Origin of the sequence: Companilactobacillus suantsaicola, from assembly GCF_004745525.1 — a bacterium.
Classification (GTDB): domain Bacteria; phylum Bacillota; class Bacilli; order Lactobacillales; family Lactobacillaceae; genus Companilactobacillus; species Companilactobacillus suantsaicola.
Map to the genome: position 1 here is coordinate 1 of NZ_RKLY01000014.1, position 57,671 is coordinate 57,671.

General features: G+C 36.1%; 50 protein-coding genes (1 of these 50 running past the window's edge). 42 read left to right on the forward strand and 8 right to left on the reverse strand.

Annotated features, from left to right (window positions below; translation table 11 throughout):
* The first annotated feature begins 238 nt into the window (after nucleotides 1–238).
* Nucleotides 239–886 carry a nitroreductase family protein gene (locus tag EGT49_RS06540; RefSeq protein WP_135372688.1) on the forward strand — a complete coding sequence of 216 codons (648 nt, stop codon included), beginning with the start codon at nucleotides 239–241 and terminating at the stop codon, nucleotides 884–886.
* Nucleotides 887–1,088: 202 nt separating this feature from the next.
* Here the strand turns inward: EGT49_RS06540 and EGT49_RS06545 are convergent, their stop codons facing one another.
* Complete coding sequence (locus EGT49_RS06545) at nucleotides 1,089–2,456, reverse strand: amino acid permease (RefSeq protein ID WP_135372690.1); 1,368 nt, start codon at nucleotides 2,454–2,456, stop codon at nucleotides 1,089–1,091.
* 355 nt (nucleotides 2,457–2,811) lie between these two features.
* Here EGT49_RS06545 and EGT49_RS06550 point away from each other — a divergent pair, with 355 nt between their 5' ends.
* Nucleotides 2,812–3,696: a helix-turn-helix domain-containing protein gene (locus EGT49_RS06550; RefSeq protein ID WP_135372692.1), complete on the forward strand. Its 885-nt coding sequence runs from the start codon at nucleotides 2,812–2,814 to the stop codon at nucleotides 3,694–3,696.
* A 19-nt stretch (nucleotides 3,697–3,715) separates the two neighbouring features.
* Here EGT49_RS06550 and EGT49_RS06555 read toward each other — a convergent pair whose 3' ends face one another.
* The gene (locus EGT49_RS06555; protein WP_135372694.1) at nucleotides 3,716–6,370 is read right to left on the reverse strand and encodes a Cna B-type domain-containing protein; all 2,655 of its coding nucleotides are present in this window, start codon (nucleotides 6,368–6,370) and stop codon (nucleotides 3,716–3,718) included.
* 308 nt (nucleotides 6,371–6,678) lie between these two features.
* On the opposite strand from EGT49_RS06555, the gene ulaG reads away from it, so the two are divergent.
* The 10 genes from ulaG to EGT49_RS06605 all read left to right on the forward strand — a co-directional run bounded on the left by ulaG (nucleotide 6,679) and on the right by EGT49_RS06605 (nucleotide 16,389).
* Entirely contained in the window at nucleotides 6,679–7,752 is a 1,074-nt protein-coding gene (ulaG, locus tag EGT49_RS06560) for an L-ascorbate 6-phosphate lactonase (RefSeq protein WP_135372696.1), read from the forward strand.
* Between the two features lie 24 nt (nucleotides 7,753–7,776).
* Nucleotides 7,777–8,223: a PTS sugar transporter subunit IIA gene (locus EGT49_RS06565; RefSeq protein WP_135372698.1), complete on the forward strand. Its 447-nt coding sequence runs from the start codon at nucleotides 7,777–7,779 to the stop codon at nucleotides 8,221–8,223.
* A 44-nt stretch (nucleotides 8,224–8,267) separates the two neighbouring features.
* Entirely contained in the window at nucleotides 8,268–9,752 is a 1,485-nt protein-coding gene (locus tag EGT49_RS06570; protein ID WP_425456256.1) for a PTS ascorbate transporter subunit IIC, read from the forward strand.
* A 23-nt stretch (nucleotides 9,753–9,775) separates the two neighbouring features.
* Complete coding sequence (locus tag EGT49_RS06575; protein WP_135372702.1) at nucleotides 9,776–10,069, forward strand: PTS sugar transporter subunit IIB; 294 nt, start codon at nucleotides 9,776–9,778, stop codon at nucleotides 10,067–10,069.
* 15 nt (nucleotides 10,070–10,084) lie between these two features.
* Nucleotides 10,085–10,720, forward strand: a complete 636-nt coding sequence (locus EGT49_RS06580) for a 3-keto-L-gulonate-6-phosphate decarboxylase UlaD (RefSeq protein WP_135372704.1) — start codon at nucleotides 10,085–10,087, stop codon at nucleotides 10,718–10,720.
* 27 nt (nucleotides 10,721–10,747) lie between these two features.
* Nucleotides 10,748–11,539 carry a DeoR/GlpR family DNA-binding transcription regulator gene (locus EGT49_RS06585; RefSeq protein ID WP_135372706.1) on the forward strand — a complete coding sequence of 264 codons (792 nt, stop codon included), beginning with the start codon at nucleotides 10,748–10,750 and terminating at the stop codon, nucleotides 11,537–11,539.
* 11 nt (nucleotides 11,540–11,550) lie between these two features.
* The gene (locus EGT49_RS06590; protein ID WP_135372708.1) at nucleotides 11,551–12,417 is read left to right on the forward strand and encodes an L-ribulose-5-phosphate 3-epimerase; all 867 of its coding nucleotides are present in this window, start codon (nucleotides 11,551–11,553) and stop codon (nucleotides 12,415–12,417) included.
* Complete coding sequence (locus EGT49_RS06595; protein ID WP_135372710.1) at nucleotides 12,417–13,115, forward strand: L-ribulose-5-phosphate 4-epimerase; 699 nt, start codon at nucleotides 12,417–12,419, stop codon at nucleotides 13,113–13,115. Before EGT49_RS06590 ends, EGT49_RS06595 begins: the two co-directional genes overlap by 1 nt.
* 362 nt (nucleotides 13,116–13,477) lie before the next feature.
* Nucleotides 13,478–14,608, forward strand: coding sequence for an SLAP domain-containing protein (locus EGT49_RS06600; RefSeq protein ID WP_167849773.1), 1,131 nt, complete (start codon nucleotides 13,478–13,480; stop codon nucleotides 14,606–14,608).
* A 320-nt stretch (nucleotides 14,609–14,928) separates the two neighbouring features.
* Nucleotides 14,929–16,389, forward strand: coding sequence for an SLAP domain-containing protein (locus EGT49_RS06605; RefSeq protein ID WP_135372714.1), 1,461 nt, complete (start codon nucleotides 14,929–14,931; stop codon nucleotides 16,387–16,389).
* Between the two features lie 45 nt (nucleotides 16,390–16,434).
* Here EGT49_RS06605 and EGT49_RS06610 read toward each other — a convergent pair whose 3' ends face one another.
* From EGT49_RS06610 to trpX, 3 genes are read right to left on the reverse strand one after another with little or no spacing between them, the layout of a single operon-like run.
* A complete protein-coding gene (locus EGT49_RS06610) occupies nucleotides 16,435–17,184 on the reverse strand; it encodes an ABC transporter ATP-binding protein (RefSeq protein ID WP_135372716.1) in 750 nt (249 codons plus the stop codon).
* Entirely contained in the window at nucleotides 17,181–18,071 is an 891-nt protein-coding gene (locus EGT49_RS06615) for an ABC transporter permease (RefSeq protein WP_135372718.1), read from the reverse strand. The genes EGT49_RS06610 and EGT49_RS06615 overlap by 4 nt, the downstream gene beginning before the upstream one ends.
* A complete protein-coding gene (gene trpX, locus EGT49_RS06620; protein WP_135372720.1) occupies nucleotides 18,068–19,075 on the reverse strand; it encodes a tryptophan ABC transporter substrate-binding protein in 1,008 nt (335 codons plus the stop codon). Before trpX ends, EGT49_RS06615 begins: the two co-directional genes overlap by 4 nt.
* Nucleotides 19,076–19,450: 375 nt before the next feature.
* Here trpX and EGT49_RS06625 point away from each other — a divergent pair, with 375 nt between their 5' ends.
* The 3 genes from EGT49_RS06625 to EGT49_RS06635 all read left to right on the forward strand — a co-directional run bounded on the left by EGT49_RS06625 (nucleotide 19,451) and on the right by EGT49_RS06635 (nucleotide 23,110).
* Nucleotides 19,451–20,527 (forward strand): YibE/F family protein, encoded by a 1,077-nt coding sequence (locus EGT49_RS06625; protein ID WP_135372722.1) that lies wholly within the window; start codon nucleotides 19,451–19,453, stop codon nucleotides 20,525–20,527.
* Nucleotides 20,527–21,261: a YibE/F family protein gene (locus EGT49_RS06630; protein WP_135372724.1), complete on the forward strand. Its 735-nt coding sequence runs from the start codon at nucleotides 20,527–20,529 to the stop codon at nucleotides 21,259–21,261. Before EGT49_RS06625 ends, EGT49_RS06630 begins: the two co-directional genes overlap by 1 nt.
* 175 nt (nucleotides 21,262–21,436) lie before the next feature.
* Nucleotides 21,437–23,110 carry a glycoside hydrolase family 13 protein gene (locus EGT49_RS06635; protein ID WP_135372726.1) on the forward strand — a complete coding sequence of 558 codons (1,674 nt, stop codon included), beginning with the start codon at nucleotides 21,437–21,439 and terminating at the stop codon, nucleotides 23,108–23,110.
* Between the two features lie 242 nt (nucleotides 23,111–23,352).
* Here EGT49_RS06635 and EGT49_RS06640 read toward each other — a convergent pair whose 3' ends face one another.
* A complete protein-coding gene (locus EGT49_RS06640; RefSeq protein WP_135372728.1) occupies nucleotides 23,353–24,210 on the reverse strand; it encodes an NFACT RNA binding domain-containing protein in 858 nt (285 codons plus the stop codon).
* A 165-nt stretch (nucleotides 24,211–24,375) separates the two neighbouring features.
* Nucleotides 24,376–25,296 (reverse strand): aldo/keto reductase, encoded by a 921-nt coding sequence (locus EGT49_RS06645; protein ID WP_135372730.1) that lies wholly within the window; start codon nucleotides 25,294–25,296, stop codon nucleotides 24,376–24,378.
* A gap of 259 nt (nucleotides 25,297–25,555) precedes the next feature.
* Here EGT49_RS06645 and EGT49_RS06650 point away from each other — a divergent pair, with 259 nt between their 5' ends.
* The 25 genes from EGT49_RS06650 to EGT49_RS06770 all read left to right on the forward strand — a co-directional run bounded on the left by EGT49_RS06650 (nucleotide 25,556) and on the right by EGT49_RS06770 (nucleotide 54,980).
* Nucleotides 25,556–26,449 (forward strand): alpha/beta hydrolase, encoded by an 894-nt coding sequence (locus EGT49_RS06650; RefSeq protein ID WP_135372732.1) that lies wholly within the window; start codon nucleotides 25,556–25,558, stop codon nucleotides 26,447–26,449.
* Between the two features lie 12 nt (nucleotides 26,450–26,461).
* Complete coding sequence (locus EGT49_RS06655; protein WP_135372734.1) at nucleotides 26,462–27,889, forward strand: PTS transporter subunit EIIC; 1,428 nt, start codon at nucleotides 26,462–26,464, stop codon at nucleotides 27,887–27,889.
* A gap of 11 nt (nucleotides 27,890–27,900) precedes the next feature.
* Nucleotides 27,901–28,965 (forward strand): MupG family TIM beta-alpha barrel fold protein, encoded by a 1,065-nt coding sequence (locus EGT49_RS06660; protein WP_179949625.1) that lies wholly within the window; start codon nucleotides 27,901–27,903, stop codon nucleotides 28,963–28,965.
* Nucleotides 28,966–29,856, forward strand: a complete 891-nt coding sequence (gene murQ, locus EGT49_RS06665; RefSeq protein WP_135372738.1) for an N-acetylmuramic acid 6-phosphate etherase — start codon at nucleotides 28,966–28,968, stop codon at nucleotides 29,854–29,856. It begins immediately after the preceding gene.
* A 9-nt stretch (nucleotides 29,857–29,865) separates the two neighbouring features.
* Entirely contained in the window at nucleotides 29,866–30,726 is an 861-nt protein-coding gene (locus tag EGT49_RS06670; protein ID WP_135372740.1) for a MurR/RpiR family transcriptional regulator, read from the forward strand.
* Between the two features lie 133 nt (nucleotides 30,727–30,859).
* Complete coding sequence (locus tag EGT49_RS06675; RefSeq protein WP_135372742.1) at nucleotides 30,860–31,903, forward strand: LacI family DNA-binding transcriptional regulator; 1,044 nt, start codon at nucleotides 30,860–30,862, stop codon at nucleotides 31,901–31,903.
* A 129-nt stretch (nucleotides 31,904–32,032) separates the two neighbouring features.
* Nucleotides 32,033–33,343, forward strand: coding sequence for a PTS sugar transporter subunit IIC (locus EGT49_RS06680; protein ID WP_135372744.1), 1,311 nt, complete (start codon nucleotides 32,033–32,035; stop codon nucleotides 33,341–33,343).
* A gap of 9 nt (nucleotides 33,344–33,352) precedes the next feature.
* The gene (locus EGT49_RS06685) at nucleotides 33,353–33,796 is read left to right on the forward strand and encodes a DUF3284 domain-containing protein (protein WP_135372746.1); all 444 of its coding nucleotides are present in this window, start codon (nucleotides 33,353–33,355) and stop codon (nucleotides 33,794–33,796) included.
* Between the two features lie 33 nt (nucleotides 33,797–33,829).
* Complete coding sequence (locus EGT49_RS06690) at nucleotides 33,830–36,049, forward strand: alpha-galactosidase (RefSeq protein WP_135372792.1); 2,220 nt, start codon at nucleotides 33,830–33,832, stop codon at nucleotides 36,047–36,049.
* A 9-nt stretch (nucleotides 36,050–36,058) separates the two neighbouring features.
* A complete protein-coding gene (locus EGT49_RS06695; protein ID WP_135372748.1) occupies nucleotides 36,059–38,092 on the forward strand; it encodes a beta-galactosidase in 2,034 nt (677 codons plus the stop codon).
* Nucleotides 38,093–38,288: 196 nt separating this feature from the next.
* On the forward strand, nucleotides 38,289–38,984 hold the full coding sequence (locus EGT49_RS06700) for a GntR family transcriptional regulator (protein ID WP_135372750.1): 696 nt from the start codon (nucleotides 38,289–38,291) through the stop codon (nucleotides 38,982–38,984).
* A gap of 417 nt (nucleotides 38,985–39,401) precedes the next feature.
* Nucleotides 39,402–40,739, forward strand: coding sequence for a PTS sugar transporter subunit IIC (locus tag EGT49_RS06705; RefSeq protein WP_135372752.1), 1,338 nt, complete (start codon nucleotides 39,402–39,404; stop codon nucleotides 40,737–40,739).
* Nucleotides 40,740–40,756: 17 nt separating this feature from the next.
* Nucleotides 40,757–41,947 carry a GNAT family N-acetyltransferase gene (locus tag EGT49_RS06710; RefSeq protein WP_135372754.1) on the forward strand — a complete coding sequence of 397 codons (1,191 nt, stop codon included), beginning with the start codon at nucleotides 40,757–40,759 and terminating at the stop codon, nucleotides 41,945–41,947.
* 61 nt (nucleotides 41,948–42,008) lie between these two features.
* Complete coding sequence (locus EGT49_RS06715) at nucleotides 42,009–42,698, forward strand: GntR family transcriptional regulator (RefSeq protein ID WP_135372756.1); 690 nt, start codon at nucleotides 42,009–42,011, stop codon at nucleotides 42,696–42,698.
* A 75-nt stretch (nucleotides 42,699–42,773) separates the two neighbouring features.
* Complete coding sequence (locus tag EGT49_RS06720) at nucleotides 42,774–44,063, forward strand: PTS sugar transporter subunit IIC (protein ID WP_135372758.1); 1,290 nt, start codon at nucleotides 42,774–42,776, stop codon at nucleotides 44,061–44,063.
* 19 nt (nucleotides 44,064–44,082) lie between these two features.
* Complete coding sequence (locus tag EGT49_RS06725) at nucleotides 44,083–44,349, forward strand: hypothetical protein (protein ID WP_135372760.1); 267 nt, start codon at nucleotides 44,083–44,085, stop codon at nucleotides 44,347–44,349.
* The gene (locus EGT49_RS06730; RefSeq protein WP_135372762.1) at nucleotides 44,346–45,431 is read left to right on the forward strand and encodes a DUF871 domain-containing protein; all 1,086 of its coding nucleotides are present in this window, start codon (nucleotides 44,346–44,348) and stop codon (nucleotides 45,429–45,431) included. The genes EGT49_RS06725 and EGT49_RS06730 overlap by 4 nt, the downstream gene beginning before the upstream one ends.
* A 5-nt stretch (nucleotides 45,432–45,436) precedes the next feature.
* The gene (locus EGT49_RS06735; protein ID WP_135372764.1) at nucleotides 45,437–46,549 is read left to right on the forward strand and encodes an amidohydrolase/deacetylase family metallohydrolase; all 1,113 of its coding nucleotides are present in this window, start codon (nucleotides 45,437–45,439) and stop codon (nucleotides 46,547–46,549) included.
* Nucleotide 46,550: 1 nt separating this feature from the next.
* A complete protein-coding gene (locus tag EGT49_RS06740; RefSeq protein WP_135372766.1) occupies nucleotides 46,551–47,648 on the forward strand; it encodes a DgaE family pyridoxal phosphate-dependent ammonia lyase in 1,098 nt (365 codons plus the stop codon).
* Nucleotide 47,649: 1 nt separating this feature from the next.
* Nucleotides 47,650–48,384, forward strand: coding sequence for a 2-dehydro-3-deoxy-phosphogluconate aldolase (gene dagF, locus EGT49_RS06745; protein ID WP_135372768.1), 735 nt, complete (start codon nucleotides 47,650–47,652; stop codon nucleotides 48,382–48,384).
* Between the two features lie 10 nt (nucleotides 48,385–48,394).
* Nucleotides 48,395–49,387, forward strand: coding sequence for a sugar kinase (locus EGT49_RS06750; RefSeq protein WP_135372770.1), 993 nt, complete (start codon nucleotides 48,395–48,397; stop codon nucleotides 49,385–49,387).
* Nucleotides 49,388–49,541: 154 nt separating this feature from the next.
* Nucleotides 49,542–51,035 carry a PTS fructose transporter subunit IIC gene (locus EGT49_RS06755; RefSeq protein WP_135372772.1) on the forward strand — a complete coding sequence of 498 codons (1,494 nt, stop codon included), beginning with the start codon at nucleotides 49,542–49,544 and terminating at the stop codon, nucleotides 51,033–51,035.
* 9 nt (nucleotides 51,036–51,044) lie between these two features.
* Nucleotides 51,045–51,491: a PTS sugar transporter subunit IIA gene (locus EGT49_RS06760; RefSeq protein ID WP_135372774.1), complete on the forward strand. Its 447-nt coding sequence runs from the start codon at nucleotides 51,045–51,047 to the stop codon at nucleotides 51,489–51,491.
* A gap of 49 nt (nucleotides 51,492–51,540) precedes the next feature.
* The gene (locus EGT49_RS06765; RefSeq protein WP_135372776.1) at nucleotides 51,541–54,177 is read left to right on the forward strand and encodes a glycoside hydrolase family 38 N-terminal domain-containing protein; all 2,637 of its coding nucleotides are present in this window, start codon (nucleotides 51,541–51,543) and stop codon (nucleotides 54,175–54,177) included.
* Nucleotides 54,177–54,980 carry a MurR/RpiR family transcriptional regulator gene (locus tag EGT49_RS06770; RefSeq protein ID WP_135372778.1) on the forward strand — a complete coding sequence of 268 codons (804 nt, stop codon included), beginning with the start codon at nucleotides 54,177–54,179 and terminating at the stop codon, nucleotides 54,978–54,980. Before EGT49_RS06765 ends, EGT49_RS06770 begins: the two co-directional genes overlap by 1 nt.
* Nucleotides 54,981–55,016: 36 nt before the next feature.
* Here the strand turns inward: EGT49_RS06770 and EGT49_RS06775 are convergent, their stop codons facing one another.
* On the reverse strand, nucleotides 55,017–56,795 hold the full coding sequence (locus EGT49_RS06775; protein WP_135372780.1) for a glycerophosphoryl diester phosphodiesterase membrane domain-containing protein: 1,779 nt from the start codon (nucleotides 56,793–56,795) through the stop codon (nucleotides 55,017–55,019).
* A gap of 75 nt (nucleotides 56,796–56,870) precedes the next feature.
* On the opposite strand from EGT49_RS06775, the gene EGT49_RS06780 reads away from it, so the two are divergent.
* Both EGT49_RS06780 and EGT49_RS06785 read left to right on the forward strand, forming a co-directional pair.
* Nucleotides 56,871–57,203 (forward strand): ASCH domain-containing protein, encoded by a 333-nt coding sequence (locus EGT49_RS06780; RefSeq protein ID WP_246013807.1) that lies wholly within the window; start codon nucleotides 56,871–56,873, stop codon nucleotides 57,201–57,203.
* Nucleotides 57,204–57,335: 132 nt separating this feature from the next.
* On the forward strand, nucleotides 57,336–57,671 hold the start of the coding sequence (locus EGT49_RS06785) for an isopeptide-forming domain-containing fimbrial protein (RefSeq protein WP_135372784.1). Its footprint extends 2,085 nt past the window's final position; 336 of the gene's 2,421 nt are visible here — the first part of the coding sequence; it begins with the start codon at nucleotides 57,336–57,338; its stop codon lies off the right edge, out of view.

Here is a 57,671-nt window from a genome sequence, read left to right on the forward strand (position 1 = left end):
CCTCACCAACGAAGAATTTTGGGGTGAGGTCGCTTAAAAAGTTATATTATTTGAGCCAAGAAAATGTCAACTTGACAAGGACGAGTGCATTCCAGTCCATCACAGGTTTTGTGCGGAAGGCGGCAGCTAACCTCCACTCAACATTAAGAAGAACTTCTATTATCACTTTGTGAAACCGTTTACAAACTAACTTCAAAACGTTAAAATTTAAGTAGAGTTAGATTGGAGGAGTAATTATATGGATGTAACAAGAAACTTAGTGAATAATGATTTTAAGGATATTTTGTTGAATCGTCACTCATATAGAAAGTTTAAGAGTGATGTTAAGATCAGTCGTGAAGAAATTTCTGAGATGTTGGAAGAAGCAATCACATCACCATCAGCTTGTAACTTGCAGTCATGGCATTTCGTTGTTTGTGATGACGAAAAGGGTAAAGAAAAAGCCCGTTCAATCATGATGCCATTTAACTACCCACAAACGGACAGCTGCTCAGCTTTGATTTTTGTGTTGGGTGACACACAATCACATTTGAAGTACCGTGACGTTTGGAACAAAGCTTGTGAAGATGGCAGAATTACTGAACAAGAACGTGACAAGATTTTCAATACATTTTTGCCATTGTATGAAAAAGCTGATCGGACATTCTTGGAAAAAGATGCCACGATTGACGCCAGTATGGCCGCAATGCAATTGATGCTAGTGGCCAGAGCTCACGGTTATGAAGCTAACGCTATGTCAGGATATTACTTCGATAAAGTAGTGCCCGCATTGGGATTAGATGCAGACAGATATATTCCAATCACATCAATTGCTATTGGAAAACCAGATGGAGAATTTACAAAGTCGGTTCGTTATGACGTTGGGGATGTAAGTACATTTCTATAGAGCGTGGAATAGGCCCGCTTAGATTCCGAGCATTTGCCTAAGAACTGGAATTGCCCGCCGCACTTGCGGGTAATTTCAGTTCTGTAGCAAAGCACAGGGATCTGGCCTGTGGAACGCGTTTTGGCTATATCGCATAGAACCATGGTTATTTAAAAGCAGAAACAAAAAAGAGAAATCCCTCAAAAAAAAGGATTTCTCTTTTTTAAACTTTTCTCCGTTCTTTAAAGAAGTAGATCACCGTCATAACGACTAAGAATACAACTCCAACTAACAACGACAAAGTAGTTTCTGGATTCAAGAACATGAAAATTAAAATGACAACTAAAGCCAAAATTGCTAGGTAATTACTGATTGGGAATAGTGGCATTTTGAATGGATGATCTTTCATCTTTTCTTTATTAATTTTTCTAAATCTTAATTCACTGAACAAGATGACAAACCAAGGTACCATACCGGGTAAGACACTGGAACTATAGACGATAACGAAAATGTTACTGGAGGTATGGAAGAAAATTGGTAGAGCGTAATTCAAAATTAAACCGATCAAGATACCGATGGAAATGGCTAAAACAGGGATGTACGGAACGTTATGGCGTGACAGTTTAACGAATGATTTCGGTAAATGATTTTCTAAACCGAGGGTGTAAAGCATTCGACTGGAACTGAAAATTCCTGAGTTACAACCTGACATGGCAGCCGTTAACATTACGAAATTGATGATTTCTGCTGCGAAGGTAATTCCAACTTTGGCAAACGTTTCGACGAATGGTGAACCCATAACGCCTAACTTGTTCCAAGGGTAGATTGCAACGATGACAAAGATAGCACCGATATAAAAAATCAAGATTCGACCGACGATTGAACGAATGGCTCTGACGATATTTTCTTGAGGATTTTCCGCTTCACCGGCAGTGATTCCGATAACTTCGATTCCTTGATAGGAAGCAACGACGATCGACAAGGCGAAGATGAATCCTTTCAGACCACCTGTGAAGAAACCGCCATTAGTCCAAAGATTACTGATACCAACCGGATGACCGTGATTTCCGATGCCAAAGACGATCACGAAGAATCCTAAAATAATCATCATAATGATAGTTAAAACTTTGATCAACGCAAACCAGAATTCCAATTCACCATATGCTTTGACAGATGAGAGGTTAGCCAGGCATAATGTTATAACTACCACAACTCCGGCAATCCATTTAGGCATCGTTGGGAACCAAAACTCGAGATATGTTCCGACAGCAATGACTTCACTGATCCCTACTACTAAGTATTGGAAAACATTGCTCCAAGCAGTTAAGAAACCAACTACCGGATGTAAATATTCGGTGGCGTATTTGGCAAAAGAACCAGTTGAAGGATCAACGTATAACATTTCGCCTAGAGCTCTCATTACCATATAAAGAATTAAACCTGCTAATCCATAAGCAAGTAAAACTGATGGCCCAGTCCATTTGATTGTGGAAGCAGAACCCATGAACAGACCAACACCAATTGTTCCCCCCAGAGCAATCATTTGCATTTGTCGTGATGACAAACTGCGGCTCAAATTATCTTTAGCCATGTTAACCTCAATTCTTTTGTTCATGATTTGTGAACAACTGTTTTTGTAGCATGGGATATATCATACCGCAGTCTTGGAAAAATGTCATGGTTTTTTTCATTTTGTAATGAAAATGCTCAAATGTGGATGGAATGAATATTATACGAACAATTTGATTGAAATTTAACACATAATTTATGAAAATTTGTTTCAATATAAATATCATAATATGTATTTACAAATAATGATATAAATTAGATAATAAATAGTATCAGTAAAGGAACGTTTTGCATTCAAATAAGTGCGGAAAAGGTTCAAAAGTTACTATAAATTTCCGTACAGAATATTTCTTGGATTCAGAATATAGGAAAAAATTATGGATATTAATATTTTTATTGAACGAAGGAAATCGTTGAAAATATCCCAAGTGAAATTATGCAAGGGTATCTGCACACAATCAACGCTCAGTAAGTTTGAGAACAACGGTCGAATCCCTTCTCTTGCAATATTAAGCAAGCTATGTGAACGTTTAGGTTTGTCAGTTGATGACTTGTATCGCAATTCAATTGAATCAACGACCCATATGAAAATGGTTTTAGATAGAGTTGAAAGTGAATTGATGATGGAAAGCTATTCGCAAGTATCTCAAAGTCTGACTGAAATCAAAATCGATGAAATCAATAACGATGCCTTGAAAATGCAATATTATTATCAAAAAGGACTCTATCTTGCATTGACTAAAGGTAAGCCAGAAGATGTCTTCTTTGATTTTGCCCAAATCTTGGACGATCTAGATGAACGTCATCAAAGTATTTTTAGTTATTTGTCATATATCGGGTTGGGGAAACTGTATCAAAATTTGAAGAGAGATACTCAAGCGAAGTTCTTCTTCGGTAAAGTTGAGGATTATATCGACGTTCATAAAGATGAAACCTTCCAAAAAAGTGGCGTGAACGTTTACTTGAGAATCCTGACACTAGTTTTCTACACGGCCGAATTCTTAATTAAACAACACGAATTCAAAAAGAGTCGAGATTTGATCAAACGCGGAATCAAGTTGTGTTCTGAGCAACATATCACGTATTATTTACCACGGTTAAAATTGTTGGCAGCGGAAATCGCTATCTATGAAGAGGAGTCGTATGAAACAATCGACAATCTTTTGAGTGAAGCACTAGCTTTTGCCAAAATTAATCAGAATGAGAAAGTAGAGTTACGAGTTAACGCGTTGCGTGAAAAATACAATCGTGAAAACCAATAAAAAAAGTCTAGTCAATCGACTAGGCTTTTTTAGTAGCTCTATTTAAAATGAAGATTCCAATTAAATCTAATAAAATCAATCCTAAAATAGTGTAAAGCCAAGTTGCTGGTGAACCAGTTTGTGGCAAGGTATCGTGACTATTTTGATGAGGTACGTTGGTCTGATTAGTTGATGTGTCAGGTACTCGTGGCAAAAGTGGATTGTGATTCTCATTTGTGGACGGAGTACTTGGAATCTCTGGGTCTGGATCTGGATCAGGAAGCAAAGGATTGTCAGGTACTACTGGTGTCTCAGGCGTTACAGGAGTAGTAGGAGTTTCTGGGTTCTTTGGCTCCTCTGGAGTCGTAGGAACACTTGGTTCTGTTGGAATAGTGGGTGTTTCTGGATCTATTGGTGTTTCGGGTTCTTTTGGTTCGTTAGGATCTTTTGGCTCCCCAGGATTTGGATCAGGATCTGGTTTTGGCGCTGGTTCAGCAGGAGTTACCTTTGGTGAGTGGGTATTTACTATTTGAACATTATTATCGTCAATTAAATCGATATTGGTTAAATAATCGGGAACTTGATCTTCAGAAACTGAATATTTCTTATCAGCGGCCAAATCTTTCCAAGTATATTCCCAATTGTTTTTAGCATTTAAGACGACCTTAGCAGAAGCTTTTCCATCTACTAATAAATGAACAGTTACTTCATTAGGGCGAAGTCCATCTTTATTATCCTGGTCGTTCCAAACTTTCTTGACGGTAAATGATTTAGTTGTTGGTGGAACAACTGTTGAAGGCTTTTTGGTATTCGTAATTATCGCATGTTGATTATCCGTGACATCGACATTGGCAGTGTAACCAGAGACAGCTTGTTCAGTGACTGAGTATTTACTATCTTTACTTAAATCATTCCAAGTGTAAGTCCAGTTATTATCGGAATTTAATGTTACCGGGTCACCATAGGCCTTGCCATTAGCAGTTAGTTGAACGCTAACAGATTTAGGACGGCTAGCATTTGTATCACCGCTCCATTTCTTTGTAACGGTAAAACTAGTTTTTTTAGGAACCGGTGTAACTTTGTGAGTATTCGTTATAACGGCCGCATTGTCACTGGCTTTAATGCTTGTCGAATAGCCATCTACTTTAGTTTCAGCGACATGATAGTCAGCTTTAGTTAATTTTTTCCAAGTATAAGTCCAATTATTTTTTGTATTCAAAGTAGCCGTATCGACAACTTTGTCATTACTGTCGAGCAATTGCACATTGACTGATTCGGGACGGATCTTATCACTATTATTGTTGTCATCCCAAACTTTGGAAACTTTGTAATCGGTAGTTTCAACAGGTGGTGTCACGCTTTTATAAGTGTTGGTAATAGTGTAATTGTAGATTGGATGATCTTTTGCATTATTAGTAACTTCCCCATTACTTGTGACAGAACTATTGTAATTTTCGGGAACATTAGCTTCTTTAACTGAATAAACAACTCGCGTGCCATTAGCTGAAAATCGCTTTAGATTAGTAAAACTAAATTGCCAGTTCTTACTTTGATCAGTGGTTGTTGATTGGACTTTTTCGTCATTAGCATAAAGATCGATCTGAATACTATTAGGACGGTCTGTTTCGGTGCCACCGACCCACTTCTTAGTCCCCGTTACGCTAGCAGTATTTTCCGAAGTGTTGGCACTACCAGAAGCATTGTTATCAGGTGAAGTGATAGGAATGGTAGCTAAGGTTTGATTGTTACCATTCAAAATACCAGTGTTGGAATAATTGAATGAAACGCCGTTATCAGTTTGTTCGGTTTCATATTCAATAAAGTAAGCACTACTAATGTTACCAAAGTTAACGTTAAATCCAGAATCTGAGGTGTCCGTTATAACGCTGAAATCTAATTCAGAACCTAAATCATAGTTATAACTATTAGGACGATATTTAACGTTGTAAACATGAATTGAGTCAGGTACTAATTTCTGATTAGCTCCGACGATGTCTTTATAAACGGCATTGTTGATTGCATTTGGAGTCGAATTGCCTTCGTAATTGACTCGAACTTGCCAAAGAATTTTATTCGAACCAGTTTCTTCATAAGATCCCCATTTATAAAGTACTTCATTTTTGGCTGGACCAGTACCAGTATCGACATTGATGGTTGTTCCAGTATTAGGATCAGAAGTAGAACCATTGGACGTCCAAACAATAGGGACGTCTTTTTGAGTAGTAATGAAATTCTTATCCCAGCCAGTGGTTAATTGAAAACTACCCGAAATATTGCCAACATTGTCAGCCGCTTGCGCATCAGCGGTGAAAGTTAAACGAATCTTTTTATCGCTACGAGTTGCCGCAAGGTTAGCAATGACGGTCTCAGTTTTTGAATCCTTAATTAGAACCCCAGAAATATCGTTGTTCAAAACTAAAGCTTCAGGAATTTTGACTGTCATCGTATCGCCAGCTTTAATACCTTTACCTTGTGGAATGGCAAAGTTCCAAGTGGCTTGCAAACTATCATTGATATTACTAGAAGTGACCGGTTCTTCACCAGTAGTTAAGTTTTTCAAACTAGCACTAGTAATAAATTGATCGCCATAATCAGTGCTGTTATCAGCCGCCATGACAGTAGTAATTGAACTGTTCATGAAAACTGACAGGATTATGACTAATAAACTAAATATGTTCTTTCCCTTTTTAAACATATTATTAATCTCCCTCAATTGAACTTTATGTAGATTATAATACTACTTTCATTATTATTTTTATGACTGGGTTTGATATTTCTGTAGATAACGAACAAAAAAATGAAAGTTCATATATTAACAATGAATCATAAAGATCATTTGTATGAACTATTTACGAGCTTTATAAGTTTGTTTCTATCATAAAGTGAACATAAAAATCATAAAAAGGCATTAAATAATCATAAAGCACGATTGAAAACGGATTCATATGAATATATCATAAAAAGTGTAAAGAGATAGTTTTAAATTTATTGGAGGCAATTAAAATGGCAAAAGCTACAAATATCAATGAAGTATCAAAAGAAAGTTGGATTTTAAATACATTCCCAGAATGGGGAACATGGTTAAATGAAGAAATTGAGAACAAGAAAGTGAAACCAAATACTTTTTCAATGTGGTGGTTAGGTTGTACAGGAATTTGGCTAAAGACAGCTGAAGATACAAACATTTTAGTTGATATGTGGTGTGGAACTGGTAAACAAACACATGGTAACGGAATGATGCGTAAAGGACATCAAATGCAAAGAATGAGCGGTGTTCAAAAGATGCAACCAAATCTAAGAAACCAACCATTCGTTATCGATCCTTTTGAAGTTAAAAATGTGGATGCATTATTTGTAAGTCATATTCACTCAGATCACTTGGATATTAATACAGCTGCAGCAGTAAATAAGAACTGTCCAGATGCTAAATTCTATGGTCCTGAACAAGTTGTTAAAATTTGGCAAGGCTGGGGCGTTCCCGCTGAAAAGACAGTTGTTGTAAAACCTGGTGACGAAGTAACTATTGGAAAGACAAAGGTTAAGGTACTAGAAGGATTTGATAGAACTGCTTTGGTAACTGAAGATGATCCTGATGTAAAACTCAAGGGTAAGATGCCACAAGATATGAACAAGATTGCTGTTAACTACTTATTTGAAACAACGGGTGGAAATCTTTACCACGCAGCAGATTCACATTATTCTAATATGTTTGCAAAACATGGTAATGAAAATCATATTGATGTTGCATTGGGTGCATACGGTGAAAATCCAAGAGGTATTACCGATAAATTAACATCATCAGATATTTTAAGAATGGCTGAATCATTGAAGACAAAAGTTGTTATCCCTGTACATTATGATATTTGGACGAACTTCATGACAGATCCTAAAGAAATTGAAAATCTATGGAAATTCAGAAAAGATCGTTTGCAATACAAATTCAAACCATTCATTTGGCAAGTAGGTGGCGAGTTCACATATCCAGATGACAAAGACAGAATGGAATACAACTATGATCGTGGATTCTCAGATACATTCTCAATTGATAACGACACACCATTCCCATCATTCCTATAAAAAAAGAAACGTGGTGCATAAATAATGATGTTACAAGATATGTTGGCAAAGGATTTAGTAGAAATTACTGATCGTAAGCCAAAAGATTGGCAAGAGGCATTAAAAATAGCTGCCGAAAAATTAGTTGAACATGGATACATAAAAGAAGCTTACATAGATGAAATTATTAAAAATGTTGAAGATAATGGTCCATACATTGTAATAGTACCTGGTGTAGCAATGCCACATGCTAATGCAAAAAGTGACAATGTTGTTGGTACGGCTATTGGCTTTACAAAATTTAATGATTCTGTAGACTTCGGGCCAGATTCACATGCAAAATTATTCTTCACGTTAGCTGCTCGTGATCCGGATGAGCATTTAAAAAATATCGGTGAACTATCAGACATGTTAATGACTGATGGATTAATTGAAAAATTAATGGATGTAAAAAACATTGATGATCTGAAAGAAATAATTGGATCTGACTAAAAAAGGTAGGCGAATATAGGGTGGATAACTTTTTAGACATACTTATGAAAATTTGGGATTACTTTGCTACAAATATTTTGACCCAACCAGCTTATATGATCGGTTTTATCGTATTGTTAGGATACATTCTTGAAAAGAAGCCGATTTATGAGTCAATTGCAGGGTTTATGAAAGCCGTCATTGGTTACATGATATTGATGGTTGGTTCTAGTGGATTGGTAAATAGTTTTAGACCAATTTTAACTGGATTAAAAACTAGATTTCATTTAACCGCAACCGTTATTGATCCATACTTTGGACAAAATGCTGTTACAGACGGTGTTGTTAAAACATTTGGTAGAAGTTTCGGTGATGTAATGTTACTACTCTTATTCGCCTTTGTTTTTAACATTTTATTGGTTAGATTTCAAAAATATACTAAGTTACGTTCAGTATTTACAACTGGTAACGTTCAAGTTCAACAGGCTGCCACAGCATTCTGGATTCTGTTATTCTGTTTCCCAGAAATGGGCAGAATGCCAGTTTTACTAGTCATGGGTGTCATTTTAGGACTATATTGGGCAGTTGGTTCAAATATGACCATTAGATATACACAAGATTTAACTGATGGTGGTGGTTTTGCCATTGCTCACCAACAAATGTTTGGTATTGCTTTAGTATCATGGTTGGCTGATAAGATGAAAAAACATGATGAAAAGCATTCTAAAGAAGCTAAAAAACTTGAAGATATTGAATTACCTGGATTCTTGAAGATTTTCAATGAAAATATGGTTGCTACTGGTATCTTAATGTTATTCTTCTTCGGAATAATTATGTTGGTATTAGGTCGTCCATACTTTAATGAAGTATATGTAACAAGTAAAGGCGCTTCAGGATTAGCTCCAAATGGAAGTTTCTTCTTCTATATTTTGACTACATCTCTAGGATTTGCTGTTAACTTGGCAATCTTGCAATTAGGTGTACGTACCTTCGTTGGAGAATTAACAGAAAGCTTCAGTGGTATTTCTGATAAATTACTACCTGGTTCAGTACCTGGTATCGATGTCGCTGCTACATTCGCATTTGGTGAAGCAAATGCTGTTACAATTGGTTTCTTATTCGGTGCTTTAGGTCAATTCTTGATGATTGGTGCATTGATTTTGTTCCACTCACCAACAATTATTATCGCTGGATTTATTCCATTGTTCTTCGATAACGCTGCCTTTGGTGTATATGCCAACAAACGTGCAGGTGCTAAAGCAGCAATGATTTTGCCACTATTGAGTGGTATGATTCAAGTTCTTGGTGCCGCATTTATTGCAAGTTGGATTGGTTTAGCCAAATATGGTGGTTACCTCGGAATGTTTGACTGGGATACATTATGGCCACTATTTACAGTAATCATGAAGTATCTAGGATTTGCAGGTATCGCAGTAGTAATTATTATTTTGGTTGTTATTCCTCAACTCGAATACAGAAAAGATCCAGAAAATTACTTCTTAATGGTAAATGATTACGATAAGTATAAAGAAAACTTTAGCAAAAAATAATTAATTTATTTTGGAGGCAAATTATGAAAGTTTTAGTATCATGTGCAAATGGATCAGGAACAAGTTTAATGATGATGAGAAGTGTTAAAAAGGCATTTCAAAGATTAGATATTCCTATTACGAATATTGAACATACAAGTATCGCAGAAGGAACAAGTACAGCAAAACAATACGACGTTGTATTTACACCAATGAACTTCGTTAACATGTTCGACGATGCAAAGACTAAGGGTGTAACAGTTGTCGGAGTAAAGAATGTTTTGAGTGATAAAGAAATTGAACAACGTGTAAAAGATGAAACAGATTTCGTAAAATAAGGGAGATTTTTCACAATGAAACCAAATTTACAAGTAGCTTTAGATAATAATACTTTGGAAAGTGCTTTAGAAGATGTTAGAGAAGTTGGAAATATTGTTGATATTGTCGAAGCAGGAACAATTCTAATTCTTCAAGAAGGAACTAAGGCTGTTAAATCATTAAAAGCTTTATTCCCAGATAAGACTGTAATTGCAGATACTAAATGTGCAGATGCTGGTGGCACAGTAGCCAAGAATATGGCAGACGCTGGTGCTGATTGGATGACATGTATTTGTTCCGCAACAATTCCAACAATGGAAGCAGCAAACAAAGAGATTGATGAAATCCAAGTTGAGTTGTATGGTAATTGGACTAAGGAAGATGCCCAAAAGTGGTTAGATGCAGGTATTTCCCAAGCAATTTATCATCAAAGTAGAGATGCATTGCTATCAGGTGAAACTTGGGGCGAAAAGGACTTAAATAAAGTTAAGATGCTTGTAGATATGGGCTTTAGAGTTTCAGTTACTGGTGGATTAAACGTAGACACACTTAAATTGTTCAAAGGAGTAGACGTATATACATTTATTGCTGGTAGAGCTATTACAAAAGCTGATGATCCAGCAAAGGCAGCAACTGATCTCCAAAACGAAATCAAACGCATTTGGACATAATAAAAAAACGTTTTGAGGATGATCATTATGAAAAATTCACTTTCCAATGTACAGGAGCGAAGAAGCGAGTTATTAGAAATTGTAAATAAACATCAATCTGTATCTGTGGAAAAACTAGCAGAGATGCTAAAGGTTTCAGAGATAACTATTAGAAGAGATTTGAGAATTTTATCGGAAATGGGTGTAGTTGATTGGCGCAATGGGGTTGCTACATCAATAGATGGTAAAGCACTGTCTTCTGGATCAATTGACGTAAAAGCTGGAAGTAGAGTGGATCAAATTAAAATGAAAATAGCTGCTGCAGTACCTAGTTTTATCAAAGAGTCCAGTACAATATTTGTCAATTCAAGTACTTTGTGTTGGATGGCTATAAATCAATTGGCATCAAAGAGATTGACGATTATTACGAATAATGCACATGCTACTGAATCTGTACATCATCCTCAGACAATTATTATTTTAACTGGTGGAGAAATCAGATATCCGAAAGAATCATTAGTAGGTGGAGTCGCTATTGAATTACTGTCAAGTATGCAGTCTGATTATACGATTATTGGAATTGATGGTATTAGTGTTAATGGCGGTCTAACAACACAAAATTTATATGAATCACAAGTAAATGCAACGATGGTAAAACGAACTAAAAAGAAAGTTATTTGTTTGGCTGATTATCGAAAGATTGGAGTTACAAGTAATTATCATGTAGCGGATATTGATGATATCGATATTCTGATTACAGATAGTTTTGCTAATGAGAAGGTCATTAGATCTTTTCGCCGACGCGGTATTGAAGTGGTTCAAATACAACTAGGTCATTAGGAGATGTAAATATGAACTCACTTGGGATATACGAGAAAGCGCTACCAAAAAATCTAAATTGGCACGATAGATTAAACTTAGTTAAAGAATTAGGTTTCAATTTCTTAGAGTTTTCGGTAGATGAAAGTGATGAGAGATTGGAGAGGCTTAACTGGAGTAAAGAACAACGTGCTGAAGTTAGGAATGCAATATGGGATACAGGAGTACGCATCCATACCATAATGCTAAGTGGGCATCGAAGATTTCCATTAGGTTCATATGATAAAGAGACAAGAGAACATTCAATTGAAATGTTATACAAGGCCGTTGATTTAGCTGTTGATTTAGGTGTGAGAAATATCCAAATGGCAGGTTACGATGTCTATTATGATAAAAAGAGCATGACATCTAGGGAATACTTTATGGAAGGTTTGGCTAAGTGTGTCGCATACGCTGCTAGCCACGAGGTCATGTTAGATATAGAAACCATGGATGATCCGTTCCTCAATTCAATTGAAAAAGTGGATCATATAAAAAATGAAATTCATAGTCCTTGGCTACAAGCTTATCCAGATTTAGGGAATATAACTGCTTGGCCTGAAAATGATGTAGGTTCAGACTTGGAAGATAATATTGATTCTATAGCGGCAATCCATCTTAAAGATACTTTACCTGTAACAAAAGATTTTTCCGGAAAATTTAAGGATGTTCCATTTGGCGAGGGAACAGTGGATTTCAAGGGATGTTTATCTGAATTGAAGAGACTAAATTATGATGGAGCCTATACGATTGAAATGTGGAGTGAAAACTCTGATGATCCTATCGTACAAGTGAAAAAAGCAAAGAAATTCTTCGATGATATTTTTGCCGAAATTGGAATAGAACAGGAGGCGATTTGATGCTTGAATCTTTAAAAGAAGAAGTTTATGAAGCAAATATGAAATTACCCAAATTAAATTTAGTTACATTTACATGGGGCAATGTATCAGGTATTGATAGAGAAAAAGGATTGTTTGTCATTAAGCCATCCGGTGTAGAGTATGATAAATTGACTCCTGACGATATGGTGGTTGTAAATCTAAAAGGTGAAGTTGTTGAAGGAAAGCTAAATCCTTCAAGCGATACTCCAACGCATACGGTCTTATATAATAAGTTTCCAGATATTGGTGGAATCGTTCATACACATTCACCATGGGCAGTATCTTTTGCCGAAGCTGGTATAGATATTCCAGCTTTAGGAACAACACATGCAGACACATTTTATGGACAAGTTCCGGTTTCAGATGCTTTAACAGAAGAAGAAATTAAAGAAGCATATGAAAAAAACACTGGAGATGTTATCGTTCGAACATTTAAAGAACGTGGAATCGATCCAGAAGCCGTACCAGGAGTGTTAGTAAGACAACATGGCCCATTTACTTGGGGAGCTACGCCTGATAAAGCTGTATACAATGCAAAGGTGTTGGAAGTCGTTGCAGAAATGGCATATCATGCACTTCAATTAACTCGTGATAATATTGAAGTACCACAATATTTATTAGATAAACATTATTATAGAAAACATGGTAAGAATGCTTACTATGGACAAAAAAATTAATAAAAAAAAATCAGAGCGAAAGACTCTGATTTTTTTTATCCAGTTTGATCTTCTTAATTTTTTATGAATAACAATAATAAGAATGAAGATTATATTATAAAAGTTGGTCACGTTAAGTAATTATTTGATAAGAAGAATTTTAGCTGATTTCGTATTTCATACGTCTAGGAACTTATTTATATTCATTATTTTACTTTGAGTGACATAAAGATTGATTACTTAGGATTTCTAAATAGTATCCAAAAAAGTGTAAACGTTTTGATAAGTTTGTTGAATAAGTCTTGAAACGTATGTTTGTTTTAATTAAAATTTGAGTTGATAAGTATAATAAGAATAGTATGACAAATAATGGAGGGATTATTTTGAAAAAGAGTACATCATTATTGCTTAGTGGAATTTTAGTTTCAGGTATGGTCTTGGGCACAGTTGTCACACCAGCAACAATCGTTAACGCTGCACCAGCAACTACTCAAGCTAGTGAAGAAGTTGCCAATTCTGTAACTTATATGTTAAACGGCAGTAAATATTCAGTTCGCCAACTTAATGGTAAAGCAGGTGAGAGAATTACCTTAGCTCCTGAAGGATACGCTGTGAAAGATACTAGTTTGACAGTCTTCAGCGATGATTTACAAGGAAGTTTGGAAGTTGAAATTACTCCATTAACTACTGTTAAAGTTAATTACGTTGATCAAAATAACAAATTAGTTTCTTCAGAAAGTGTCGACGGTGGTGTTGGCAATGAAGTTGAATTAACTAATTTACCTGCCGGATGCAGTTGGAACAATGATGCCGACAAGACAATCACCATCGAACAGGGAAAAGAATATAACGTTCCCGTAACGAAGAAAGTTTCTAACACAATCATCTTCAAGACATCTGACGAAAACGAAGTTGGTAGAACACAAATCTTTGGTGATAAAGCTGGAGATTCAGTTACATTAGAAGATGACCAACTTCCAGAAGGATACACTGTAGCAGATAAAGATTTAACATTACAAAATGAAGGCAATACACAATTTGTTACCGTTAAGAAGAATTTGGATGGAATTATGCCAATCAAGGGCGTTGTCAGAGTAAACGTTGAAATGGCACACTTGTATGACAAAGACGGCAAAGTTTTGAGCCGCTCATTAGTTAACAAGTCAAGATGGCAAACAAATAACAAGATGGTCTTGAATGGCGTAACATACTATCAAGTATCAACAACCGAATGGTTGAAAGCTTCTGATATCATCGTTGAAAACGAAAAAGGTTCAGAAGATGCCAACACTGATATAGATACCAACAAGGATGCAACCAAAGCAGATCGTAGCGTCGTAGAAACAAAGAACAGCGGACTTGCACATCTATACGATGATAATGGGGAATTGATTGCCAGTCGTTCATTGTCACCAAGTACAAGATGGGCTACAGATTTGATGAAGACGACTAACGGAGTAAAAATGTATCGTGTAGCAACTCATGAATGGTTAAAGGTTTCAGAAATTAAGTAATTTATATTCAATAAAACTGTGGATCGAAAGATTCACAGTTTTTTTCTGGTCAAAATTTTATAAATTTATAATCTAATGTCCCATCACACAAATAAATATGAAATGAATAATTAGAAAATAATTATTGTCATCCGCTTACATAATAAAAAACTAATATAAATAGAAATATGTAAAAGTAAATATAATTTGTATAAATATAGTAATATTAATAAAAACAATAACGAAATAAAATTTCGACATTTTTCTATTGCTAAAATTTTACGATTTGTATACATTAGTTTTATCTTATTAATAAGAAAGAATTTCCGGAGGGAATAGGGATGAAATTAAGCAAATCTATTATTGTAACAGGATTATTATTTTCAAGTATTTTGGGTGGAGTGAATGTAAACAACGTTGTTTCATATGCTGCTGATACGAACGCAACAGAACAACAAACAACGGAAGAAAAAAAAGTAACAATTCGTTTTGTCGATAACTCGGGAAAAGACATTACAGGCGAAACAAGTTTACAAAACAAAACAGTAAATATTGATGGCAAGAAAAATTCAGTTAGTTTAACGGATTTAAAGGGAATTAATATTCCAGAAACATATAGGATAAAGAATTCAACTAGTAAGATTGTTAAGAATGATAAAGAATCATGGGAAGCAAAAGTAGTTTTGGAAAAAGGCGAAGTTTTTAGTTTGAACTATGAAGGATTTGAAAATGTTCAACCTGCTGATAAAGCTAAATTACCAAAACAACTGGTTGTTTTCAATGGAGTAATTGATGGTAACAAAATTACTAACATACCGGTTGGTTATAAAATTGATAAAATTATAAAGAATACAGATAAGACCATGACAGTAAAGATGGTCCAAGCGACTGAAGAAATAAATGTTGTATACATCTTGGATGGGCAGCCGATTTCTATCGATGGTCTAAGTAATAAAGCAAATATCAAGAAAAATAGCGAAATAGTTAATATCGACGAATTAGGTATTAATTTAGGTGGATTTAAAATCAAGAATAATCAAAAACAATTTTCTGTTGATAGATCAACTGGACATGGAATTGTAAAAATTAATTTAATTAGTGGAATTCAGAAACCTGCAAATACAAAAAATATCCTTATAATTTTTAGAACTAACAAAAAAGATACTAAAACACAAGTTTCTGCCTACTCGAAAGACGTTAATATTGATTCAAAAGCTTTATCAATAAAAGATATTAGAATTCCAGAAGGTTACATAGTAAAAGACACTTCCTTTGAAATTAACAATCAAGATGAAATTATTGTGGAAGTATCAAAGAAATCAGAATCAAATTCTAATGGTTCTGCTGTTACAAAACCAACAACAAAACCATCAACAACGACTCCTTCAAACAAACACGTTGTTAAGGTTCAAGACTTCAAAGGCACAGTAGCAACAACACTAGGTCAATACGTAACTCTATACAATGCTGAAGGTAAAGCTATCTCTGGCAGACGTCTAGCTGGTGAGTCAAACTGGGCTGCTGACAAGACTATGGTTCGTGACGGTGTTAAATACTACCGTGTTGCTACTAACGAATGGGTTAAAGCTAGTGACGTTTACGAATATACTGCAAGTAATGCTGTAGTTGAAACTGCTGCTGGTAACTACAAGAAGTTGTTTGATTCAAAGGGTAATATTGTAAGTAACCGTGGACTTGCTGCTGGTACAAAGTGGATGACTGATAAAACTGCTTTGATCCAAGGTGAAAAGATGTATCGTGTTGCTACAAATGAATGGCTAAAAGTTTCTGACGTAAAATAATTTTCCAAATAAAAAAGGCATCCTGTTGAAGGGTGTCTTTTTTGTTTAGAAGTATTGTAAGAGGTCTTTTTCTTTCAATTTATCTTTTTCAGTTTTATTTAAATCCAAAATGATTTGGCCTTTTTTCAAAACTAGTAGGCGATTGCCATATTTCATCGCATCTGATAAGTCGTGGGTGATCATCATGCAAGTTAGTTCTTTTTCTAGGATTACTTTATTAGTTAATTCCATTAAATCCTTACTTGTTTGCGGATCGAGGGCAGCAGTGTGTTCGTCTAATAGTAGTAATTCTGGTTTTTGAATGATAGCCATCAAGAAACTTAAAGTTTGGCGTTGACCACCGGACAATTTTTCAGTGAAAGTATTCAAACGATTGTCTAAAGTTGGTAAATTAGAGATTAATTCTTTAAATTCAGGCATGTTTTCTTTTAGATGACGCAAGTGTAGTCTTCTGGGAAGTCCACGACGTTTGGCTAAGAGAAGATTTTCAGCTACGGTCATTCTTGGTGCGGTGCCGGATTTGGGGTCTTGATAAACTCGACTGATGTGGCGACTTCTCTTGGCGAGATTTTCATCCGTGATATCCTTGCCATTCAATAAAATTTTTCCCGAGGTTAGCTCATTTGTTCCAGTGATGGCATCAAGTAAAGTTGATTTACCGGCGCCGTTAGTTCCCAAAACGACTACGAAATCCTTGGGTTTGATGGTCAAATTGATGTTGTTCAAAATATTAAGATTGTCGTCGTCATTGTAAATCGTCTTGACGGCGTTTTTTATTTCTAATAGTGGTGTCATTTTGTTTTAACCCCGTTTCTCATAGTTTTTAAGAACTGTTCGCGAATCGTTGGTAGTGCTAGGCAGAGAGCCAAGATGATAGCGGAAATCAGCTTTAAATCGTTAGTGTTGAAGCCTAATTGAAGGACGATCATTAGGATTAATCGGTAGACGATACTTCCGATGACGATAGTGATTAAACGCACACTCAGAGGAACATCAGGATAGATTACTTCACCAATGATGATAGCGGAAAGGCCGATAACGATGACTCCGATACCCATATTGACGTCGGCGAAGCCATTTTGTTGGGCAATCAAGCCGCCGGTTAAAGCGACGATACCGTTAGAAACCATCAAACCGATGAATTTCATGACTGTTGTGTTGATACCAAGGGATGCGGCCATTGTTTCGTTGTCACCAGTAGCGATGACGGCTTGGCCCTTTTCCGTGTTGAGAAAGATAATTAATAGGAAGATGATCACCGTTATAACGATGACGCCGAGGACGATACCGTTGAAATTAGTGGGTAACTTGTCCAAGCCAAATTGGTTGAAAATGTTGTTAGGCTTGGTTAGGGACATGTTAGCTTTGCCAAGAATGCGCAAGTTGATCGAATACATGGCAGTCATCGTTAAGATTCCGGCTAAAAGAATCGGAACGTTTAACTTAGCGTATAAAAAGGCGGTAGCGAAACCTGCCAAGCAACCGAAAACGAAAGCAATTAACAGTGAGAATAAAGTTGAGTGTCCGGCTTGAATTAGACTGACAGCCGTAACGGCACCAAGTGGGAAGCTCCCTTCAACGGTCATATCAGGAAAATCGAGGATCCGGAAAGTTATGAAAAGACCGATGGCCATTATTGACCAGATGAAACCTTGACTAATAGTAGAGACGATTAAATTCATTTGATGATCTGTCCTTTCTTTTGAGCTTCTTTGATGAGTGAATCGGAGAATTGAATGTTAAGTTTTTTAGCCATCTTTTCATTTAACATCAGATGGCCTTTTTGCATGAAAGTAACGGGAGTCGTGGCAGTTTTTTCTTTGCCTTGAAGGATTCTGACGACGTGTTCACCAGTTTCTTCACCGAGTTCGTATTGACTCAAACCAACTGTTGCTAAACCGCCATCTTTAACCATTGTGGTTGCAGCTGGGAAGACCGCTTTGTTTTGTTTGGCAGCAATTGAAGTTAACAATTTCATACCACTGGCAACGGTGTTGTCGGTTGGGACATAAATAGTTTGTGACTTTTCAATCAACGAACTAGCAACTTGTTGAATATCGTTGACTGAATTAATACTGGATACTTGTACGTGAATTCCAGCTTGTTGAGCCAGTTTTTTCATTTTCTTCATTTGGCTAGTGGCTGAAGCGTCGCTGGAGGTATAGATGATGCCGATTGTTTTCAAATCAGGGATGACTTGTTTCATCAAATCCAATTGAGCTTTCAAAGGTGCTTGGTCGGAAACACCGGTGATATTGCCGCCCGGTTTCTTGTTATTTGAGATGATACCGGAGCCTTCTGGATCGGTCACGGCTCCCATAACGAGGGGAATCTTGTTGGTGGCATTTTTCAGTGATTGGACGGATGGTGTCGCAATTCCAACCGCTACGTCAACGTTATCCTGCACGAATTGCTTACTTATAGTACGCAAGTTACTTTGGTCATTTTGAGCATTTTGAAATTCGATTTTAATGTTTTTACCATCAATGTAACCGTGTTTTTTCAAAGTGTCATCGATACCCTGATTGATTTGATCAAGGGCGGGATGTGACATTAATTGCAGAACACCGACTTTAGGAATAGCGTTTTCCTTTTTGGTATCGGCGTGGTTAGTATAAAAGAATGCGAAAATTAAAAATCCGAATAGTAGTACGAGTGTCGCATAAAGTCTCTTGGTGTGTTTCATCGTATATTCCCCCAAATTAAAAAGGCAACCCCAGAGTTTGTGGGATTGCCTAAAAAATAAAATACCCACATGGTCTTTTAATAAAAATTCCATGTGGGCTCTAAAATTATCCTAGTTTAATAAGCCGACATGGATACAATCCTTTCAGACTGAATCCATATCGGATCAATCTGAGTTATCGGCTTTGCCAACGAATATTCGCGATGAGAAGTGTATATGTATTTTTCATAATTGAAATCTCCTAACGAATTTGATGTTTCAAATATATTTCATAATCTAAAACTTGTCAACCGCAAATTAATAATACTTTAGTTATTAAAAATTTTCTGAAAAAACATATAATGTAAGAATAAGCAAAGCAAGGAGAGATTTCTCATGAAAAAAAATATTCGCTTGCTAATAATCGTAGGCTTGTTGGTTTTATTAGCCACGACATTCACCCACTTTGATAGTTTTTTGTACCATGATCCAATCATCAAAGTGGAACAGACGCAGGTCACTGATAAGCAAACTTCGACAGATGAGTACAAAAACACTGATACTCAGGTGACCCAAAGAGTTACTGGAAAGTTTTTGAACACTAAAAAAAGAGGACAGAAAGTTTCATTTACCAATACCTATTATCGTTCACAATTGACTGACAATAAGTATCGAACCGGACAACAAGTTATCTTATCCAAATCCGGAAACCACTACACAGCAAAAAATATTAAGCGTGATACTTCAGTAGTATTCACGCTTGGTATTGTCATCTTCTTGCTGTATTGCATGAAATTTGATCGGCGTAAATTGTTTGTTAGTATTCTAATTAACATCGCAATTTATTTCTGTTATTTACAATTGATTATCGGTACACACAATAGTGCCTTGTTACCATCAACCGTTATAACGGCGTTATTAATTTCTGCAACGGCATTATTAGTTATTTTAGGTCCAACGTATTCAGCGGTAATGGCATATTCGAGTACTGTTTTAGCCACAACGACCGCACTTTTATTGAGTACCTTTATTTTGGGTATGACGGGTTATAGTGGAATGCATTTGGAATTAAATGATTTTGAACTACAGCCGTACTTGAGTGTTTTCTTGTCACAAGTTATCTTTGGCGTTTTAGGAGTTATTTTGGATGAAACGATGGATATTTCTTCGTCATTGCTTGAGATGAAGAAAGAGGTGGCCGATATTTCTGAAAAGAAACTCTTCAAGTCCGGAATCAATATCGGTCGTGAATTGATTGGTCCGCTGATCAATATCTTGTTATTCATCGTTATAGCGCAGAATTTGAATGTTGTTTTACTGTATTTGAGTAACGGCAATTCCATCAGCTATACGATAAATATGACTTTGAGTTTAGGCATTGGTCAACTATTGATCAGTGCGATTGGGATTGTTTTGACAGTGCCAATAACTAGTTTTATTGCTAGCAAAGTTATCACAAAGAAGGTGAAATAATGTTGTATTTATTTGCGACATTCGTTGTTTTACTGCTATTAGTAGCAGGTACACGAGGTCTAACTTTACTGTTTGGATTGGGAATCAATGTTATTTCAGTCGTTGCACTTTTGATTTTAATTGCTGATGGATTCAATATCTTGATTACTACTGGCGTGATTGCACTTATTATTCTAGTGGTAGCTATTTTTATGAATGTGGAAAATAGTCAAACTGCTAGTACCGCCTTTACGACGTCAATTTTGATCATGATAGTAATTTTGTTGTTGACGATTCCCTTGGAATACTGGGCTAGCGCTCAAGGTATGGGAGCTGAAAACCAAGATGAACTTGAAGCCTTTTCATTAGCAGCAGGGATTTCTTTCCCACAACTAGCAATCGCAATTATTGTCATCAATAGTTTAGGCGTAATCTCTGAAACTAGTGTTGCTATTACCAGTGGTTTGAATGAGATTGTTTTGAATAAGCCGACTTTAACACCGAAAGAAATTTTTGATGACGGTTTTTCAGTTGGAAATAAGATTTTGAATACTCAGACGAATACCTTGTTATTCAACTTCTTTTCCGCAACTTTCCCATTGTTATTTTTGATTCACTCATTGGGTTATAAATTTGGCGATATTTTAAATGATAAATTATTAGTCGCCGAAATTTTAACGACTTTGATCTGTACGATTGGAGTTATTTTGACAGTTCCGATTACTTCCTACCTGGTTTATCGTAAAAAGAAGTAGTTACCGATATTTTTATTTTTATATTTTGAAGCTAAAGCGATCAGAATCGCGTGAATACTGGCTTCATCGACCATAAATTTCTTTTTTTTAAAGACCCTGATTTTATTGCTAAAAATCAAGGTTGTTTAGTAAAATTTTGGCGTAACGTAAATTGACTGAATGTTGAGGAAAAATTATGGCCAATGATAATGAATGGTGGAAGAAATCGGTAGTTTATCAGATCTATCCAATGAGTTTTCAGGATAGCAATAATGACGGAATCGGTGATTTGAATGGGATCACGAGTCGTTTGGAGTACGTTCAAAAATTAGGTGCGGATGTGATTTGGTTAAATCCCATTTACAAGTCGCCTAATCGTGATAATGGCTATGATATTAGCGATTATTTAGCAATTCAACCTGAATATGGCACGATGGTAGATTTTGATAAGTTGCTGGAAAAAGCGCATGCTCTGGGATTGAAAATTATGATGGATCTGGTGGTCAATCACACGTCTGATTTACATAAATGGTTTGAAGAGAGTCGAAAGTCAAAGGATAATCCATATCGCGATTACTATATTTGGCGTGATCCAGTTGACGGACATGCGCCTAACAATTGGGGCTCACGTTTTGATGGTTCGGCGTGGGAATTCGATGAGCAAACTGGGCAATATTATTTGCATCTGTATGCCAAAGAACAACCTGATTTGAACTGGGAAAATCCCAAAGTGCGTGAAGAAGTCTGGAATCTGATGCGTTTCTGGTTGGATAAAGGAATTGACGGTTTTCGTATGGACGTCATTAATTTAATTTCTAAACCAGTAGGCTTACCTGACGGCCCAGTTAAACCGGGAGCAAAATTTGGTGGTACCGGAGCAGTGGCTAATGGGCATCGTTTGGCTGAATTTTTGGATGAGATGCACGAAAAGGTTCTCTCAAAATATGACGTTATGACGGTCGGAGAAATGCCCGGTTCATCGCCTAAAAATGCAATTGATTATGCTGGGTTGAAAGCAAATAAGCTAAATATGGTCTTCCAATTCACGCATGTCAATGTTTCGCCAAATAAGGATAAACGTTTGGGTCATTGGAATGATGAAGCAATTAATTTGGTCGATTTGAAGAAAGCTCTCAGTAAATGGGAAATTGCGCTGGATGGGAAAGGTTGGAACAGTCTTTATTGGAGTAATCATGACCAAGCTCGGGCAGTTTCACGTTTTGCGACCGACGACCCCAAATATCGTGTGAAGGCCGCTAAGATGCTGGCAACCACGCTTCACATGCTGCAAGGAACGCCGTATGTTTATGAAGGTGAAGAAATCGGCATGACTAATGCCCATTTTACTAAGTTGTTGCAGTATGAAGACGTCCAGTCGTTGAATGCTTATCAAGAATACGTCGACATTGAAAAGATTGTTGACCAAGAAACGATGCTCAAGTATTTAGCTAATCGATCACGCGACAACGCTAGAACCCCAATGCAGTGGGACAGCACTGTTAATAGTGGCTTTGCCAAAACAACACCATGGTTTACTGTCAACGACAATTATCCAGAAATTAATGTGAAAAGAAACTTAGCTGATCCTGATTCAGTTTTTTACTATTATCAAAAGTTAATTGAATTACGTCATAATTGCGATTTAGTTGTCTATGGTGACTATGCCGTACTCGATCTGGAAGATGAAGAAGTATTTACTTACCGTCGCCGTTATAACGATGAAACCTTATTAGTGATCAATAACTTTACTGCTCAAGATGTTATTCGTGATTATGGTCAAGAAAGTGGTGCCTTATTGATCAGCAATTATGATGACGATAAGCATACACGTTTGAGAGCTTATGAAAGTAAGGTTTATTTACTTAAATAAGAGAGTGAAACAAGAGCGGTCAGCTCCCGGAGGATAACGTAATTTCAGGAATTGCTCGTCGCACTTTGCGAGTGATTGCTGAAATTTTGTTATCTCGGAGGGAGTTGCTCTTGTGTAACTCATTTCAGTTAGAGAGCGGGATAGGACATGATCAACTCTCGAGTATTAGGGCAAATAAATCCAAAGTTTATGTCCTGTTCCGCGTTTATGCTGCAAATTTGGGAGTAAAAAAGACTGATTTCTCAGTCTTTTTCAGCTAGCTTTTTAGCTAAGCTGCCATCTGGTGTAACGGTCAAAGTTTTAGCATGACCAGTGAATTCGACTAGTCCCGACTTAGCTCCTTTAGGTTTGAAAAGTTGTCGTACTTTTAAAACATCCACGGGAACTTGCTTGAGTCCACGTCCCTTACTGTAGTAGGCTGTTAAATTGGCAGCTTGTAAAAGAGTCAGTTCGGAAGGATTGGCACTGTGAATTACAACGTGAGAACCGGCTAATTCGCTGACATGCATCCAGTAGTAGTCTTTGTTGGCAGTTAAAGTTAGGTGGTCATTTTGAGCACTATTTTTACCAACTTCAACTAGGACGTTATCAGTTGTATAAAAGCGTCGTGGATGAGCTGGCTCGGGAGCCTTAGATGAGTGAAGCACCTTAGTTTTTAGTGCTCCTTCGTCGATAAGTTGTTGCTTGACGAGTTGGACTAATTCCTTATTTTCGGAGTCGAAATCTTCTTGGCGTTGTTCTTGTTTTTTTAAGTCTTCATTAGCCTGATCAAGATTGTGTTGGATAGTTTCCAAGCCACGCTTATCTCTGTGATATTGATGGAAGTATTTCTCAGCATTATCCATGACTGATTGCGTGACATCTAAATAAATAGTTAACTGTTGACCATTTTTTCGATAGTCAGGTAAAACGACATAGCCTTTTTGGAGATCTACATCTTTAGCGTAAGTTTTTAAGAGGGTGCCTTTAGTTTTTAAAACGTCCACGTCGCCGATTTGGGTGATAGCGCGATTCAATGATTTGATTTGTTTTTGTGTATGTACGATCTGCCATTTCATCGCTTCGACTACTTCGGCAGCGGTACTTTTTTCTGATGACATAATAAGCCTCGAATCTTTTGTTTGTCTGGTGAAAATTATAACAGAACATGATCAATTCTAGGGTATTACGGCAAATAGGCCACGGCAATCAAAATTTTGATTACCATGGCCTATTTTTTTATGATGCAAATTTAGGAGAAAAAGTTATACCCCTAATTTTTCATTTTAAGGCAAATCATTGCCGGCAGCGAAGTAAATGTCATACCACTCTTGTTTAGTTAGGTCGACGTCTCCACCTTTAGCACTATCAGCGATGTGTTCAGGATTCATTGTTCCAATGATAACTTGAATGTCAGCGGGATGTCTAAGAATCCAAGCAGTTGCGATAGCATTCTTGCTGACACCGTATTTGTCGGCTAATTCTTGCAACTTCTTGTTCAATTCTGGGAACTTGTCATTGTTGATAAATGTTCCAGCAAAGGTACCGTATTGGAATGGTGACCAAGCTTGGATAGTTACACCCATTCTTCTAGAGAATTCCAAAAGGCCTCCATCATGGTTGATTGAACGTGTATCAGTCATATTAGTGTGCAAACCAAAGTCGATCATTCCTGAATGCATGATGCTGAATTGTAATTGGTTGATCATCAATCTTTGACTAACAGCTTCTTGAACTAACAAGTATTGTTGAGGATTGAAGTTAGAAACACCGAAGTGACGAACCTTACCAGCAGCTTGTAGTTCATCAAAAGCTTCAGCGACTTCTTCTGGCTCCATCAATGGATCAGGTCTGTGAAGTAAGAAGGAATCAAGATAGTCAATACCCATTCTCTTCAATGAACCGTCGACAGCATCGATCAAATGTTGTTTAGAAAAATCGTATCTCTTGCCAGAAACGATGCCACCCTTAGATTGGATGAACAAGTCACTTCTCTTAACATTACTTTGTTTCAAAGCTTGGCCGAAGACTTCTTCAGATTTTCCACCACCGTAAATATCAGCGGAGTCAATAAAATTGATGCCACTGTCATAAGCTGTGTCGATTGCTTTAGCAGCTTGGGCAGGATCTAATTTTTCCATTCTCATGATACCTAAGGCTACAGCTGAAGTTTTCCAGCTGGTTTCACCTATATAACGTTGTTTCATTACAAAGCCTCCATTTATTAATCACATTTTTAATTATTGAGATTTTTTATTTATAAGTCAATTATAAAGATTACGCTTACAAAAATCATACTTATTGTAAATTCATCATAAATTTGGCTTTTTTTCGTAAAAAGAAGTCATAAAATATGAAATTATATTTTATAATTTTTTAATTTACAATCAGGATATTGAAATTAAGTTTTATTGTTGTATTATCTAATTGTAAGCGATGACAAAAATATATTTGGGGGTAATTATTATGAAATCATATGTCAAAAGATTTTTAGTTATTGCTGCGAGCCTGCTTACACTGCTCAGCATAGCTACGTTTACTGGTAATACAGTTAAAGCTGCAACTAAGGTTTCACCAACTAGTTCAGTGGCAACTACAACAATGTATTCCAAGAAATTGCATCTTGATTGGAATTACGATGTTTATGTTCCAGGTGGATACAATCCTAATGGAAAGAAGAAATATCCAGTTCTTTACATGATGCACGGATTATACGGAAATCATAGAAATTTACTTGAGAGATTCAATTCTCAACAAATGCTCGACGGGGCAATGAAGCGTAATGGTCAAAAGGCAATTGTCGTTTTCATTGATGGATTTAACAGTTTTTACGTTAATCAAAAAGGTGGCATGCAAATGGAAAGTGCCATCATGAAAGATTTAGTACCAAAGATCAATTCAACTTATAAAGTTTCTTCATCCAGAGCAGATCACGCTGTCGGTGGCATCTCAATGGGAGGTTACGCCGCTGCTAGACTTTCATTGAAATATTCTAACTATTTCTCAAAAGCTTTATTGATCTCACCATCTGTTTGGTACAGTTTGCCAAAGGACAATCCAATCAGAATGAACATGCATGCCTTTACTAATGGCAAGACTAACTGGTCGAATAAAGTTTATAACAGTTTGTTCCCAACTAAGTACATCAACAAGAAGACTAAGCCAGTTAAATTCTATGTTGAAACAACTTCAGACGATACAACTGTTCCAATTAAGAATGTTAATAGATTTGTGAAGACTTTGAAGAAAGATAAATTCTCAGTTAAGTATGTTAAGGATACTGGAGATAACCACAATTGGACATTTTGGACGAAAGCTACTCCGAAATCATACAACTGGTTGATGCAAGAATTTAAATAGGGGGTAACTAACATGGACGCAAAAAGTACTGCAAAAGAAATTTTGAAAAACGTCGGTGGCAAAGAAAATGTTACTGCTAACGTCGCATGTATGACGAGATTGAGATTAGGCATCAAGAATAATGACAAAGTTAACGTTGATGCCTTGAAACAAATTGACGGTGTTTTGGCAGTTGTTCAAGCTGATACACTGCAAGTCGTTTTAGGACCAGGTAAAGTTAATAAAATTGCTGAACCTTTCGCTGATCTGACTGGAGTTGCTTTGGGGAGCGACACTGACGACGAAGAAAGTGACGATGTTAAAGATATTGCTAAAGAAAATAAGAAAGAGAATAAGGCTAAACATGATAAACCACTCCAACGTGGTCTACAACACATTGCTAACGTCTTTATTCCACTTTTACCAGGTATCATCGCCGCTGGATTGATCAATGGTTTAGCTAATGTTATTGATTATCAAACCGGATCAGCTTTTGTAACTGATTGGTGGTATATGACTATCAAGACAATTGGTTGGGGACTATTTACTTTCTTACCAATTTTTGTTGGAATGAATGCTGCTCGTGAGTTTAAAGGTAGTGCCATCCTTGGTGGTATCGGTGGTACGCTCTGTTTAGGAGTTACAATTACCGGTTCACCATTAAGTTCGCAAGCTATTTCAATGCCATTTACTAACGCCCCTTATACAGTCGGTGTTGGTGGTTTGATCACTGCCTTATTGATGGGTATTTTCTTTGCCTTCTTGGAAAAGAATTTGCGTAAGATTATGCCAAGTGTGTTAGATACCTTCTTCACACCACTTTTGACAGTTATTATTGGTTCACTATTAGCCGTTGTTTTCCTACAACCAGTTGGTGCTTGGTTAACAACTGCTATCTATACAGTTATGGATTTCATCTATACAAAACTCAGTGTCTTCGGTGGATTCTTACTATCATCAACTTTCTTAGCCTTAGTTTCCGTTGGTTTACACCAAGCTTTGACACCAATCCATGTGCTATTGAATGATCCTACTGGCCCTACTAAAGGTATTAACTACTTACTACCTATTTTGATGATGGCCGGTGGTGGTCAAGTCGGTGCCGGATTAGCTTTGTACTTCAAGTCAAAGAACAAACGCTTTAGAAAAATGGTTATGAGTTCAATTCCTGTTGCTATTTTAGGTGTCGGTGAACCATTGATGTACGCCGTTACTTTGCCACTTGGTAGAGCCTTCATTACCGCAAGTATCGGTGCTGGTTTTGGTGGTATCGTCGCTTCATTATTCCATCTAGGAGCCGTTTCTCAAGGTGTTTCTGGCTTGTTTGGACTATTGATCATGCAACCAGGACAACAGTGGGTTTACTTATTAGCCCTCTTAGTCGCCTATGCCGGAGGTTTTGTCGTAACTTGGTTCTTCGGTGTCGATGAAGATCGAATTAACGAAATTTATCCAGAATAAAGGAGAAAATTATGCTAGGATTTTCAGCTTATCTACACAATTCATTGACCAAAAAAGATTTAGAAATGTTCAATCGCTTTGTCGAAGCCGGTTTCAAAGGTGTCTTCACCTCAATCAATTTGCCAGAAGATGACCCAAAAGTTTTGTTGAAAAATTTGAGTGAGCTAGGTAGTTTATGCGCCAATCACGAATTGGAATTGACCTTAGACATTTCATCCAGTTCTTTGAAACGTTTGAATTTGAATCTGGATCGTGATTTGAAGGTTTTCAAAAAGATGCATGTCACGATGTTACGAATCGATGATGGAATCGACAATCAAAAAATTGCGCGACTAACTCATGGAATGAAAGTTGCTTTAAATGCCAGCACGATCGAACAAAGTGATATCGATGAATTGATAACAGCTCAAGCTGATTTTGATAATTTGGAAGCTTGGCATAATTATTATCCACGTGAAAATACCGGTTTGGAGAAGAATTGGTTTATTCAAAAGAATCAATGGCTTCAAAATAACCATTTCAAGGTAATGGCCTTTATACCAGGTGATAATAATTTGCGAGCCCCAGTTTATAAAGGCTTGCCAACTTTAGAGGAACATCGCTATGAAAATCCTCTAGTCGCTGCACTTGATTTTAAACAGCTTCAAGTTGATCGAATCTATGTCGGAGATCCAGCTTTGAAGCAGACGACGTTTGAACAATTTAGAAATTATTTTGTTAATAATGTTTTACAAATTAAGGTTAGTTTTGATGGCGCCGTACCAGATTATCTGAAGAAAATTTTCCATCAAAGAGCAGATGTTGCCAGGGATGTGGTTAGATTGCGTGAAGGTAGAAGTTTAAACCAAAGTGTGATTGCTCCCCAAAATAATTTTGCTAGAAAAATTGGTGCAATTACTTTGGATAACCATCTTTCGGGGCGTTACCAAGGTGAATTGCAGTTAGTTAAGGTCAATTTGCCGGCTGATGCGACGGTTAATGTTATCGGGCAAGTTTTGACTACAGATTTGAAATTATTACAGTATTGCCAGGCTAATCAGGCAATTGAGTTGATTGATAGAAATGAGGGATTATAATTGGACATTAAGAAATTATCGACGGAGGGGCGGAATCCTCAAACGATGAATTTGGATGAAATGACTGCCGAAGAGATCGTTAAGGTTATGAATTCTGAGGATCAAAAGGTTGCTCTAGCCGTCAAAAAGCAGTTACCTCAAATATCAATTGCCGCCAACAAAATTGCCGAATCCTTCAAAAAAGGTGGCCGTCTCTTTTATACCGGGGCGGGTACTAGTGGTCGTTTAGGTGTGCTTGATGCTGCTGAGTGTGTACCCACTTTTGGCACTGAACCAGAGATGGTCCAAGGTTTGATTGCCGGTGGTAGTAAAGCTATGACTGTAGCGGTTGAAGGTGCTGAAGATAGCGTTTCAGAAGGGGCTGATGATTTAAAAGCTCATGATTTGAACAAAAACGATGTAGTTGTCGGTATCGCAGCTAGTGGTCGCACACCTTATGTAGTGGGTGGCTTGGATTACGCCAATAGTATCGGGGCAGAAACTGTGGCTTTATCTTGTAACGACGGTTCAGAAATCAGTCAACACGCTAAAGTCGCCATTGAAGTAGTTGTCGGTCCAGAAATTTTGTCTGGTTCAACTCGTCTGAAATCAGGAACTGCTCAAAAGATGGTTTTAAATATGCTGTCGACGGTCGCTATGGTCAGAATTGGCAAGACTTATGGCAATTTAATGGTTGATGTTAAGCCTACTAATCAAAAATTGGTTCAACGCTCGATAAATATTATCGGTGAAGTTACCGGTGTTGATGAAACCGTGGCTTTAAACACATTAAAGAAAGCTGATTATTCAGTTAAAGATGCGATTGTGATGATTGCTACCGAAACGGACAAACCAGCTGCACAAGAAAAATTACGTCAAGCAGGTGGTTTTGTTCGTCAAGCAATTAAGTGAGGATAGAACATGGCAAATACGGTTTTACTGACAATTAAAACGGCGATTGAACACGCAAGTAAAGCTGAGAAAGCACTCGGCCAGTATATTTTAGACAATGTGCAAGAGATTCCTGATTTGAGCGTTGCCCAACTGTCAGATAGAAGTGGTGTCAGCCAAGCGACAATTGTCCGTTTTTCGAAAAACCTCGGTTTAAGTGGTTTCGCCGATTTGAAAGTAGAATTGGCCAGATCGACGGTAGATAACGTCACCGGATTGTATGATGAAATTTCTCCAACCGATGGCGTAGCTGATTTGGAGCGCAAGTTGGCAGTGAGGATTCAACATACATTAGAGACGACCAACCAAGGACTAAATCAATCGACTTTGAAAAAGGTTATCAATCTATTGGCAGACTCTAACGTGATTTCCGTTTATGGTCTAGGAGCTTCCAACTTAGTGGCCGAGGACTTTACACAGAAATTTTCTCGAATTGGTAAAACCGTCGTCCATACGCAAGATACCCACTTATTGTTATCCAACATCTTAACTCAGCCAAATTCTCAACTCTTATTTTTAATCTCTGATTCAGGAGAGACTAAAGAAACTGTCACGCTAGCTAAAGCCGCCATTGCAGCTAAAATTACCGTGGTGGGTATAACGTCTAATCCTAAAAGTAGATTAGCAAAATTAGCTACTTTAACAGTTTTGACCAGTAACACCGTTTCGAGAGATAAAATCAGATCAGCTGCCACGACCTCTTTGATCAGTCAGTTGTATACGGTTGATTTACTGTTTTACTTATTCTTGCAGAAAGACTATCAAAGTAACGTCAGCAAGTTGAAAGAATCGCACTTGTTGGTTGAGAAATATTTTTCCCGAAAGAAATGAAATCATAAATATTATTTGAAAAATCGCTGTTTTGGAAAAGATGGCGATTTTTTGTTGTCTAGACCTTTGCAAACAACCGCCCACAGGGATATAGTAAACATATGTAAACAACCAAAACAATTGAGGTAAACAAATGGCAAGTATAAGAGATATCGCTAAAATGGCGGGAGTGTCAGCGGCTAGTGTTTCCAGAATTTTAAACAATGATGAGACTTTTAGTATCAATGAAAACACTCGTAAACGAGTAATTGACATTGCTAATCGCCTGCACTATTCAAAAGAGAAGAATTTAAAGAGTCCACGTCGGGCTAGTTCAGACATGTCGATTGGTTTAATTTTGCGTCATAATAGTGAAACTGAGCTCAAAGATCCTTATTTCTTAGCCATTCATCGGGGAATTGAAGAAGAGGCTGCTCAATGGAGGCTGCAAGTTAGCAAAGTCTTTGGGATGCGTGATACGGATAAAGATTGGGATCAGTTGTCCAGATACGGTGCCATCATTATGGTTGGTCAAATGACAGAAAAGGCCATGGATATGGTAATGGCGCGCAATAAAAATTTAGTTTTAGTTGATAATTATATCAGTGACGAAAAATTCGATCGAATTCAAACTGATTTTACTGATAAAACATTTAAAGTTTTGGATCTGCTGTATCAATATGGCCATCGAAAGATTGCTTTTGTTGGTGGTCGTAGCAGTATTGTTGACGCGGATGGCAGCCGAATCAATAGTCGGCATGAGGTACGGGCAGTGGCTTATGAACGGTGGATGAATCTGCATGGATTACATGAGAACATCAATACTAATGTTGGTCAATGGGAAGCAGAAGATGCTTTGAAGATGACTAGTGAGCTGTTACAAGAAAAAAATTTGCCAACGGCAATCGTTGTGGCCAGCGATCCAATGGCAATGGGAGTCTACAAAGCTATTAATAATGCCGGTTTGAAGATTCCGGATGATATTTCAGTTGTCAGTTTTGATGATGTTGAGATGAATCGCTATCTCACACCAACCCTTTCTAGTATCAAAATGGATTCAGAAGAGATGGGACGGATTGCCGTAAAAGTGGCCCGTGAGAAAATGATTGGTGATCGTAAGATGCCAATTCAAATTGTTTGTGCGAGTGACTTGAAAATTAGAGATTCAGTTTTAGATTTAACAAAAAACAAAAAATGATTTTGAAGATATTTGAGATTTATAAAAAATTTCAAGTATTTTTTATTTGGACTTGTGTAAACGTTAACTAAACAGTTATAGTAATTCTTGTAAACGTTTACATAACATTAAAGAGGGGAATCAGTAAGAATGAAAAACTTTTTAGATGCATTCCAGAAGAAGATGGGTCCGATTTCCGAGTTAATCGGAGCTAATAAATATCTTCTAAGTTTACGTGATGGATTCATGTTAGCCTTCCCGGCAACAATGTTTGGATCAATCATGGTTATTTTACAAAATTTACCAACTACATTTGGTTTCGACAAGTTCTTGCCACAATGGTTTAACGATTTTCTAATGAATTTCTTTGGACCCGTTGGTAACGCTACAATGTCAGTCTCAGCTCTATTTATCGTTTTTGGTATTGGATATCAACTAGCCGGACATGAAGGTCAACAAAAGATTTTCGCCGGTGCAATTTCACTATCAAGTTTCTTGATGTTACTACCTATCGGTGCCGATAAGAAATTAGGTTCATTTATTGCTATTAATGACCTTGGTGCCCAAGGTATGTTCGTTGGTATTATTACAGCTATTGTTGCCACAAAGATCTACTGTGCTATCAGTGCAGCACATATCACTATTAAGATGCCTGCCTCAGTTCCTCCAATGATTGCTGAATCATTCGTTGCTATCATTCCTGGTGCTGCTCCATTGCTTCTTTTCAATATTATTAGATACATCTTTACCTTTACTTCATGGGGTAATGCCGTTGACTTTGTTTACGAAATTTTACAACAACCACTTATGGGATTAGGTGGTACACTTCCAGCCGTTCTAGTTGCCGTCTTCTTTACACAACTATTCTGGTGGTTTGGTGTTCATGGTACATTGCTTGTTAACTCAATCATCGACCCTATCATGGGTGCTTTAGCTATTGAAAACTACAACGCCTATAAAGCCGGTGCTGCTCAATTACCACATATTATTAACACAACATTCATGGGTGTTTTCGTTAACCAAGGTATGCAATTAGGTTGTGCGATTGTCTTTGCTTTCTTCTTAGCTAAGTCAGTTCGTATGAAGACTACTATGAGAACCGTTTTTGCTCCAGCTATCTTTAACGTTTCTGAACCTATGACTTATGGATTACCTATTGTTTTGAACCCTGTTTTGTTAGTTCCATGGATTTTAGCTCCACTTGCTTCAACAACAATTTCTTACTTTGCAATTGCTGCTGGATTAGTACCACGGCCAATTGGTGCGACAGTTGTCTGGACGACGCCTATCTTCTTAGCCGGTTGGCTAGGAACCGGATCAATTGCTGGTGCTATTCTACAAATCGTTGACGTTGTCGTTATGACATTAATTTGGATTCCATTCTTGAAGACAATGGATAACGAGTTCTTGAAAGAAGAACGTGAGACAGCTAAACAAGAAGAAGCTGGCGCTACTGACTAGGAGGATATTATGAGAGTCGATACGTTGAAATTTAAATATTCATATAATGCTGATCAAGCGGATCTATACAAAACACTAATTGATGAACAGTTGAAGTATTTTCAACGTATGGATCCCAGAATTAGACACTTAGAAAAGGGTACTAGTATCAAAGCTCAATTAACGACTAAAGTGAAAAAACTCGCTACTACAAATACAATGACCGTCAAAGACATTGAGCAAAATAAGCTCTTTCAATTTGAAACAGAACAACCAGACGGCTCAATTTTGCAAACGTATAAGTTTGAAACTAATAAGCGTGGTAAAAAATATTTGGTCTATTCAGAAAAAAATACTTTCAATAATGCACGAAATCAAACGAATTTTATGTTAATAGAAATGTTCTATAAATTCTTCTATAACCGTGGAGTTAAGAAGAGAATGCAGTATTTAGACGATTTAGCAATTAACTAAAGGGGCATGAGAGTAGAAGGGAACGTATATCACATGATCGATGTAACAGGAAATATTTTTCATTTGCACAATGACAAAGTTAGTTATCTATTTTACGTTATGGAGAACAAACAATTAGGACATCTCTACTATGGAAAAAACCTAGGTGACATAGAAGAAGATGATTTGAATTACTTGTTGCAACACAACAGTAAATCAGCAGGAACAGTTAAATATTCACCGGAAATTAAGAATTTTACTCTGGCTGATCACGAGTCAGAATATCCAGTCTATGGATCATCTGATTATCGAATCGGTGCTATCGACGTCTATAAAGCAGATGAACCTTGGTATTTAGACTTTCATTATCAAAGTTATACTATCGAGAATACTAAAAAACGTGATTTAAGTTTTCCTACTAGTTATGCACAAAAAGATTCCGAAACTTTAGTAATTACACTAGAAGATACTGAACATCAATTAAGACTGTTGGAATACTATACGATTTTTGCGGACAATGGAGCCATCGTTCGTAGTCAAAAATTAATCAATTTAGGTACCGAAAAAGTTGCTATCAAAAATATGATGAGTGGCGTTATAACGTTACCAACAGCTGACTATGACTTTTTGAGTTTGTCAGGAGCATGGCTGAAAGAACGTCATATCAAGCGTCGCCATATTGAGCAAGGCGTTACGTCAGTGGAATCACTCAAAGGAGCCTCTAGCCATCAACAGAATCCGTTTGTCGCTTTAGTTAGCAATCACGCAGACACGAATTCGGGTGATATCTATGCTGCCAATTTAATCTATTCTGGCAATTTTCTCAGTCAGGTTGAAGTTAACGAGTGGGATAAAGCTAGATTATCGATCGGTATCAATCCTAAGTACTTTGAATGGCAACTCGATCCAGAACAATCATTTCAAACTCCTGAAGCGGTACTGTTCTACAGTGGAGAAGGTTTCAATGGCTTGATGACTGAAACGCATGGTTTCGCCGAAAATCATGTAATTGACCGCAAGTGGAAAAAGGAAAAACGTCCAATTGTTTTCAACAACTGGGAAGCTACCTACTTTGACTTCAATGAGGACAAGTTATTGTCATTAGCTGAAGCTGGTAAAGATTTAGGAATGGAGTGTTTTGTGCTTGATGATGGTTGGTTTGGCCACCGTGATGATGACCGCTCTTCATTAGGAAATTGGGCGGTTGATAAGTCGAAATTCCCTGACGGGATGCAGCCTTTCGCTGAAAAAATTCACCAGATGGGCTTGGAATTTGGCCTTTGGTTTGAACCTGAAATGGTCTCACCGGACACACAAATGTACCAAGAACATCCAGATTGGGTCGTCCGTCACCCATACAAACGTGTAGGAATTGGCCGTGGTCAGTATGTCCTAGACTTTGCTAATCCAGAAGTAGTTGATGCAGTTTATAAGCAAATGAAACCTACAATTGCGGCTACTAAATTGGATTACATCAAGTGGGATATGAATCGTAATATTACTGAAGCTTATTCACCATATTTGAAGAAAATGGGCCGTCCTCAAGGCGAATTCTTCCACCGATATATCTTGGGTGTGTATGCACTCTATCAAAAGATCTTATCAGATTTCCCTAATATTTTAATTGAAGGCTGCTCCGGTGGTGGCGGTAGATTTGACTTAGGAATTCTCTTCTACAGTCCCCAAATTTGGCCAAGTGACGACAGTGACGCGATTGAAAAGCTCGATATTTTGACCGGAACTGCTTTAGCCTATCCATTGTCAACGTTTAGTAATCACGTTTCTGCTGTTCCAAATGATCAAGTAAAACGCATTACACCGCTAGCAATTCGTCAGACAGTCAGTGATTTTGGACCATTAGGTTATGAACTAGATTTGACTAAACTCGACGATGGTGAGAAAAAAGCTATCAAGGAAAATGTCAAATTTTATAAACAAAATCGCCAATTATTGTTGCATGGACATTTTCAACAACTCTTGACCGTTGATCCAGATGCCAATGAAGTTAGTTTTGGCGTAGTTAATGATGATCAAAGTGAAAGCTTTATTGGCTTTTACCGCAAATTAGCCCGTCCAAATTCTTCAGTAATCAAACATTTGAAAGTACCATTTTTGAGTGAAGATAAGCATTATGCAGTTGGCAATGAACGGATCAGTGGACGAGTTTTGAAGAATATCGGTTTGTTAGAGCCGTTCGAATTCAACGGCGCTAATTTAGAAACCGCTCAAGTTAGTGGCGACTATCAATCTTTCATGTTTCATTTGAAGAGTTAGGAGGAAGTCATGGATAAATTTTTGTACGGTGGCGACTACAATCCTGAACAGTGGTTGGATCAGCCAGAGATTCTCAAACAAGATTTGGAATTGATGAAAAAAGCTAAGATCAATACCGTAACGCTAGGAACTTTCTCCTGGGCTTCAATTGAACCACGCGAAGGTGAGTATCACTTTGAATGGTTGGATAAAATTTTTGATGATATTTATCAAATGGGTGGTCACGTTATCTTGGCAACTCCAAGTGGCGGCCGTCCCCAGTGGATGAGTCAAAAATATTCTGAAGTCAATCAAGTGGATGAATACGGTCGTCGTCATACGCATGGATTCAGACAGAATCACTGTTATTCATCACCGATTTACCGACAAGAAACTCAAAAAATCAATACCATATTAGCTAAGCGTTACGGTAAGCATCCAGCTCTTTTGATGTGGCATGTTTCAAATGAATTTGGTGGTCAGTGTTTCTGTGACCTGTGCCAAGAAAACTGGCGTAAATGGCTACAAAATAAGTATCAGACTTTAGATAATTTGAATAAGGCTTGGTATTTAAGAGTTTGGAGTGGAATGTATAGCGATTGGAGTCAGGTGTTACCACCTAATCCTTTAGGGGAAACTAAAGTACACGGAATGGATTTGGATTGGAAACGTTTTGTGACCGCTATGACGATTGATTTTTATGAGTCTGAAGCTAAACCACTTCGAGAGATCACACCTGATATTCCCATCACGACTAATTTCATGGCCGAAGGACTCGACAAGGGTGATTACTATCCCATCACTGGCCTTGACTATAGTCAGTTTGCCAAACATGTCGATGTTGTCAGTTGGGACAGTTATCCGGCTTGGCATAACGATTACGAAACGCTGGCTGAAACGGCTATGAAATCCGCTTATACGCATGATTGTTTCTATTCTTTGAAGCATAAACCGTTTTTGATTATGGAATCGACACCAAGTTGTATTAATTCGCAACAGTACAACAAATCGAAGCGTCCGGGTATGAATATTTTGAGCAGTCTGCAACAGATTGCCCATGGTTCGGACAGTACGCTCTATTTTCAAATCCGCCAGGCACAAGGTAATTCGGAGAAGTTTCATGGTGGCGTGATTGGACATGATGGTTCTAGCGAGAATCGAGTTTACCAAGAAGTAGCTCAATATGGTTCGAAACTTGAAAATATCGCAGAAATCAAAGGTGCAATTAAAAAGCCAAAAGTCGGAATTTACTATGATTGGGAGAGCAATTGGGCTTTCAACCGTGGTGGAGCCTTTGGTCGACCAACTCGTTTAGGAATCCAGACTTTACAAAAGCACTATTCGATTTTCTGGGGTCAAGATATTGCTTGTGAAATTATCAATGGTGAGGACGATTTCACAAAATATGATTTGATTATTGCACCAATCATGTATATGTACCGCGATGCCACCGTTACAAAGCTGGAAAAATTTGTTAAAGCTGGTGGTACGTTAGTGGGTAGTTACTTTACAGGTATGGCTGATGAATACGATCGAGTTATCTTGAACGGTCTACCAACTAAATTACGTGAACTATTTGGAATTAACACTAAAGAAATTGATACCCTCTATCCCAAACAACATAATCATGTTGAATTTGGAGATAAAAGTTATGTAACTAAAGATTATAACCAAATAATTGATACCACTACCGCCAAGGTATTAGGTAAATATCAGGATGATTTTTATCAAGATACCCCAGCAGTAGTCAAAAATGAGTTTGGCCAAGGAACTACTTACTATTTAGCAACTAGATTAGGACGGGATTTCTTGAAAGAATTTTATCGTCCAATAATTGACAAGTTGCAGCTAGCAAATGATTTTGTATTAGATTCGAAGTATGAAGTTTCTTGCCAAGTCAGAATTAAAAATGGTGTTAGATATTATTTCCTGATGAATTTTTCTGAGGATCAACAAGTCATTCATACAAGATGTGAAAGTACTAATGTTGAAGATGGATCGACTGTTGGGACAGAGATTCATTTGGAGAAGTATGGTTGTTTGGTTTTAAAGTTGAATGAATAGTAAAAATGGATGACTCCTTTTTTGGGGGGCATCCATTTTTATAGTAAGTTTTTATCTTTTATCCAATATATCAATTTAGTAAAATATGTTTTACCATGTTAATACTTCAGATTCACTTTAATAAATTTGTAGGTCTGATAAAATTAATAATAATATAATGTTATATGAATATATCGAATAAATGGAGATAGCAATTATGGTGGCACAAATTTTATATCAGAAAGTTGCTGATGATATTAAGAAAAATATTTTATCAGGTACTTATGAAGTCGGAACATTAATACCAACTGAAAATGAATTAGAACAAACCTATGAAGTTAGTAAGATCACCGTTCGTAAAGCTGTGGAATTATTAGTGGCCGAAGGATATTTGAAGAAAAAAAGTGGAATTGGAACGCGAGTTATTAGTAATAATCTATTTAACAAATTATCTAAAGCCCGATCATATTCTTCAATAGTTAACGAGCAAGGAGATTTAACAAGGAAAGTTTTGGAAGTTAAAAATTTGAATTCCAATGATACCCCACTTAAAAATGTTTTTAAAAATAGAAATATAACCTTTATCAGAAGATTGTATTCATTTGATAATAAGCCGTTTATTATTGTAAAACATTATTTGCCTAACATTAGTATTGATGAGGATGCGACAAAACTGGAATATCAGTCACTTTATAAATTCATGAAGGACAACGGTCAAGAACCATATAGTTTTAAGGACTCATTCAGTGCAGTAAATTTGGATAATGACGAGAAAGAAATTCTTCAAAAAGAAGATACATTAGCATTACAACGTATCAGAAGAGGATTTAATACTAATGGTGATTTAATTGAATATACTATTTCAACTTATGATAGTGAACAGTTACCATATGAAATTGAATATGAAGTTTAAAATGAGATTCCCAAGGAAAGGGAACCTTATTTTTTTATTTCATGGAAAAAACTTACCTTTCTAAATTTATACATAATCAATAAAGCTCCCAGAATGGTCACAGCTGGGATAATAAAATTTCTAATCCACAATTGAGAAGTTAATAAAGTTATAATTAATATACTAATAAACGAAAATACGATTGTTTTGAAAGTTGACAATTTATAAATCCAATTAGGTAGAATGTGCTTTTCTACCAATAAGACACAGAGTACGAAATAGGCAAAAATGAGAATAATCATGGCCATAACCCCCAACGAGTTTAATATTATATGCAAAGCATACACTAAAAAATGATAAAAGGAAACGTTTACATCATAATATTATAATGTTATGATGAAACCGGATTAAATATAAAAAATTGAGGGGGTATTTGACGTGAATACAGTTCTGACTTTTTTGGAAAAGCATTTTATGCCAGTTGCCAATAAAATTGGTAGTCAACGTCATTTATTAGCTATTCGTAATGGATTAATTTCGATTATGCCATTAACGATTGTCGGTTCTATTTTTGCAATTTTTCTAAATATTCCAATTAGTGGTTATGACGAACTTATCGCACCAATTCGTCCGGCCTTGGATATTCCGTTTCGATTTACTATTGGGGTAATGGGACTTTATGCGGCATTTGCGGTTGCTCATTATCTCGGATCTTCTTATAAGGTGGATCCGTTAAGTGCTGGATTATTAGGAACACTAGGTTATTTGATTAGTGTCGTTAATCCAATTCAATTGACAAAAGATGTTGGTGGAATGTCTGCCGGTAGATATATGTCGATTGGAGATATTAGTTCTACTAGTTTATTTGGCGCTATTGTTGCTGCTTTGATTTCGGTTGAAATTTATCGATTCTTTATTCAACATAAAATTACGATAAAGTTGCCTGATTCTGTACCACCTGCTGTTTTGAAATCATTTGAAGCCTTAATTCCGGCTTTTGTAATCATGGTTTTGTTCTGGGGATTACGTTATGGATTAAAATTCGACATTAACAGTGCTATTACTGCACTAGTTCTACCACTGAAAAGTTTACTAGTAGGTAACAGTTTAATTGGTGGTTTGATTACCATTTTCTTGATTCAACTATTTTGGTCATTTGGTATTCATGGTGAAAACGTTTTAGGACCAATTTTGAGACCAATGTGGGATGCTGCTATTTTGGAAAATATGGATGTATTCGCCAAAACTGGTAACGCACATAATTTGCCAAACCTATTTACGGAACAATTTTTCCAATGGTTTGTTCAAGTCGGAGGTTCAGGTACTACGATTGCTTTAGCAATTTTGTTCTTAACTTCCCGTTCAAAATTTGTTAAACAAATGGGTGGATTAACTATTGTTCCTGGTGTTTTCAATATTTCTGAACCATTAGTATTTGGAACACCAATCGTTATGAATCCAATTTTAATAATTCCATTTATTGTTGCACCAATGGTCTTAACGATTGTTTCATATATTGCTACAGCAACTGGCTTAGTTCCAATGATGATGGCCAAACTTCCATTTACTTTATTTGGCCCATTAGGAGCTTTGTTGAGTACAAACTGGAGTATTCCAGCTGCTATTTTAAACGTGGTTAATATTTTAATTGCACTAGTAATTTACTATCCATTCTTCAAAATTTTTGAAAAGCAACAATTGGCTAATGAAGCTAAAGAATTAGAAGAAGAAGCTCAAAAACAAGAAAATGATGGTGTTGTTGGTGTAGAAAACTAAACTTCGAGGATGAAAATATGTCAGTTTATCGGATAGTTAAGTCTGCTGAAGAATCAGATTTTTATAATTTAACTCTATATGCTTTTAATCGTACAGATACAGTTCAAAGACAAAAGTTTTTTCAAAAGTTATTCGAAAATAGTTATGCCTATGGAGCATTTGATCAAGACCACATTCAAAGTGGATTCTTGAGTATTCCCTTTTCGTCACAACTAGGAATTGATAAATTCAAAACCTGTGGAATTAGTTATGTTAGTAGTCTGCCTGAAAGTTCAGGAAAAGGTCATATAACAAAATTAATGGGAAAAATGTTTGAAGATATGGACGATGAAGGGTTTGATGTCTCTTATTTGGCACCTTTCTCATTTCCTTTTTATCGTCGTTTTGGCTATGAAGAGGTCTTTGATCGAACCTCTTATCATGTTCAAAACATTGACTTACCAAAGTTCAAAATGCCAGAACACATAGTAAGTCCTGAACTAAGAATAAAAAGGTATCCATTGAGTGAAGGACTGCAGTATATAAAATCTTTTCATAACGCCCATCCCTTTAGTCAAAATGGAGGGATTTTGAGAAATAATTGGTGGAGTGAATACCTAGTCTTGAAACACGCTTGGGAAATAGCTATTTGCTTCAAGAATGAACGTATCTGTGGGTATGTGATTTTTACTAGGAATAAAAATACTAACTTTTTAGTCAACGAGTTATTTTACGATTCAAATCCAGCACTTTTTAAACTACTTTCCTTTATTGGGCAATATCGAACGGCATATAAATTTTTCGATTACGTTTCAGGTAATCCACAACCAAAAATGGATATTTTTCCAGATCCTCATGAGAAGAAGACTCTAACCGTTTCTATTAAGCCGTATATGATGGCTAGAATAATCAATCTGCAAAGATTTTTGAGTAATTATCATGTATCAAAAGATATCAATGATCAATTTTCAATAAAAGTTGTTGATCAGTTTATTGAGAAAAATGATAAAGTTTGGGAAATTGAAATAAAGAATGGAACCATTTCAATTAATCAAAGTTCTAAGACCAATTATGATTGCGTGATTTCTATTCAACGTCTAACACAAATTTTGTTTGGCTACAAAAAATCATCAGAAATTTTTGATTGGGATTTGAATGAGAATGCAATTAATCATTTAAGTAAATTAAGTAAAAATAATTTAGTTCCCATGCTTTGGGACTATTTTTAAAAAATTTCCGAAAAAGGTTATCAAAGCTTTTTTCGGTTTTTTTAACTAGAGAGGTGTAAACATGGCACAAATTTTATATCAAAAGGTAGCTGATGATATCAAAAGGAATATCTTATCCGGATTTTATGAAGTGGGAAACTTGATGCCGACGGAACACGATTTGGAAGAAAAATACGGTGTTAGTAAAATTACGGTTCGAAAGGCAGTCGATCAACTAGTTGCAGAGGGGTATATTGCTAAAAAAAGTGGTATCGGAACTAGAGTAATTAGTAACGACTTATTTAATAAACTTTCAAAGGCTAAATCGTATTCGTCGATTGTGAACGATAAAGGGAAGCTGACAAAAGAAGTACTGGAAATAAAATATATGGGTTTGAAGGACACACCGATAAATCAGACCCTAGTAGAGCCGATTCTATATATCAAGCGTATTTATCTTTTAGACGGTAAACCTTTTATCGTTGTTAATCATTACATTCCTAATGTAATGATTAACATTCAAAAAAGTGAACTTCAGAATAAATCACTATATAAATTTCTAAAAGATAATGGAAAAAACATAAATAGTTTTAAGGATGAATTTACAGCTGTTAATTTGGATGAAACCGAAAAGCAACTTTTAAATAAAAAAGATACTTTGGCTTTAAAGCGAATTCGTAGGGGCTTTGACAAAAAAGGTGAATTAATTGAATATACAGAATCCATATATGACAGTAGTAAAATGCCGTATGAAATCGAATATGAAATTTAATATTTTTATTTAACCGTTTACATCATAACATTATAATGTTATGATTTTATCGAAAAGAAAGAAGGGATTAGAAATATGGATAACTTGGTAACGTTTTTAAATGCAAAGATTTTACCATTTGCCAATAAAATGGGAAACCAAAGGCATATGACGGCTATTAGAAAGGGAATTATTTCAACCTTACCATTGACGATTGTGGGTTCATTTTTCACATTGATCAATAATATTCCGATTGATTCCGTTGCTAATGCTCTTGCCCCTTATAAAGAAATATTAGATATACCTTTTAGATATACAGTTGGTATTTTGGCTTTATACGCAACTTTTGGGATTGCTTCATCACTAGCTGAAAGTTATAAACTTGATAAATTAACTAATGGTGTTTTAGCAGTTTTATCATTTTTAGTTTCAACCGCTACACCGATTCACGTTTTAGAAAATGTTAAAGGCGTCATTGATGCCGGTAGATATATAAATATCGCTAACTTGAGTGCTTCATCACTATTTGCTTCGATTGTTACTGGACTCTTGACCGTTGAGATTTATAGGTTCTTCAAAGAAAAGAATATTACGATCAAAATGCCTGATGGAGTTCCACCAGAAGTTTCCAATTCATTTGTGGCTTTGATTCCAGCGGCTTTCATCTTGATTTTCTTCTGGTTACTTCGTAACGTTTTAGGTTTCAACATTGCAACATTTTTAAGTATGATTTTGATGCCATTGAAGGGTGTCTTAGTTGGTAACAGCTTGTTCGGTGGATTACTAACAATCTTCTTAATTACTGGTTTTTGGACATTAGGTATTCACGGTGCTGCTATCATGGATCCAATCATCAGACCTTTCTGGGAAATGTCCATCGCTCAAAATATGAGTGAATTCGCAGCTGGTACTAGTGCAAATCATCTTTCTACAATCTTTACAGAACAATTCTTACAATGGTTCATTTGGATCGGTGGTGCCGGTGGTACGTTGGCATTAGTAACTTTGTTCTTGTTCTCCAAATCAGCTTACTTAAAAGATTTAGGAAAGCTTTCCTTCCTACCAGGACTATTCAATATTAATGAACCAGTTGTTTTCGGTGCTCCAATCGTTATGAATCCAATTTTAGGTATTCCATTTATCGTTGGACCACTTGTTACTGGTACTTTATCTTATATTTTGACAATCACTGGAGTAGTTCCAATGATGATGATGAGATTACCATTTACGGTTCCAGGACCAATTGGTGCTTTGATGAGTACTAACTGGAGTATCCCAGCATTTATCTTAACTTGTGTGAACTTCATAATTGATTTAGCAATTTACTATCCATTCTTCAAGGTTTTTGAAAAGCAACAACTAGCAAAAGAAAATAATAATAAATAAGTGATTTGAGGGTGATTATATGATAATTTTTCTACTAATTTTAGTTTTCTTCTTAGGTTCAGAAATTTCAGTTCAAAAAGGTCTCTATCCTAAGTTTTTAAAAAAATTAACAGCTGGAAAATTAATTATGTTCTCCCTAGGCACATTATTAGGATTGGCAGCAATTAGTTTCTTCATTAAAGATGCTGTAATTCTATTACTTTTAGGAACAATTTATTTCTCAGTTATCATTTCAAATCATTACATGAACGGATTTTCTAAAATGGAAAGAGGTAGAAAAATATGACCAAACGCACTTTAGGAGTTTCTCTTTATCCTGATCATAGTAATTTGAATGAAGATAAAGACTATTTGAAATTAGCAAGTAAGTATGGATTCTCAAGAATCTTTATGAGCATGCTAGAAGTTTCTGAAGGTAAAGAAAAGGTTGCAGCTAAATTTAGTGAATTAATCAATTTTGCTAAAGAATTAGGCTTTTCAACAACTTTAGATATTGCACCAAATATTTTTGATCAATTAGGAATCTCCTATGACGATTTAAGTTTTTTCCATGATTTAGGCGCTGATTCTATTAGATTGGATCAAGGATTTGATGGTCAAAAAGAAGCTTTGCTGTCGTTTAATCCTCAAAATATGAACATTGAATTGAATATGAGTAATGATGTAGCTTACTTAAATAATATTTTGAGTTATTCGGCTAACAAACCTTTTATTCAAGGCTGTCATAATTTCTATCCACAACGTGGAACAGGTTTGCCACTGAACTTTTTTGAGAGTGCTTCAAAGAGATTTAAGCAACAAGGCATAGATACAGCTGCCTTCATTACTTCCCAATCAGGAAAGATTGGTCCTTGGGATATTAATGACGGCTTGCCAACACTAGAAATGCATCGTGACTTGCCTGTAGAAGTTCAGGCTAAGCATCTATTTGCTACTAACTTGATTGATTGTGTAATTATTGGGAATGCTTATGCTTCAGAAGATGAACTGAGGAGACTAGGAGCAATCAATCGTTACCAATTAACTTTCAATGTATCTTTAACAAAAGATATTAATGATGTTGAAAAAGAAATTTTACTGAATAATCAACATGTTAGACGTGGTGACATTACAGACTTAGTTATCCGTTCAACAGAAGTCAGAAAAAAATATAAAAACGATGAAAATCCAGTCAGTGGCACTCACGAATTTAAACGTGGTGACGTTGTGATTGGAAATGATAATTTCGGTAAATACAAAAATGAATTACAAGTGGTTTTACAAGATCACATAGATGACCGTAAGAATAAAGTAGCTGAGATAAAAGAAACTGAACGATTCCTTCTAGATTATGTTGGCCCATGGGATAAGTTTAAATTTGAGGAGTGATTTTTTTGACGACGGTTTATATAAAGAATGGTAAAAATGAAAAAGAGGAACCAATTGAGGTTTTGATTGAAAATGACAAGATCAAAGCCGTAGGTACAAACTTGAACGTTGAAGCTGATAAGGTAATTGATCTTCACGGAGATTCTTACGTCAGTGCTGGGTGGATCGATGATCATACTCATTGTTATGAAAAATTGTCACTTTATTACGATGACCCAGATGAAGATGGCTATAAGACTGGTGTCACAACCGTGATTGATGCCGGGTCAACAGGTGCTGATAATATCGGTGACTTTTATAAAATTACTAGAAATAAAAAAACAAATGTTTTTGCAATGATCAATATTTCTAAAACAGGAATTTTAGCTCAAGATGAATTGGGAGATATGTCACGTCTCCAATTTGAACCATTCCAAAAAGCAATCGATGATTATCCAGACTTTATTATTGGAATGAAAGCCAGAATCAGTAAATCGGTTGTTGTAGGTAACGGTGTAAAGCCTTTAGTTGTAGCTAAGGAATTTCAAAAGAAATTAAACAAAGACTTACCACTAATGGTGCATGTGGGAACTAATCCTCCTGAGTTATCAGAAATTATGGATATTATGGGAAAAGGCGATATTCTTACACATTGTTTTAATGGGAAAGCTAACGGAATTTTAAATCCTGATGGTTCAATTAAAGATTTCGTAACTAAGGGAATTGAAAAAGGAATTATTTTCGACATCGGTCATGGGACAGACAGTTACAACTTCCATACAGCTGAAACAGCTACTAAGAATAAAATTGCCCCTCAAAGTTTGAGTACAGATATTTATCATTCAAATCGTGAAAATGGACCAGTTTACAATATGGCCACATGTATTGAAAAGATTCTCCATTTAGGTTACACATTAGATCAAGTGTTACCTATGATTACAACTACTCCAGCCAAAAATTATAAATTAAATTCTAAAGGTAAGTTAGCCCAAGGAATGGATGCAGACGTAACAATCTTTAATGTTGAAAAGGGTAAAGAAGAACTAACAGATTCTAATGGTTTCAAACGTACAGCTGAAACATTAGTAAAACCTTTGTACAGTATTATTGGTGGAAAAACTTATTCTATAGGAGACTAAAATGGATATTTACGAGAAATATAATTTAAAACGTGTTATTAATGCAGACGGAAAAATGACGATTCTAGGAGTTTCTAAAGTTTCAGATGAAGTTGTAGCTGCTCAAAAATTAGGAGCACAAAATTTCTTTGAAATGTCAGATCTTTTAGTTCAAACCGGTAAGTATTTAGCCAATTTAGTAGGCAGTGAAGATGCCTTAGTAGTCAATTCAGCTTCTGCGGGTATTGCTGAAACATTGGCGGGAATTATTGGTCAAGGAAGCAAGTATCACGTTTACCATCCTTATACTGATAAGATTTCTAAACGAGAAGTTATTTTGCCAATGGGTCATGATGTTGACTATGGAACTCCAGTTGAAGTGATGATGAGTGTGGCTGGAGCAAAAATGGTTCCAGCGGGTTACGCCAATATGTGTTCACCCGAACATATTGAGATGCAAATCACTGATGAAACGGCAGCTATTCTTTATATTAAGAGCCATCATACAGTCCAAAAGAGTATGCTCTCCATTCCTGAAGCAATAGAAGTAGCTCACAAGCATAATCTTCCATTAGTGTTAGATGCGGCTGCTGAAGAAGATTTATTCAAGTATTTGAAGATGGGAGCTGATGTTGTAATTTATAGTGGTGCCAAAGCCATTGAGGGACCAGCATCAGGTGTTATCTTTGGAAAAGAACAATATATCAGATGGGCACGAATGCAAGGTGCAGGAATTGGCCGGGCAATGAAGATTGGAAAAGAAAATATTATTGGTTTAACTACAGCAATCACTAAGTATTTGGCTGATGGTCCAGAAACTGGTGAGGCTATGAAAGCTCGTTTGAAACCATTTATTGATAAATTAAGTACAATTTCCAATCTTAAAGTAAAAATGATTCAAGATGCTGCAGGACGTGAAATTTATCGTGCTGAAGTTATACCAACCGGTGATATCACTGCTAAAGAGATTTGTGAACAGTTACGTAATGGTAAAATCGCCATTTATGCACGTGAATACCGCGTAAATGAAGGAATCATCGAATTTGATATTCGATCTGTTAATGAGGATGAGATGGAACAAATTGTCTCGAGACTAAACGAAATCGTTGGGGGAAACTAACATGAAATTACTACCAAATTATCTAGAGAATGGTATTTGTTTGAACGTTTTAGCTAATTCAGTTCAAAATGCTAAAGATTGCTATGAAGCAGCAGAAGGTCACGTTGTTTTGGGTGTTTTAACTAAAAATTATCCTAGTGATGAAGCAGCAATTGAAGATATGAAAAAATATCAAACAGAAATCGACAATGCGGTTTCTGTCGGATTAGGTGCAGGTGATCCTAATCAAAGTGCGATGGTAGTGCGAGTTTCTAAAGTGATTCAACCACAACACGTTAACCAAGTTTTCACAGGTGTAGGAGCTTCAAGAGAAGCTTTAGGACAATCTGAAACTATTGTGAATGGACTTGTATCACCAACTGGCAAAGTTGGGGTTGTAAACATCGCTACGGGTCCTTTGAGTAGTCAAACAACACCTACAGAAGTTCCAATTGAAACAGCAATCGCTTTACTTAAAGATATGGGTGGTTCATCTATTAAATTCTTCCCAATGAAAGGTCTTGCTCATGAAGAAGAATATAAAGCTGTTGCTAAAGCATGTGCAGAAAATGACTTTGATCTTGAACCAACTGGTGGAATTACGCTAGATAATTTTGAGGAAATTGTCAAGATTGCTGTAGATGCCGGTGTTAAGAGAGTTATTCCACATGTATACAGTTCAATCATCGATAAAGAAACAGGTGACACTAAACCAGAAGATGTTGCTAAGTTATATGAAATAATCAAAAAGTTTTAGAGGTAGGAAAATGAATATTTTAGCATTTGGTGAAGCAATGTTACGCTTTACAGTTGCTGACAAGATGATGCTTGAACAAAATAATCATTTGACGGTAAGTACTGTTGGTACTGGTGTTAACTTGCTTAGTAGTTTATCTCATTTTGGTTATGATACGGCTTTATTGACAGTTTTGCCTAATAACCCTATTGGGAAAATGGCTGCTTCGGATTTACGAAAACTGGGTATCTCTGATAAAAAGCTGATTTTTGATGGTAGGAGCATGGGTAGCTTCTTCGTAGAATTAGGACATGGACCAAGGCCAGAGCGGGTAACGTATCAAGATAGATTATCTAGTTCGTTTTGTGAATTCAATGTGAATGGATATAATTTTGAGAAAGCTTTGGCTGGGGTGGATGTAGTTCATATTTGTGGAATTGCCTTGAGTTTAACGAAAAATACCAGAGAAGCGGCTCTAGCTTTGGCTAAACAAGCGCATGAAAATGATAAAGTTGTTTGTTTTGATTTTAATTACCGTGTGAGCTTAAATGAGGAAAATAGCCATGAGGTAATGAAGAAACGTTACCAAGAAATGTTGCAATATACGGATATTGTTTTCGGTAGCCGTCGTGATTTAACTGATTTATTGGATTATCCTAAGTCAGATGATCAAGAATTATTCCAGCAGTTTTGTAAGGACTATCAAATTAGTTTCTTTGCTGGTAGCAAGCGACTGTTTAAAGATGATAAAAAGTACTTTGAGGGTTTTATATATCATTCAGGGAAAATTTACGAATCTGCTCCTAGAGATTTGAATATTTTAGATCGTATTGGTAGTGGTGATGCGTTTGCCAGTGGTGTATTGACCGGTTTATTTGAAAAATGGGATTTTGAAGATACTTTGAAGTTTGCTATCGCTAATTCAGTATTAGCTCAAGCTTCGATGAACGATTCTCCTATTTTTACAGAAGAAGATGTTTTTAATTACATTGATAGCCAAGGTAACAACGATTTAATTAGATAAAATTTAGCATCCTTTTGAGGGTGCTATTTTTTTGTAAATTTTTTCACATTATTTTCTTAACGGGTAAATAGATTCTAAAGGCTTTGAAACCGTTTACCTAGTGAGCTCTATCACGTATTATCAAAGTATAGAAAACGCAAAGGAGATTAAAATAATGGCTAAAAAGATTGTTGCCGTCACCGCTTGTGCTGCAGGGATAGCACACACTTATATGGCTGCTGAAGCAATTGAAAAAGCGGCCAAAGAAATGGGCTATGAAGTTAAAGTTGAAACTGATGGTGCCATGGGTGCTGAAAACAAGTTAACGGATGAAGATATCGAAAATGCTGATCTTGCGATTATCGCAGCTGACATTAAGATAGATCCAATTCGCTTTACGGGGAAGAAGTTATTGATTGCTAGTTCAAATGATGCAATTAATGATGGAAAAGCTTTAATTGAAAAGGCCGAAAAAGAAGCGACTGTTTTTGGTAAAAAAGGTAGTAAAGTTGGTAAGATTCAAATTGGTAATAATAAAGAAAAGACAACCTTCTTTACTCATGTTATGAGCGGTATTTCATATATGATTCCAATGGTTATTGCCGCCGGATTGATTTTAACTATAGCGAACTTATACGCTTTCCAAAAAGATGATTTGGGAAGAATTGTTAAATGGGGATTTGATACCAAAACTTCAATGGGTATGTTGATGTCTAACTTATTCCAAGTAGGTCAAGTTGGATTTAAATTAATGATTCCGCTATTTGCCGGATTTGTTGCAATGTCAATTGCTGATAAACCTGCTATGGCTCCTGCAATGATCGGAGCTTATATCGCCAACGATGCAGAGTTGTTACATGCTAAAGCTGGTGGTGGTTTTATTGCCGCATTATTAGTTGCATTTATCGTAGGTTACTTTGTTAAGTTATTGAAGAAAATTAAGTGGCCAAAGATTTTCCAACCAATTGTTCCAATTATGATTATTCCTGTTATAGCGACATTATTTATATCGTTAGTCGTCTTTTATGTAATCGGGCAACCTATTGCTGCCGGTATGGATGCTCTTTACTCATGGCTAAACTGGGTAAATAGTCATTCAAGCAGTGCTCCTATTATTCTAGGTGCTATTATTGGTGCCATGATGGGATTTGACTTAGGTGGTCCTGTTAATAAAACTGCTTTAATTTTCGGTACTGCTGTATTTACTGATACGATGGCAAAATATGGACCAATGCATGCTAACTTCGTTCCTCAAACTGCTTCTCAAGCTGCCATTTCAGTTGCTCCATTAGGTGTTTGGTTAGCTACAATTATTTGGAAGAAGAAGTTCTCTAAAGATGAAAAGACTGCTGCTAGTGCTGCATTAGGTATGGGATTAGTTGGCGTTACTGAAGGTGCCATTCCATTTGTTGCTGCTGATCCAATTAGAATGATTATCGCTAACGTTGCAGGTTCTGCCGTTGCTGGTGGGTTAGTTGCCGCAACTGGATGTAAGTTCTATGGAGGAATTGGTTCACCATTAGGAACTTTCATTGGATATATTGAACAACCAATTCCGTTTATTACATGGATTCTCTGTGTATCTGCCGGGATTGCGGTTACCGCTTTGATAATTGGTTTAACGAGAAGTGATGCAGTTATTGAAGCTGCTAAGAACGTAGAAGAATAAGGTGTAGATATGGATAAAGAGATTTTTAATATAGAAAATATTTTTTATGATCAAACAAGTACAACTCAGGATGAGGCTTTTAAGAGCATTGGTCAATTCGTAGCTGAAAAAGGATACAGTAACTCGGCCGATGATTTTTATAAAGGTTTAAAAGCACGTGAAGTAGAATCAACTACTGGTTTTAAAGATGGGATTGCTATTCCACATAGTAACGACGATAGTGTGATAAAACCCGGTTTATTCTTGATTAAGTTTTCCAACGGAATTGAATGGAATGCATTGGATAAGAAGCCTATCAAAGTAGCTTTTGTCTTGAGTATTCCTAAGAACGGCTCAACAGAACATTTGAAATTATTAAGTAAGATTGCTAGAAAATTAATGGATGATGAATTTAGAACCTCAATTTTGGAAAATGATGATAAAAATATTTTATCTGATGCCATAGATCAAATTTAATTCAAAAGGGGGATAGCATCCCTCTTTTTTATTTAAGGAAGGAAATAGTATGAAAAGAGTACATGTAATTCAACATACACATTGGGATTTTGAATGGTATTTCACTCGCAACGAAGCAATGATTCAATTTGTTTATCACATGGATGAGGTTTTTGAATCATTAAGAAAACAAATTGTAGATTATTATCTTTTAGATGGACAAATGAGTATTTTAGATGATTATTTAGATGCTTATCCGGAAAAAAAAGCAGAACTTCAGAAGTGGGTTCGAGCTAAACGGTTATTTATTGGTCCTTGGTATACGCAAACGGATGAATTAATAGTAACTGGTGAATCTATCATTAGAAATTTGAGCTTAGGAATGAAATTAGCTGATGAATTGGGTGGTAGTCAAAAAATTGGTTATCTTCCAGATTCATTTGGTCAAGGAGCTGATATGCCTAAAATTTATAATGGTATGGGAATCCATGATGCAGTTTTTTGGCGAGGACTCCCTAAAGAAAAGACCAATAATCGAGAATTTAACTGGCAATCAGAAGATGGATCAAATGTGACGACAATTAATATTAAAGATGGTTATTTTGTTGGTGTCGGATTAATCGAAAATGATGATGCAGAAGAAACTATGAAAACGGTAGTTGCTGACACATCCTTAGATGATATTGCTTTACCAGTTGGTGGAGACCAGCGCTATGTTGATTACAATTTGAAGGATAGGATTAATTTTTATAACCAAGAACTAAAAGATAAGGATATTACATTATTTGAAAGTAATTATCCTAAGCTTTTTGAAGATATTAACAAACAAAAATCCAATCTTGATACTATTTCTGGAGAATTTATTACTAGTTCCGTTTCAAAGATTCATCGTTCAATTTATTCTTCAAGATATGATCAAAAGTATTTGAATGATAAAGTTGAACGAAGAATGATTTATCAGTTAGAGCCGCTTATGGCAATGGCAGATAGAATTGGAATACCATACAAGAAATCATTATTAGATAAAATTTGGAAGTTAATCGTTCGTAATCATGCTCACGATAGTGCTGGGGGATGTAATAGTGATAAAACAAATCAAATTATCTTGGAACGTCTGAGAGAGGCTGATCAATTATTATATTCAACTGTAGATTATTTAGTTAGAAAAATTTCTGAATCTGAACAAAATAAGAAACCTAATGACTTAACATTTTTTAATACGTTACCTTATCCAGTTAAGAAAAATGTTCATTTCCAAGTTTCTTTAAGTGAGAAAAACTTTGAAACCCTCGATGTAACTAATAGAGTGAATGTTGATGTGTTAAAAGTTACCAAGCAATATTGTGGTCAAATAAAACGTGATGAATCACAATATGATCCAAAAGACTATTATTATATTTTTGACTGTGTAGCAGATGTTACCTTGCCAGCTTTAGGATGGAAGACTTTAACAATCAAACCATTATCTGGTGAATTGGCAATTCTTGAGGACTTAAGAGAAACTGTTATTGAAAATGATGATTTTAAAATTGAATTTGATGATCAAAAGTTAAACTTGTTAAATAAGAAAAAGAATCAAGTAATTGCTAATTTTATAAAAATTGTTGACGATGGTGATGAAGGAGATACTTATGATTATTCTCCAGCATATTCGGATAAGAAATTTGATCTAACTTTTGAAGACGCCAAAGTTACTTGTCAAAATGGGAATTCCTTTAAAACTATGAAAATAATAGGCGAATGGAAATTACCTGCTGATTTGAATGAACGAGCAAATGGAGTTACAAATGGGAAAATTAGCTATCAGTTGATTTTGTCGTTGGATGATCAAGATAGCTTAATCAAGGTTCATCTATTAATTAATAACCAAATTAAAGATCATCGAATGCGGGCTGTAATTGATTCAGGCATAGATGATGTACAAACTAAATCCTATGCTGATACTGCTTTTGGTTATATTGAGCGTCCCGTCGTTGATAAGAATATTCACGATTGGAAGGAGAAAGGGCTTCACGAAGAACCAAGTTCTATATTCCCAATGTTACATTGGACCAATATTCACAATGAAAATACTGGTCTAACTTTGATGACTAAAGGGATTAAAGAATATCAAGTTGTTGGTAAAAATTATAATAAAATTGCATTAACTTTATTTAGATCAGTCGGATTTTTGGGACGTCCTGACTTAATCAGACGTCCAGGGGTTGCTTCTGGAAATCAATTTACATATATTCCAACACCTGATAGTCAATTGCAAGAAACACTGCACTTTAAATTTGCCATTAGTATTAATGGTAAATTTAATCCAGCAAGAAATATGAAGGAATTTCAAGAATACGCTATTAGTAATCCATATTATCAAGTACAAAATTTGAATCAATTTACGAATATCTTGAAGTATTTTGTCATGCATCCATTGAATAAAACTGTTGAAAACAGGCCATTCTTTGAACTTAAAAAAGATGGATTGATTTTCAGTAGTTTGACTGAATCAAAAGACCGTTCCGGCTGGTTGATTAGAATTTATAATCCTAATAAAATTAGTTATAGTGGAAACGATATAATTAAATTAAGACAAAAATGTCTAACTAGTTTGACTGATTTTACTGGAGAAATAATCAATAATTTAGGACTACAAGATAGTATCTCGGTTGGTAGTTTTGCTCCAGGAGAGATTAAAACTATCAAACTAGAGAAAGGAATTTGATGGCAGAAAAAGTAGATGATTTGTTTCTGTTAATTGAATCAAAGCGTAATGACTTTACTGATGTTGAGCAAGTGATTGCAGATTATTTTATTAGCAAAAGGGCAATTTTAAGTATTAGTAATCTAGCTAAAGAAATATCTGTATCAGCGCCATCGATTACTCGATTCAGTAAAAAATTAGGTTTGAACAATTATAAGGAATTAGTTTTCCTGTATAAGATGTCTTTGAGTGATCAAACAAAGGATGCTAGCTTAATTTCGACTCCGGTGACTGCCAGTTATCATGCATTGGCTACTAGAAGTGATGCGGCATATAGAAGTCAAGCTGTTCAAAACTTTTGTGATTTGATTTATTCTACAAGAATAATTTTGTTTTGGGGATTAGGATTTAATTCCTTTGCTGGGCAAGATTTCGAATTCAAGTTCACCAGACTAGGTAAATTTATACAAGTCTTCAGTGATCAGCATTCAATTTCTCTTTCAGCAAGTTCGTTGAAGAAAAACGATGTCGTATTAATTTCCTCGTTAAGTGGTAATGATCCAGATATTTTGGAAGCTGTTAAAAATGGAAGAAAAAAGGGAGCCCATTTCTTATTGATCACAACCAATGAGGATTCACCATTTATTGATTACTGTGATGAGACAATTTATGCAGCTAGTTTTTCCTCGAATGAGGCACTTGGCAATATTTCGCCACAAATACCAGTACTTATTCAGCTGGATATTATTTATTCAAAATATATTAGCATGCACAAGAAAAGTGCAGGTAAGTGGTTATTGTCAGAAAATATTTTGAAAAAATAAAAAAAGCTCACAAATTTGTGGGCTTTTTTTGATGGCTTAGTTAAACGGATCCTGCATCTGGGTGACATAAGTCAACATCCGTTCGGAATAATTATCTTCATCAAATAGTCGTTTTATCTCGCCATTCAGGACACCTAGGTTATCCGTTATAACGCCATCCGCACCTAGAAAAATCATGTGGTCCATGGATTCCTCGTCATTGGCTGTCCAAGCGAAAACTTTTTTATTCTGTAAATGTGAACCATCGATGAAACGCTGATTCAAAGTAGTGTATTCCATCGTAAAGTCATTAGCTTTAGAAATCGGGATGCCGGCTAAATTAAACGACAAAATGTAGCTAGCTTTAACTTTAGGCATGTAGTCCTTACTTTGTTCGATGTACTTGTAACTCAGTGAGTGAACCATATTCTTGTCTTCTAGCATTCGGTCACCGTATTTTTGCGAGAATAGTTTAACGAAGTTTTTCGAATTACCAGAAACAGCCTTAAATTCAACTAGGAGTTTTTGGTCAAGCTTTTCAGATGCCGCCAGGTAGTCGTCAAAGCTTGCAATATAGGCAGTTTTGCCATTTTCATGAATCTTAATTTTTTTAAGCTGAGCCAAAGTCAACTGACTAGGACGTTTGTTAATGCCAGCTAGCCCTTTTAAGGTATTGTCGTGATAGACAACGAATTGGTGATCCTTAGTTTCTTGAACGTCCATTTCGATGTAAGTTGGCTTCTCTTTTGAGGTAGCTTTCATTGCTGAAATTGAATTTTGAACACCATTACCGTCGTCAACACCACGATGTGAAACAGTTTCTGGTGGGGTGAGTAGCCAGTCATTAAAGTACATCGAATTGTAACTGAAAAAGCCAATAATCGCACTGACACCAAGGATGCCCCAGAACCATTTGTGAGAGCGGTGCGACTGCTTAGGATAGAAATAATGCGTGTGCGTCTGACTCAACATGATCAAAACTGCGACACCGGCCGCATAGATACTCATAACGATATTGATGAATTGAATCAGAGTCATGTTGAAGACCGCAATGGTGAAATCGAAATTGGCGAACAATTTGAAGTAATCAATCACCCACTGAAATCCAATTACGATGCTGGTGAGTAAGGACCCAGCCACCGAAATAACGGCCATTAAAATTAAAAAAGTTCCTAAATAATAAATAGTTCTGCCGTGGGTCATCGACCAACTACGTCTGATAGCCAACTTGATAGGCTTATTTTCAAAAATCATCAATGGCAAAACGAATAACCATCGTAATCCGATGTAGGCAACCAGAAGATAGACAACCAATAAAAGCAGTGCCAATGGTAAGTGTTCTTGAATTAACCAATCGAGAATGAATTGAGGAATCTTAACTTTATTTAAGAGAGTTGAAGAAATTCCCAAAGTTCCGAAAGGTGTAATAATCAGAAAATATAATAGGAAGAAACCGAAAGCTTTGAACGGTAAGCCCAAAACATTTTTGGAAACGCGTTTCAAATATTCCCACCAACTAAGACTGGCCTTGGATTTGATAGCTTGAAAACTAATTAACAGAAAAGTAAATTGCGTGAATACTAACAATAATATTAATAGTAATAAAATTATTAACCCAATTACTACCAGTGGTTTCTTAGTAATTAGATATAAAACGTTGGTATAAGAAATATATTTGACGTTGCCGAGAAAAATTATCCCATTAGCCAAATAGTTTAAAAGTGGTACAAAAATATAATTTATGAATAGTTGTATTAGAATAATTATTTGACTATATTTCCAAAAATAACGCCAAAAATTACGATTTTGTTCCCGAAATTCGGAAAATATTCCCATATTGCTTTCCCCCAAAGTTGTAACATACCCAATTATTATATAATGAATTTTAAAAAAGGACTGATAAATTTGAAAATGAGTTTATATCATCAACCATTTGCCGCTATTAAGGCTGGAACGAAGAAAATTGAGGTTAGATTAGCTGACGAAAAACGTTCACGCCTGCAAGTTGGCGATACGATTGAATTTACTGATTTAGACACTTCTGAAACTATTTGCGTGAAGGTTTTGGGATTAGAGAAGTTTGCGACCTTCAAACAGTTATTTGCTAAATATTCGGGAACCATCATTGGTAGTCCCGAAGACGAATCAATTGCCGATTTAGACCGCGAGAATCAAACGATTTATTCTAGAGCCCGAGAAATGCAGTATGGAGCCTTGGCAATTAGAATTCAGATTATTAAATAATCATTTTATTTTTATTGACATCATTTTTATAAAAATATGTTTGTTTAATGTGGGTTCGAACAACAATATTCCTATATTACAATAATTACGAAAATACAATTAGTAAAATTTTGGAATATAGGAGATGAAGGTATGACGAGAAAGTATAAAATTATTAAAAACTTTTTGATAATTAGTTTCTTGATGTTGATTACCTTCTTAGGTACAACTTTAACGACCGTCCACGCGGCTGATCCAGATGCTTCTTCGACAGTCGACAGTGATATTACTTGGAACAGTTACGCCAGTTCGTATTCTTCCATGCAATTGATCAATATCGGTGGGCAACTTGATTTAGGTTATACTTTTGGATTAGCACAAGATACCAATGGTAACGTCTTTACTCCGAATAGTGCTGATGGGTTAGTGAAGACTAACAATGATAGTACCGTTACTAAAGATTCAGGTATTGCCGGTGCTAACAACATT

Excerpts from the sequence above, each read along its gene's own strand:
- EGT49_RS06590 (WP_135372708.1), top strand. The coding sequence starts at position 11,551 with ATGAACTCACTTGGGATATACGAGAAAGCGCTACCAAAAAATCTAAAT.
- EGT49_RS06700 (WP_135372750.1), top strand. The coding sequence starts at position 38,289 with ATGGTGGCACAAATTTTATATCAGAAAGTTGCTGATGATATTAAGAAA.
- EGT49_RS06635 (WP_135372726.1), top strand. The coding sequence starts at position 21,437 with ATGGCCAATGATAATGAATGGTGGAAGAAATCGGTAGTTTATCAGATC.
- EGT49_RS06575 (WP_135372702.1), top strand. The coding sequence starts at position 9,776 with ATGAAAGTTTTAGTATCATGTGCAAATGGATCAGGAACAAGTTTAATG.
- EGT49_RS06750 (WP_135372770.1), top strand. The coding sequence starts at position 48,395 with ATGAATATTTTAGCATTTGGTGAAGCAATGTTACGCTTTACAGTTGCT.
- EGT49_RS06695 (WP_135372748.1), top strand. The coding sequence starts at position 36,059 with ATGGATAAATTTTTGTACGGTGGCGACTACAATCCTGAACAGTGGTTG.
- EGT49_RS06580 (WP_135372704.1), top strand. The coding sequence starts at position 10,085 with ATGAAACCAAATTTACAAGTAGCTTTAGATAATAATACTTTGGAAAGT.
- EGT49_RS06765 (WP_135372776.1), top strand. The coding sequence starts at position 51,541 with ATGAAAAGAGTACATGTAATTCAACATACACATTGGGATTTTGAATGG.
- ulaG (WP_135372696.1), top strand. The coding sequence starts at position 6,679 with ATGGCAAAAGCTACAAATATCAATGAAGTATCAAAAGAAAGTTGGATT.
- EGT49_RS06540 (WP_135372688.1), top strand. The coding sequence starts at position 239 with ATGGATGTAACAAGAAACTTAGTGAATAATGATTTTAAGGATATTTTG.
- EGT49_RS06645 (WP_135372730.1), bottom strand. The coding sequence starts at position 25,296 with ATGAAACAACGTTATATAGGTGAAACCAGCTGGAAAACTTCAGCTGTA.
- EGT49_RS06780 (WP_246013807.1), top strand. The coding sequence starts at position 56,871 with ATGAGTTTATATCATCAACCATTTGCCGCTATTAAGGCTGGAACGAAG.
- EGT49_RS06585 (WP_135372706.1), top strand. The coding sequence starts at position 10,748 with ATGAAAAATTCACTTTCCAATGTACAGGAGCGAAGAAGCGAGTTATTA.
- EGT49_RS06670 (WP_135372740.1), top strand. The coding sequence starts at position 29,866 with ATGGCAAATACGGTTTTACTGACAATTAAAACGGCGATTGAACACGCA.
- EGT49_RS06555 (WP_135372694.1), bottom strand. The coding sequence starts at position 6,370 with ATGTTTAAAAAGGGAAAGAACATATTTAGTTTATTAGTCATAATCCTG.
- trpX (WP_135372720.1), bottom strand. The coding sequence starts at position 19,075 with ATGAAACACACCAAGAGACTTTATGCGACACTCGTACTACTATTCGGA.
- EGT49_RS06775 (WP_135372780.1), bottom strand. The coding sequence starts at position 56,795 with ATGGGAATATTTTCCGAATTTCGGGAACAAAATCGTAATTTTTGGCGT.
- EGT49_RS06660 (WP_179949625.1), top strand. The coding sequence starts at position 27,901 with ATGCTAGGATTTTCAGCTTATCTACACAATTCATTGACCAAAAAAGAT.
- EGT49_RS06605 (WP_135372714.1), top strand. The coding sequence starts at position 14,929 with ATGAAATTAAGCAAATCTATTATTGTAACAGGATTATTATTTTCAAGT.
- EGT49_RS06760 (WP_135372774.1), top strand. The coding sequence starts at position 51,045 with ATGGATAAAGAGATTTTTAATATAGAAAATATTTTTTATGATCAAACA.
- EGT49_RS06570 (WP_425456256.1), top strand. The coding sequence starts at position 8,268 with ATGAAAATTTGGGATTACTTTGCTACAAATATTTTGACCCAACCAGCT.
- EGT49_RS06630 (WP_135372724.1), top strand. The coding sequence starts at position 20,527 with ATGTTGTATTTATTTGCGACATTCGTTGTTTTACTGCTATTAGTAGCA.
- EGT49_RS06655 (WP_135372734.1), top strand. The coding sequence starts at position 26,462 with ATGGACGCAAAAAGTACTGCAAAAGAAATTTTGAAAAACGTCGGTGGC.
- EGT49_RS06685 (WP_135372746.1), top strand. The coding sequence starts at position 33,353 with ATGAGAGTCGATACGTTGAAATTTAAATATTCATATAATGCTGATCAA.
- EGT49_RS06770 (WP_135372778.1), top strand. The coding sequence starts at position 54,177 with ATGGCAGAAAAAGTAGATGATTTGTTTCTGTTAATTGAATCAAAGCGT.
- EGT49_RS06720 (WP_135372758.1), top strand. The coding sequence starts at position 42,774 with ATGGATAACTTGGTAACGTTTTTAAATGCAAAGATTTTACCATTTGCC.
- EGT49_RS06595 (WP_135372710.1), top strand. The coding sequence starts at position 12,417 with ATGCTTGAATCTTTAAAAGAAGAAGTTTATGAAGCAAATATGAAATTA.
- EGT49_RS06755 (WP_135372772.1), top strand. The coding sequence starts at position 49,542 with ATGGCTAAAAAGATTGTTGCCGTCACCGCTTGTGCTGCAGGGATAGCA.
- EGT49_RS06730 (WP_135372762.1), top strand. The coding sequence starts at position 44,346 with ATGACCAAACGCACTTTAGGAGTTTCTCTTTATCCTGATCATAGTAAT.
- EGT49_RS06680 (WP_135372744.1), top strand. The coding sequence starts at position 32,033 with ATGAAAAACTTTTTAGATGCATTCCAGAAGAAGATGGGTCCGATTTCC.
- EGT49_RS06710 (WP_135372754.1), top strand. The coding sequence starts at position 40,757 with ATGTCAGTTTATCGGATAGTTAAGTCTGCTGAAGAATCAGATTTTTAT.
- EGT49_RS06545 (WP_135372690.1), bottom strand. The coding sequence starts at position 2,456 with ATGGCTAAAGATAATTTGAGCCGCAGTTTGTCATCACGACAAATGCAA.
- EGT49_RS06740 (WP_135372766.1), top strand. The coding sequence starts at position 46,551 with ATGGATATTTACGAGAAATATAATTTAAAACGTGTTATTAATGCAGAC.
- EGT49_RS06640 (WP_135372728.1), bottom strand. The coding sequence starts at position 24,210 with ATGTCATCAGAAAAAAGTACCGCTGCCGAAGTAGTCGAAGCGATGAAA.
- EGT49_RS06715 (WP_135372756.1), top strand. The coding sequence starts at position 42,009 with ATGGCACAAATTTTATATCAAAAGGTAGCTGATGATATCAAAAGGAAT.
- EGT49_RS06625 (WP_135372722.1), top strand. The coding sequence starts at position 19,451 with ATGAAAAAAAATATTCGCTTGCTAATAATCGTAGGCTTGTTGGTTTTA.
- EGT49_RS06650 (WP_135372732.1), top strand. The coding sequence starts at position 25,556 with ATGAAATCATATGTCAAAAGATTTTTAGTTATTGCTGCGAGCCTGCTT.
- EGT49_RS06725 (WP_135372760.1), top strand. The coding sequence starts at position 44,083 with ATGATAATTTTTCTACTAATTTTAGTTTTCTTCTTAGGTTCAGAAATT.
- EGT49_RS06565 (WP_135372698.1), top strand. The coding sequence starts at position 7,777 with ATGATGTTACAAGATATGTTGGCAAAGGATTTAGTAGAAATTACTGAT.
- EGT49_RS06610 (WP_135372716.1), bottom strand. The coding sequence starts at position 17,184 with ATGACACCACTATTAGAAATAAAAAACGCCGTCAAGACGATTTACAAT.
- dagF (WP_135372768.1), top strand. The coding sequence starts at position 47,650 with ATGAAATTACTACCAAATTATCTAGAGAATGGTATTTGTTTGAACGTT.
- EGT49_RS06675 (WP_135372742.1), top strand. The coding sequence starts at position 30,860 with ATGGCAAGTATAAGAGATATCGCTAAAATGGCGGGAGTGTCAGCGGCT.
- EGT49_RS06690 (WP_135372792.1), top strand. The coding sequence starts at position 33,830 with ATGATCGATGTAACAGGAAATATTTTTCATTTGCACAATGACAAAGTT.
- EGT49_RS06550 (WP_135372692.1), top strand. The coding sequence starts at position 2,812 with ATGGATATTAATATTTTTATTGAACGAAGGAAATCGTTGAAAATATCC.
- EGT49_RS06615 (WP_135372718.1), bottom strand. The coding sequence starts at position 18,071 with ATGAATTTAATCGTCTCTACTATTAGTCAAGGTTTCATCTGGTCAATA.